General features: G+C 42.0%; 71 protein-coding genes and 2 riboswitches (2 of these 73 running past the window's edge). Of the genes, 55 read left to right on the top strand and 16 right to left on the bottom strand.

The genetic code is table 11. The features are described from left to right. On the top strand, positions 1-591 hold the 3' portion of the coding sequence (locus NSQ49_RS10070; protein ID WP_159862416.1) for a cation diffusion facilitator family transporter. It extends 279 nt beyond the left edge of the window; only the last 591 of its 870 coding nucleotides appear in the window; its start codon lies beyond the left edge, outside the window; its stop codon occupies positions 589-591. Positions 592-626: 35 nt separating this feature from the next. On the opposite strand, the gene NSQ49_RS10065 is transcribed toward NSQ49_RS10070, so the two are convergent. Continuing rightward, positions 627-1,058 carry a hypothetical protein gene (locus NSQ49_RS10065; RefSeq protein WP_341070723.1) on the bottom strand — a complete coding sequence of 144 codons (432 nt, stop codon included), beginning with the start codon at positions 1,056-1,058 and terminating at the stop codon, positions 627-629. 218 nt (positions 1,059-1,276) lie between these two features. On the opposite strand from NSQ49_RS10065, the gene NSQ49_RS10060 reads away from it, so the two are divergent. Then, positions 1,277-1,813, top strand: coding sequence for a DUF3267 domain-containing protein (locus NSQ49_RS10060; RefSeq protein WP_159862415.1), 537 nt, complete (start codon positions 1,277-1,279; stop codon positions 1,811-1,813). Between the two features lie 8 nt (positions 1,814-1,821). On the opposite strand, the gene NSQ49_RS10055 is transcribed toward NSQ49_RS10060, so the two are convergent. Then, on the bottom strand, positions 1,822-2,055 hold the full coding sequence (locus NSQ49_RS10055; RefSeq protein WP_159862414.1) for a hypothetical protein: 234 nt from the start codon (positions 2,053-2,055) through the stop codon (positions 1,822-1,824). A 103-nt stretch (positions 2,056-2,158) separates the two neighbouring features. Further along, a complete protein-coding gene (locus NSQ49_RS10050; protein WP_236566123.1) occupies positions 2,159-3,793 on the bottom strand; it encodes a bifunctional metallophosphatase/5'-nucleotidase in 1,635 nt (544 codons plus the stop codon). Positions 3,794-3,935: 142 nt separating this feature from the next. On the opposite strand from NSQ49_RS10050, the gene NSQ49_RS10045 reads away from it, so the two are divergent. From NSQ49_RS10045 to NSQ49_RS10010, 8 genes are all read left to right on the top strand, one after another. Next, entirely contained in the window at positions 3,936-4,172 is a 237-nt protein-coding gene (locus tag NSQ49_RS10045; RefSeq protein ID WP_159862413.1) for a hypothetical protein, read from the top strand. 210 nt (positions 4,173-4,382) lie between these two features. Next, a riboswitch (TPP riboswitch) is annotated at positions 4,383-4,497 on the top strand. A 126-nt stretch (positions 4,498-4,623) separates the two neighbouring features. Then, positions 4,624-6,408 carry a phosphomethylpyrimidine synthase ThiC gene (gene thiC / locus NSQ49_RS10040; RefSeq protein ID WP_159862412.1) on the top strand — a complete coding sequence of 595 codons (1,785 nt, stop codon included), beginning with the start codon at positions 4,624-4,626 and terminating at the stop codon, positions 6,406-6,408. A gap of 22 nt (positions 6,409-6,430) precedes the next feature. Beyond that, positions 6,431-6,540, top strand: a riboswitch (TPP riboswitch). An 89-nt stretch (positions 6,541-6,629) separates the two neighbouring features. Next, the gene (tenI, locus tag NSQ49_RS10035) at positions 6,630-7,238 is read left to right on the top strand and encodes a thiazole tautomerase TenI (RefSeq protein WP_251283589.1); all 609 of its coding nucleotides are present in this window, start codon (positions 6,630-6,632) and stop codon (positions 7,236-7,238) included. Next, positions 7,238-8,377 (top strand): glycine oxidase ThiO, encoded by a 1,140-nt coding sequence (gene thiO, locus NSQ49_RS10030; protein ID WP_159862455.1) that lies wholly within the window; start codon positions 7,238-7,240, stop codon positions 8,375-8,377. Before tenI ends, thiO begins: the two co-directional genes overlap by 1 nt. Further along, complete coding sequence (gene thiS, locus NSQ49_RS10025; protein WP_159862410.1) at positions 8,374-8,577, top strand: sulfur carrier protein ThiS; 204 nt, start codon at positions 8,374-8,376, stop codon at positions 8,575-8,577. Before thiO ends, thiS begins: the two co-directional genes overlap by 4 nt. 1 nt (position 8,578) lies before the next feature. Next, a complete protein-coding gene (locus NSQ49_RS10020; RefSeq protein WP_159862409.1) occupies positions 8,579-9,346 on the top strand; it encodes a thiazole synthase in 768 nt (255 codons plus the stop codon). After that, complete coding sequence (locus tag NSQ49_RS10015) at positions 9,343-10,362, top strand: MoeB/ThiF family adenylyltransferase (protein ID WP_159862408.1); 1,020 nt, start codon at positions 9,343-9,345, stop codon at positions 10,360-10,362. Before NSQ49_RS10020 ends, NSQ49_RS10015 begins: the two co-directional genes overlap by 4 nt. A 127-nt stretch (positions 10,363-10,489) precedes the next feature. Beyond that, on the top strand, positions 10,490-10,993 hold the full coding sequence (locus NSQ49_RS10010; RefSeq protein ID WP_159862407.1) for a VOC family protein: 504 nt from the start codon (positions 10,490-10,492) through the stop codon (positions 10,991-10,993). 48 nt (positions 10,994-11,041) lie between these two features. On the opposite strand, the gene NSQ49_RS10005 is transcribed toward NSQ49_RS10010, so the two are convergent. Next, a complete protein-coding gene (locus tag NSQ49_RS10005; RefSeq protein ID WP_159862406.1) occupies positions 11,042-11,419 on the bottom strand; it encodes a VOC family protein in 378 nt (125 codons plus the stop codon). 126 nt (positions 11,420-11,545) lie between these two features. Here NSQ49_RS10005 and NSQ49_RS10000 point away from each other — a divergent pair, with 126 nt between their 5' ends. Beyond that, positions 11,546-11,905 (top strand): hypothetical protein, encoded by a 360-nt coding sequence (locus NSQ49_RS10000; RefSeq protein WP_159862405.1) that lies wholly within the window; start codon positions 11,546-11,548, stop codon positions 11,903-11,905. Between the two features lie 24 nt (positions 11,906-11,929). Here NSQ49_RS10000 and NSQ49_RS09995 read toward each other — a convergent pair whose 3' ends face one another. After that, complete coding sequence (locus tag NSQ49_RS09995; protein WP_268891636.1) at positions 11,930-12,061, bottom strand: hypothetical protein; 132 nt, start codon at positions 12,059-12,061, stop codon at positions 11,930-11,932. Positions 12,062-12,408: 347 nt separating this feature from the next. Here NSQ49_RS09995 and NSQ49_RS09990 point away from each other — a divergent pair, with 347 nt between their 5' ends. From NSQ49_RS09990 to NSQ49_RS09915, 16 genes are all read left to right on the top strand, one after another. Beyond that, on the top strand, positions 12,409-13,506 hold the full coding sequence (locus tag NSQ49_RS09990) for a serine hydrolase (protein WP_236566133.1): 1,098 nt from the start codon (positions 12,409-12,411) through the stop codon (positions 13,504-13,506). Positions 13,507-13,662: 156 nt separating this feature from the next. Continuing rightward, on the top strand, positions 13,663-14,331 hold the full coding sequence (locus tag NSQ49_RS09985; protein ID WP_159862403.1) for a response regulator transcription factor: 669 nt from the start codon (positions 13,663-13,665) through the stop codon (positions 14,329-14,331). Then, on the top strand, positions 14,328-15,689 hold the full coding sequence (locus NSQ49_RS09980) for a sensor histidine kinase (protein ID WP_159862402.1): 1,362 nt from the start codon (positions 14,328-14,330) through the stop codon (positions 15,687-15,689). The genes NSQ49_RS09985 and NSQ49_RS09980 overlap by 4 nt, the downstream gene beginning before the upstream one ends. Before the next feature lie 221 nt (positions 15,690-15,910). Continuing rightward, complete coding sequence (locus tag NSQ49_RS09975; protein ID WP_159862454.1) at positions 15,911-16,783, top strand: DUF1259 domain-containing protein; 873 nt, start codon at positions 15,911-15,913, stop codon at positions 16,781-16,783. Positions 16,784-17,186: 403 nt separating this feature from the next. Continuing rightward, complete coding sequence (locus NSQ49_RS09970) at positions 17,187-18,098, top strand: ABC transporter ATP-binding protein (protein ID WP_159862401.1); 912 nt, start codon at positions 17,187-17,189, stop codon at positions 18,096-18,098. After that, the gene (locus NSQ49_RS09965) at positions 18,095-18,805 is read left to right on the top strand and encodes an ABC transporter permease (protein WP_159862400.1); all 711 of its coding nucleotides are present in this window, start codon (positions 18,095-18,097) and stop codon (positions 18,803-18,805) included. The genes NSQ49_RS09970 and NSQ49_RS09965 overlap by 4 nt, the downstream gene beginning before the upstream one ends. After that, positions 18,806-19,537: an ABC transporter permease gene (locus NSQ49_RS09960; RefSeq protein WP_159862399.1), complete on the top strand. Its 732-nt coding sequence runs from the start codon at positions 18,806-18,808 to the stop codon at positions 19,535-19,537. A gap of 162 nt (positions 19,538-19,699) precedes the next feature. Continuing rightward, entirely contained in the window at positions 19,700-21,034 is a 1,335-nt protein-coding gene (locus NSQ49_RS09955) for a polysaccharide deacetylase family protein (protein WP_251283588.1), read from the top strand. Between the two features lie 111 nt (positions 21,035-21,145). Beyond that, positions 21,146-21,811: a Yip1 family protein gene (locus tag NSQ49_RS09950; protein ID WP_251283587.1), complete on the top strand. Its 666-nt coding sequence runs from the start codon at positions 21,146-21,148 to the stop codon at positions 21,809-21,811. Beyond that, entirely contained in the window at positions 21,812-22,930 is a 1,119-nt protein-coding gene (locus tag NSQ49_RS09945) for an efflux RND transporter periplasmic adaptor subunit (protein WP_251283586.1), read from the top strand. Next, positions 22,927-23,619 (top strand): ABC transporter ATP-binding protein, encoded by a 693-nt coding sequence (locus NSQ49_RS09940; RefSeq protein WP_159862395.1) that lies wholly within the window; start codon positions 22,927-22,929, stop codon positions 23,617-23,619. Before NSQ49_RS09945 ends, NSQ49_RS09940 begins: the two co-directional genes overlap by 4 nt. Next, positions 23,616-24,809 carry an ABC transporter permease gene (locus NSQ49_RS09935; RefSeq protein WP_251283585.1) on the top strand — a complete coding sequence of 398 codons (1,194 nt, stop codon included), beginning with the start codon at positions 23,616-23,618 and terminating at the stop codon, positions 24,807-24,809. The genes NSQ49_RS09940 and NSQ49_RS09935 overlap by 4 nt, the downstream gene beginning before the upstream one ends. Positions 24,810-24,983: 174 nt before the next feature. Next, on the top strand, positions 24,984-25,418 hold the full coding sequence (locus NSQ49_RS09930) for a hypothetical protein (protein ID WP_341070720.1): 435 nt from the start codon (positions 24,984-24,986) through the stop codon (positions 25,416-25,418). Beyond that, entirely contained in the window at positions 25,373-25,861 is a 489-nt protein-coding gene (locus NSQ49_RS09925; protein ID WP_311315901.1) for an EAL domain-containing protein, read from the top strand. Before NSQ49_RS09930 ends, NSQ49_RS09925 begins: the two co-directional genes overlap by 46 nt. 213 nt (positions 25,862-26,074) lie before the next feature. Next, positions 26,075-26,593 (top strand): GNAT family N-acetyltransferase, encoded by a 519-nt coding sequence (locus tag NSQ49_RS09920; protein WP_251283583.1) that lies wholly within the window; start codon positions 26,075-26,077, stop codon positions 26,591-26,593. Between the two features lie 58 nt (positions 26,594-26,651). After that, positions 26,652-26,807, top strand: coding sequence for a DUF1540 domain-containing protein (locus NSQ49_RS09915; protein WP_159862392.1), 156 nt, complete (start codon positions 26,652-26,654; stop codon positions 26,805-26,807). Positions 26,808-26,880: 73 nt separating this feature from the next. Here NSQ49_RS09915 and NSQ49_RS09910 read toward each other — a convergent pair whose 3' ends face one another. After that, a complete protein-coding gene (locus NSQ49_RS09910) occupies positions 26,881-27,150 on the bottom strand; it encodes a hypothetical protein (RefSeq protein ID WP_159862391.1) in 270 nt (89 codons plus the stop codon). A gap of 254 nt (positions 27,151-27,404) precedes the next feature. Between NSQ49_RS09910 and NSQ49_RS09905 the strand changes: the two genes are divergently transcribed. From NSQ49_RS09905 to NSQ49_RS09890, 4 genes are all read left to right on the top strand, one after another. Next, positions 27,405-27,857, top strand: a complete 453-nt coding sequence (locus tag NSQ49_RS09905) for a GNAT family N-acetyltransferase (RefSeq protein ID WP_159862390.1) — start codon at positions 27,405-27,407, stop codon at positions 27,855-27,857. A gap of 169 nt (positions 27,858-28,026) precedes the next feature. Next, positions 28,027-28,188, top strand: coding sequence for a hypothetical protein (locus NSQ49_RS09900; protein WP_201306458.1), 162 nt, complete (start codon positions 28,027-28,029; stop codon positions 28,186-28,188). A gap of 68 nt (positions 28,189-28,256) precedes the next feature. Continuing rightward, a complete protein-coding gene (locus NSQ49_RS09895) occupies positions 28,257-28,397 on the top strand; it encodes a hypothetical protein (RefSeq protein WP_201306457.1) in 141 nt (46 codons plus the stop codon). A 139-nt stretch (positions 28,398-28,536) separates the two neighbouring features. Beyond that, entirely contained in the window at positions 28,537-29,028 is a 492-nt protein-coding gene (locus tag NSQ49_RS09890) for a hypothetical protein (RefSeq protein WP_251283582.1), read from the top strand. A 53-nt stretch (positions 29,029-29,081) separates the two neighbouring features. On the opposite strand, the gene NSQ49_RS09885 is transcribed toward NSQ49_RS09890, so the two are convergent. The 3 genes from NSQ49_RS09885 to NSQ49_RS09875 are packed head-to-tail and all read right to left on the bottom strand — an operon-like array spanning position 29,082 to position 30,504. Next, positions 29,082-29,381, bottom strand: a complete 300-nt coding sequence (locus tag NSQ49_RS09885) for a putative quinol monooxygenase (protein ID WP_159862388.1) — start codon at positions 29,379-29,381, stop codon at positions 29,082-29,084. A 21-nt stretch (positions 29,382-29,402) separates the two neighbouring features. Continuing rightward, positions 29,403-30,038: a nitroreductase family protein gene (locus NSQ49_RS09880; RefSeq protein ID WP_159862387.1), complete on the bottom strand. Its 636-nt coding sequence runs from the start codon at positions 30,036-30,038 to the stop codon at positions 29,403-29,405. Between the two features lie 37 nt (positions 30,039-30,075). Next, on the bottom strand, positions 30,076-30,504 hold the full coding sequence (locus NSQ49_RS09875) for a MarR family winged helix-turn-helix transcriptional regulator (RefSeq protein ID WP_159862386.1): 429 nt from the start codon (positions 30,502-30,504) through the stop codon (positions 30,076-30,078). Positions 30,505-30,683: 179 nt separating this feature from the next. On the opposite strand from NSQ49_RS09875, the gene NSQ49_RS09870 reads away from it, so the two are divergent. The 11 genes from NSQ49_RS09870 (at position 30,684) to NSQ49_RS09820 (ending at position 39,171) form a co-directional block, all read left to right on the top strand. Next, a complete protein-coding gene (locus NSQ49_RS09870) occupies positions 30,684-30,995 on the top strand; it encodes a hypothetical protein (protein WP_159862385.1) in 312 nt (103 codons plus the stop codon). A 21-nt stretch (positions 30,996-31,016) separates the two neighbouring features. After that, positions 31,017-31,187 (top strand): Fur-regulated basic protein FbpA, encoded by a 171-nt coding sequence (locus tag NSQ49_RS09865; protein ID WP_159862384.1) that lies wholly within the window; start codon positions 31,017-31,019, stop codon positions 31,185-31,187. A 103-nt stretch (positions 31,188-31,290) separates the two neighbouring features. Beyond that, positions 31,291-32,349: a sulfate ABC transporter substrate-binding protein gene (locus tag NSQ49_RS09860; RefSeq protein ID WP_251283581.1), complete on the top strand. Its 1,059-nt coding sequence runs from the start codon at positions 31,291-31,293 to the stop codon at positions 32,347-32,349. Between the two features lie 29 nt (positions 32,350-32,378). Next, positions 32,379-33,224 carry a sulfate ABC transporter permease subunit CysT gene (cysT, locus tag NSQ49_RS09855; protein WP_159862382.1) on the top strand — a complete coding sequence of 282 codons (846 nt, stop codon included), beginning with the start codon at positions 32,379-32,381 and terminating at the stop codon, positions 33,222-33,224. Between the two features lie 66 nt (positions 33,225-33,290). After that, positions 33,291-34,160: a sulfate ABC transporter permease subunit CysW gene (cysW, locus tag NSQ49_RS09850; RefSeq protein ID WP_251283580.1), complete on the top strand. Its 870-nt coding sequence runs from the start codon at positions 33,291-33,293 to the stop codon at positions 34,158-34,160. Between the two features lie 28 nt (positions 34,161-34,188). Then, a complete protein-coding gene (locus NSQ49_RS09845; RefSeq protein WP_251283579.1) occupies positions 34,189-35,259 on the top strand; it encodes a sulfate/molybdate ABC transporter ATP-binding protein in 1,071 nt (356 codons plus the stop codon). Positions 35,260-35,285: 26 nt separating this feature from the next. Beyond that, on the top strand, positions 35,286-35,441 hold the full coding sequence (locus tag NSQ49_RS09840) for a YezD family protein (RefSeq protein ID WP_159862379.1): 156 nt from the start codon (positions 35,286-35,288) through the stop codon (positions 35,439-35,441). Between the two features lie 78 nt (positions 35,442-35,519). After that, a complete protein-coding gene (gene ssuE, locus NSQ49_RS09835; RefSeq protein WP_251283578.1) occupies positions 35,520-36,065 on the top strand; it encodes an NADPH-dependent FMN reductase in 546 nt (181 codons plus the stop codon). Between the two features lie 110 nt (positions 36,066-36,175). Continuing rightward, positions 36,176-36,946 (top strand): ABC transporter ATP-binding protein, encoded by a 771-nt coding sequence (locus NSQ49_RS09830; RefSeq protein ID WP_251283577.1) that lies wholly within the window; start codon positions 36,176-36,178, stop codon positions 36,944-36,946. A 71-nt stretch (positions 36,947-37,017) separates the two neighbouring features. Next, complete coding sequence (locus NSQ49_RS09825) at positions 37,018-37,812, top strand: ABC transporter permease (protein ID WP_251283593.1); 795 nt, start codon at positions 37,018-37,020, stop codon at positions 37,810-37,812. Between the two features lie 18 nt (positions 37,813-37,830). Further along, positions 37,831-39,171 carry an LLM class flavin-dependent oxidoreductase gene (locus tag NSQ49_RS09820; RefSeq protein ID WP_251283576.1) on the top strand — a complete coding sequence of 447 codons (1,341 nt, stop codon included), beginning with the start codon at positions 37,831-37,833 and terminating at the stop codon, positions 39,169-39,171. Positions 39,172-39,233: 62 nt separating this feature from the next. Here the strand turns inward: NSQ49_RS09820 and NSQ49_RS09815 are convergent, their stop codons facing one another. Next, entirely contained in the window at positions 39,234-40,253 is a 1,020-nt protein-coding gene (locus NSQ49_RS09815; protein WP_251283575.1) for an aliphatic sulfonate ABC transporter substrate-binding protein, read from the bottom strand. A 152-nt stretch (positions 40,254-40,405) separates the two neighbouring features. Beyond that, a complete protein-coding gene (locus NSQ49_RS09810; protein ID WP_251283574.1) occupies positions 40,406-41,098 on the bottom strand; it encodes a class I SAM-dependent DNA methyltransferase in 693 nt (230 codons plus the stop codon). 222 nt (positions 41,099-41,320) lie between these two features. Here NSQ49_RS09810 and NSQ49_RS09805 point away from each other — a divergent pair, with 222 nt between their 5' ends. After that, a complete protein-coding gene (locus NSQ49_RS09805) occupies positions 41,321-42,247 on the top strand; it encodes a PLP-dependent cysteine synthase family protein (protein ID WP_159862374.1) in 927 nt (308 codons plus the stop codon). Beyond that, the gene (locus NSQ49_RS09800; protein WP_159862373.1) at positions 42,244-43,371 is read left to right on the top strand and encodes a bifunctional cystathionine gamma-lyase/homocysteine desulfhydrase; all 1,128 of its coding nucleotides are present in this window, start codon (positions 42,244-42,246) and stop codon (positions 43,369-43,371) included. Before NSQ49_RS09805 ends, NSQ49_RS09800 begins: the two co-directional genes overlap by 4 nt. A gap of 59 nt (positions 43,372-43,430) precedes the next feature. Here NSQ49_RS09800 and NSQ49_RS09795 read toward each other — a convergent pair whose 3' ends face one another. Beyond that, positions 43,431-43,817 (bottom strand): DUF1259 domain-containing protein, encoded by a 387-nt coding sequence (locus tag NSQ49_RS09795; protein WP_251283573.1) that lies wholly within the window; start codon positions 43,815-43,817, stop codon positions 43,431-43,433. A gap of 159 nt (positions 43,818-43,976) precedes the next feature. Between NSQ49_RS09795 and NSQ49_RS09790 the strand changes: the two genes are divergently transcribed. Next, positions 43,977-44,429, top strand: a complete 453-nt coding sequence (locus NSQ49_RS09790; RefSeq protein ID WP_341070717.1) for a hypothetical protein — start codon at positions 43,977-43,979, stop codon at positions 44,427-44,429. A gap of 178 nt (positions 44,430-44,607) precedes the next feature. Here NSQ49_RS09790 and NSQ49_RS09785 read toward each other — a convergent pair whose 3' ends face one another. Then, entirely contained in the window at positions 44,608-44,859 is a 252-nt protein-coding gene (locus NSQ49_RS09785; protein ID WP_159862371.1) for a YiaA/YiaB family inner membrane protein, read from the bottom strand. 518 nt (positions 44,860-45,377) lie between these two features. Here NSQ49_RS09785 and NSQ49_RS09780 point away from each other — a divergent pair. The 3 genes from NSQ49_RS09780 (at position 45,378) to NSQ49_RS09770 (ending at position 48,061) form a co-directional block, all read left to right on the top strand. Then, complete coding sequence (locus NSQ49_RS09780) at positions 45,378-46,148, top strand: class I SAM-dependent methyltransferase (RefSeq protein ID WP_159862370.1); 771 nt, start codon at positions 45,378-45,380, stop codon at positions 46,146-46,148. Positions 46,149-46,247: 99 nt separating this feature from the next. Then, positions 46,248-47,222 carry a DUF2268 domain-containing putative Zn-dependent protease gene (locus tag NSQ49_RS09775; protein ID WP_251283571.1) on the top strand — a complete coding sequence of 325 codons (975 nt, stop codon included), beginning with the start codon at positions 46,248-46,250 and terminating at the stop codon, positions 47,220-47,222. Between the two features lie 131 nt (positions 47,223-47,353). Further along, a complete protein-coding gene (locus NSQ49_RS09770; RefSeq protein WP_251283570.1) occupies positions 47,354-48,061 on the top strand; it encodes a DNA alkylation repair protein in 708 nt (235 codons plus the stop codon). Between the two features lie 127 nt (positions 48,062-48,188). Here the strand turns inward: NSQ49_RS09770 and NSQ49_RS09765 are convergent, their stop codons facing one another. After that, positions 48,189-48,644: a YusW family protein gene (locus NSQ49_RS09765; protein WP_251283569.1), complete on the bottom strand. Its 456-nt coding sequence runs from the start codon at positions 48,642-48,644 to the stop codon at positions 48,189-48,191. A 102-nt stretch (positions 48,645-48,746) separates the two neighbouring features. Between NSQ49_RS09765 and NSQ49_RS09760 the strand changes: the two genes are divergently transcribed. The 3 genes from NSQ49_RS09760 to NSQ49_RS09750 all read left to right on the top strand — a co-directional run bounded on the left by NSQ49_RS09760 (position 48,747) and on the right by NSQ49_RS09750 (position 49,965). Further along, entirely contained in the window at positions 48,747-49,151 is a 405-nt protein-coding gene (locus NSQ49_RS09760; protein ID WP_251283568.1) for a DUF5412 domain-containing protein, read from the top strand. Positions 49,152-49,186: 35 nt separating this feature from the next. Next, positions 49,187-49,606, top strand: a complete 420-nt coding sequence (locus NSQ49_RS09755; RefSeq protein ID WP_251283567.1) for an RDD family protein — start codon at positions 49,187-49,189, stop codon at positions 49,604-49,606. Between the two features lie 128 nt (positions 49,607-49,734). After that, the gene (locus NSQ49_RS09750) at positions 49,735-49,965 is read left to right on the top strand and encodes a hypothetical protein (RefSeq protein WP_159862366.1); all 231 of its coding nucleotides are present in this window, start codon (positions 49,735-49,737) and stop codon (positions 49,963-49,965) included. A 165-nt stretch (positions 49,966-50,130) separates the two neighbouring features. Here the strand turns inward: NSQ49_RS09750 and NSQ49_RS09745 are convergent, their stop codons facing one another. Continuing rightward, on the bottom strand, positions 50,131-50,736 hold the full coding sequence (locus NSQ49_RS09745) for a cupin domain-containing protein (protein WP_159862365.1): 606 nt from the start codon (positions 50,734-50,736) through the stop codon (positions 50,131-50,133). Positions 50,737-51,065: 329 nt separating this feature from the next. Here NSQ49_RS09745 and NSQ49_RS09740 point away from each other — a divergent pair, with 329 nt between their 5' ends. After that, positions 51,066-52,517 carry a serine hydrolase domain-containing protein gene (locus NSQ49_RS09740; protein ID WP_251283566.1) on the top strand — a complete coding sequence of 484 codons (1,452 nt, stop codon included), beginning with the start codon at positions 51,066-51,068 and terminating at the stop codon, positions 52,515-52,517. 34 nt (positions 52,518-52,551) lie between these two features. On the opposite strand, the gene NSQ49_RS09735 is transcribed toward NSQ49_RS09740, so the two are convergent. Beyond that, the gene (locus NSQ49_RS09735; protein ID WP_251283565.1) at positions 52,552-53,031 is read right to left on the bottom strand and encodes a VanZ family protein; all 480 of its coding nucleotides are present in this window, start codon (positions 53,029-53,031) and stop codon (positions 52,552-52,554) included. A 160-nt stretch (positions 53,032-53,191) separates the two neighbouring features. On the opposite strand from NSQ49_RS09735, the gene NSQ49_RS09730 reads away from it, so the two are divergent. From NSQ49_RS09730 to NSQ49_RS09720, 3 genes are all read left to right on the top strand, one after another. Continuing rightward, positions 53,192-53,383, top strand: a complete 192-nt coding sequence (locus tag NSQ49_RS09730) for a hypothetical protein (RefSeq protein WP_159862362.1) — start codon at positions 53,192-53,194, stop codon at positions 53,381-53,383. A gap of 22 nt (positions 53,384-53,405) precedes the next feature. Beyond that, complete coding sequence (locus tag NSQ49_RS09725; protein WP_251283564.1) at positions 53,406-53,843, top strand: YfmQ family protein; 438 nt, start codon at positions 53,406-53,408, stop codon at positions 53,841-53,843. 178 nt (positions 53,844-54,021) lie between these two features. Continuing rightward, a protein-coding gene (locus NSQ49_RS09720; RefSeq protein WP_251283563.1) for a LytTR family DNA-binding domain-containing protein crosses the window boundary here: on the top strand, positions 54,022-54,282 show its 5' portion. It continues 198 nt past the right edge of the window; only the first 261 of its 459 coding nucleotides appear in the window; it begins with the start codon at positions 54,022-54,024; its stop codon lies off the right edge, out of view.

Raw genomic sequence — 54,282 nt, 5'->3', positions numbered from 1 at the left:
GCTGCTGTGGGCATTCAAGTACTGTTGAATGCTGTTTCATCGATTTTTGAAGGAGTTAATGAATCTCCTGATATTTTTGCGGCATATACCGGTGTTTTTTCAGGAGCGGCAATGTACTTTGTGTACCGATACAACAAAAAATTAGCCATTAAAATTAACAGTAAGGCCGTAATGGCAGCAGCTAAGGATAATGTCTCAGACGCCTGGGTGAGTATCGGCACAGCTATAGGGATATTTGGGTCACAGCTGAACATGCCATGGCTCGACCCGTTAACAGCTATTATAGTCGGGCTTTTAATATGTAAAACGGCTTGGGATATTTTTGTACAAGCTTCCCATGAGCTGTCAGATGGTTTTGATGAAAAAAAGATAAAAAAATATCAGGATGTTATCAAAAAAGTAAACGGGGTTAAAGGCATAAAAGATATTAAAGGCAGAAGCTATGGCAACAATGAAGTGATTGATGTGGTCATATTGGTTAATTCTACGCTTGATATTAAGGAAGCCCATGATATTGCGACACACGTGGAAAAAGTAATGATGCAGGATCATGGTGTTTATGATGTTCATGTCCATGTTGAACCAAATTAAACGAAATGCGTCTCAAGATGAGGCGCATTTCGTTTTCAGCTGAACATTTTAGCCAAGTCCCTAAAATGATCATAGGCATGAACCAAATGTTCAGGCACTATCTTTCTTCCATAATCCCAGGAGTTTTTTTCTATTTCAGCCATGAGCTGTTCTTTCTCGTCATCATCCCCGTACATAAGGGTTCGGATGTCATGTTTGTTTTTTTTGAAATCCAGATAATAGCCAATCTCATGATAAAGCATTAATTTTATCAGATTCTCATTCGTCTCTTTTATTTTAAAATTGATTTTGGCTATGTAGCCATTCACTTTCAGGTAGTTAAATTTGATTGTATTCGTTGATACGTTGTAGCTCATAGGTGAAGCGAGAGTATTGCTGAACTCGTAATTTATGTTGAGGCGCAGTTCGTTTAATGTATGTATAATAATTTTTTCAATATCCCATATATACAGCACTTTCCTTATCACAGTCCTTTCTCAGCTTTCTTGCCTTGATTATACAAGGCGATCAGTGATGGTAACAGTGTTTTCAGCTACTTTAGGTCCATTTGGGCAGAAACTGTTAATTCGAAAACACGAGCATGAGGCAAAAGAAGGAGGAATGCATGACAAAGTGAAAGGATTTGAAACTTCCTGTTGCCTGATACGTAGGTAAAGTATTGACCAATTCTGAAGAGGTGAAAAGATTGGAAAATAAAAGAGCAACGGTTGTTTCTATTTCAATGATGAAGCTGCAGATTTACTTATTCCTTGCGACAATAGCGCTTATATTGGGGGTCCTCATTTTACATGCTGTGATTTACGGCGGTGGAGAAATGAGTTTTGGTTTCGCAGGTATGCTAATGTTCTTTGCTGGAATGATCCTTATCATTATTCTCCATGAAGCCATCCATTTGGCAGGCTTTCGCTATATTGGCAAAGTTCCCTGGAAGGAATTAGACTGGGGAGTCAATTGGAAAATAGGTGCTGCTTATGCTCATGCCAAACAGCCAGTGACTGTTCAGCAAATGAAAAAGGTTTTATTGCTGCCATTCATTCCAACTGGCTTAGGTCCGCTTGTTCTTGGAATTGTCCTTAATATGCCCGGATTATCAATCCTGGGAGCGATAATGACAGTTGGCTGTATTGGTGATCTTGCACTTTTTCAAAAGCTATTAAAATTTCCAAAAGACGCACTTGTCATTGATCACCCGACTAAACCTCAATTTACTATATATGAATAGTGATAAAGCTAGATTTTATTTTTGCTGTCCCATCTTATAAATAGCTGTGTGAAAAAGAAAGCAGCGAGGGCCGCCAGTGCTGAAATAAGGAGATTTCTCATGGAATCCAGTCCATATAGCCTGATCCCGATTAATTTAGAAGCAGTAGTGCACAATCTCCAGTTGTCATAAACAATGGCTGTCTTATGAAAAAAGGGAAAGAAAACGCCGAACAGCATGAGAAAATAAATATATTTTTTCATTATCCCATTCCTTTCATGTTTAATCCTATTGAAAAGATATGAGTCAGATCCTGCTATTAGTATCAAATGGACAAGAAAAAGGACAGTCGCCATGACTGTCCTTTTAATTCATTCTTTTTATGCGTCCATCAATCGCATAACTAAACGGCTGCGGGAGCTGCTGAATATACTTCTCCAGTGCATCAATATCGTTGGGGCCAGTCACTCTATTTATCCCATTTAGAAATACGGTGAAATTATCTCCTCCATTAGCGAGATAAGTATTTACAGTGACCGAATAGATCTTGGCCGGTTCGAGTTTTGCTCCGTCCGGAAGGTATATATCTATTACTTTTTCACCTTTAGGCCTGCTGTCATCCCAAGTATAAGTAATTCCGGATATCTGTAGAATTCTAGTTATATTAGGCTGCCATTGCTGATTGAGGACCTCACGGATTTGGCTGCCAGTCAGGTCCATTTTGACAAGCAGATTACTGAAGGGAAGGACCCCAAATAAATTTCCCCAGGTAACACGGCCGGCATCAATGTCTGCGCGGATTCCTTCCGGATTGGTAAAAGCGAAGTCTGTGTTCATTGCTGACCGCTGAGAATCAGCAATAAGATTGCCCAAGGCTGATTCACCGCTTATGTTTTGTTCGGCCGTGATTGGAATAGCAGCAGTGCCAATATATCTGTTTACAGCAGATTCTACCTTTTTTTCATACCGATCGATTATCCTGGTTATATCGCTTGCAGGCTCGATCCGATCCTGATAAACAGTTACAATTTCTGCGTGTTTGCGGACAATATTCTTAGTCTGCGGATCTATTTCTATATCTACATCAGAAAAGGCGGTGCCGTATGAATAGGCCTGGACCAGGAGTTTACCATCTACAACACTGTTCAGATAAGTATGGCTGTGTCCTCCAAAAATGACATCTACTTCATCACCCACTAGATGTGCCAAATCAATCAGCTGGCCACTGGCTTGTTGTCCATTTGGTCTGGATTCGCCTGGAACATGTGCTAATACTACAATGGCTCTTACACCTTGTTTTTGAAGTTCCCGGGTATATTTGTTGATGGCTTCAGCTTCATCAGTGAAGATTAAATCTTTCACACTGTCAGGTGCTGTTATAGCTGGTGTTTCTCTCATGATGACTCCGATAAATCCAATTGGGATGCCGCTAATGTTTATTATCTTATAGGGAGGAAGGAATGGTTTACCTGACTTTTGATTTATGACATTGGCTGCAATCCATGGGAATTGGGATCCAGAGTAATCTTTTACTGCAGAAGGGCTGCTGCCTGTCAGCAGGCGAAGCAGCTCATCAGAACCCCGGTCGAATTCATGATTGCCAATCGTGCCGATATCAAACCCCATCCTATTCAAAAATTCAATAGTCGGTTCATCCCTCAGAAGCGCAGATACCGGCGGGCTGGCTCCAATCATGTCCCCAGCATGAAGCAAAAGGGTATTTTCATTTTCAGCAGCACGCTTACGTAAATAGGCAGCAAGGTAATCAGCACGTCCTGCTGGCCTGTCGTTGACCAGACGAGTGACATTCAGCTGCCCATGGAAATCATTAATGCCCAGCAATTGAATATGCTTATATGGTTCTTCTATGCGTTCTTCCACATGGCCGTGATATCCTTCAGAAAGACCCTGCTGATTCCATTGTTCATATTTTGCATGCTGTCCGCTGTATAAAGGCATTCCCAGGATGCTAAATAATATAAGGGAGAAAAGCATTTTCATTCTTCGTCCTCCAGTAGTTGTGGCAGGGTTAGTATTTGCCTGAATCAGGAATTTAATCGGATGATAGGATGTCAAGTTTGTAATCCTGCCGAATGGGTAAGGTCTTAAAGAAACATAATACTGCCAAAGGAGATGAAAACACATGAATTATAAGAAGCTTTTGCTTTCAGTCCCATTAGGTGCAGGATTATTGTTGGCAGGGTGCGGAACAGATGAGCAGGAGCCGCCGCCGGAAACCGAAGATGTAGAATTGGAAGATAATCAAATGGATGAAAACAATAAGGAAGATAGTGAAATGCAGGATCCCGGAATGAATGAAGAATCTCCACAGGGTGAAGAGAATCTGGATATGAACGAAGGGGGTTCAGAAGAGAATTAAATGATGCTGCACATCTTAAATTTATGGAAAAACGTCTGCTTATGTCAGGCGTTTTTATGTTTTTTTTAGAATTTGAATGTCTAATCAGAAATGCCGCAGGGCATTTAGGAGAAGGATCCATGCGTGAAAAGGTGAAAGCTTTTTGATTCACGTTTGCAGAAATACCTTTTATTTGTTTTCTGAATTATGTATACTAAAGTAGAATTAAATAGTAATAACTAGGGGTGCCCAATAGCTTGGGCTGAGAGAGAAACGCGCTAAAGTTTCTTGACTCTTTGGACCTGATCTGGATTATACCAGCGTGGGGAAGTTAGAATGTGCAAAAGTTTCTTTGTGCAAAGACATCTGCGGTTAAGCCGGTCCATCATTATGTGGACCGGCTTTTTTACATATCCGGCACTTCCCGGTTCCAGGTCTCGTCCCTATATTTTTGAATAAGGGAGAGATAACAATGACTGCAAGTTCATTAAATCATGAAAGTATTTTTATTATGTCGAGCTTTACTGGCAGCAGGAAAATCTATGTGGAAGGATCGAGACCTGACATAAAGGTTCCGATGCGTGAGATAGAATTAAGTCCCACCACCGGAAGTTTTGGTCAGCAAGTAAATGAGCCGGTTCGCGTCTATGATACGAGCGGCCCTTATACAGACCCTCAGCATACGGCAAATCTAAAAAAAGGGCTTCCTCCTATAAGAAGCCGGTGGATTCAAGAACGCGAAGATGTAGAAGAATATGATGGGCGGAAAATAAAGCCCGAGGACAACGGCTACCTTAATGAAGATGATCCGCGTGCTAATCATAAACTTTTTCCATGTCTATCCCGCAAGCCACTGAAAGCGATAAAAGGGAAAAATGTCACCCAGCTTCACTATGCAAAAAAAGGGATCATAACACCGGAGATGGAGTTTATAGCCATTCGGGAAAATATGGAACCGGAATTTGTTCGGTCCGAAGTAGCGAGAGGACGTGCCATTATTCCTTCTAATATCAATCATCCTGAGACAGAGCCAATGATAATCGGACGGAATTTCCATGTAAAGATTAATGCGAACATTGGAAACTCAGCAGTCTCATCTTCTATTGAAGAAGAGGTTGAGAAGATGACATGGGCCACACGCTGGGGAGCAGATACAATTATGGATCTATCAACTGGCAAAAATATTCACACAACACGTGAATGGATTATCAGAAATTCTGCTGTTCCTGTTGGGACGGTGCCGATATATCAAGCTTTGGAGAAGGTGAATGGAATTGCTGAGGATCTCACGTGGGAAGTGTATAGGGATACCTTAATCGAACAGGCAGAGCAGGGTGTTGATTATTTTACAATTCATGCAGGTGTCCTTTTACGTTATGTACCGCTTACGGCCAAAAGACTGACTGGAATTGTGTCCAGAGGGGGATCCATTATGGCCCAATGGTGTCTCCATCATCATAAAGAGAACTTTTTATATACACACTTTGAAGAAATCTGCGAGATCATGAAAGCTTATGATGTGGCCTTCTCCTTAGGGGATGGACTCCGGCCAGGATCGATTGCAGATGCAAATGACGAGGCACAGTTTGCGGAGCTCGAAACACTTGGTGAGCTGACGAAAATTGCCTGGAACCATGATGTACAGGTAATGGTCGAGGGGCCCGGCCATGTTCCCATGCATTTAATCAAGGAGAATATGGATAAGCAATTGGAAATCTGTCAGGAAGCACCATTTTACACGCTTGGGCCTCTTACGACAGATATAGCTCCTGGCTATGACCATATTACCTCTGCCATCGGGGCTGCCATGATAGGCTGGTACGGAACGGCGATGCTTTGCTATGTCACCCCTAAAGAGCATTTGGGTTTGCCAAATAGAGACGATGTGCGTGAAGGCGTCATTACGTATAAAATTGCCGCTCATGCAGCAGATTTGGCAAAGGGGCATCCTGGTGCGCAAAAAAGGGACGATGCCCTGTCAAAAGCCCGTTTTGAATTCCGCTGGAGAGATCAATTCAACCTCTCATTGGATCCTGAGCGGGCATTGGAATTCCATGATGAAACCCTTCCGGCTGAAGGGGCAAAAACCGCTCATTTCTGCTCCATGTGCGGGCCAAAATTTTGCAGCATGAGAATTTCGCAGGATATCCGGAATTATGCAAAAGAGCATCAGCTTGAAACCAGCGAAGCGATACAGAAGGGACTGGAAGAAAAAGCTGAGGAATTTAATAAGGCTGGGGGAAACATTTATCAGTAGTCTTTTTATAGTTTAATAGAATGATATCCGCTGGGGGTGCCTGATTGAAGGCTGAGATTAAAGCAAAGGCTTTAAGACCCTTGGAACCTGATCTGGCTGAATGCCAGCGTAGGGAAGTGGAGGTTCGGGCCTGAATTCTATGGCCTCATAGCCCCGCTTTCTACATAGAAGGTGGTTTTTTTATTGCAAAAAAATCTAAAAAAGCAAAGGGGCGGACTGCTATGAAGAAACAGCTGCATGTTATATCAGACGGAAAGCTTTCTCCAGAGGACTTCTCTGAAATAGCTGTTGAACTGGAACCCTTTACTGATAAATTCCACTTACGGGAAAAACACTGGACCTCAAGGGAGTTATTTGCCGGAGTAAAGCATCTTCTTAAAAAAGGAATTCCTATTCGTAAAATCATTATAAATGATCGCGCGGATGTTGCCTGGGCGTTTAGAGCGGGTGTGCATCTTGCTTACCACAGTCTGCCGGCTGATATTGTAAAAAGGCGTTTTCCGCATTTACCTGTCGGCTGTTCTGTACATTCACTTGAGGAAGCTGAAGAGGCTGCCAAACAGGGGGCTGATTATCTCCTGTATGGGCATATATTCGAAACAGACTCCAAGAAGGGAATCCCGCCAAGGGGCACGGGGTCTTTGGAGGCTCTAAAAAAGGCAGTAGACATTCCGGTATTGGCAATTGGAGGCATTAAACCAGAGAACGTACTTGAAGTCCTGGAGGCAGGGGCAGATGGCATTGCTGTCATGTCAGGGATATTGCAGGCAAAGGAGCCTGCGGAGGCAGCAAAGCTCTTTTCAAAAATGTTAAATGAGGAGGGGATATGATGAGGAAAAGGTTTGACGCCGTTATAATCGGCGGAGGCATTAATGGCAGCTCCATTGCTTTTCAACTGGCAAAAAGAGGGTATAAAGTGGCTGTTTTGGATAAGGGAAAAATAGCTGGTAAGGCTTCCGGGGCGGCTGCTGGAATTTTAGGAGCACAAACGGAACTGACCGAAGACGGCCCGCTGTTCCAGCTCGCATGCAAAAGCCGCTCCATGTACCGGACCCTGATTCCTGAACTGGAAGAGTTATCACAAGTGCATATCGGCTATCAAAATAAGGGTGTATATAGAGTGGCAGATAATATTGCAGAGGAGATGAGTTTAAAAAGATTAATAGAAAATCAGCAAAAAGCGGGCGAGGATGCCGAATGGTTTTCCATTGATGACCTGATTAAACGTGAACCATTCGTATCAGCCAAATTAAGGGGGGCGATGTATATACCGAATGATGGACAGGTACAGGCATATGAATTATCCCTTGCCTTTGCAAAAGCTTCAATGACCCTCGGCGCAGAAATTTTTGAGTATACACAGGTAACAGATTTTATTTTAAAAGGTGAAAGGGTGTATGGGGTTAGAACCAGCCAGGGAGAATTTCTGGCTGATTCCGTTATCGTTGCTTCCGGTGCCTGGAGCAGGGAGATTCTTGAAAGAACGGGCCTTGTGCTGCCCATTATTCCGGTTAAAGGCGAGTGCTTCTCGGTCAAGGCTGATAAAACGCTTGTACAAGGGACGATCTTTTCACACGGATGTTATATCGTTCCCAAGCAATCCGGAAGGCTGGTAGTTGGGGCAACGGTTAAAGCAAACTCATTTGATGAAAAGGTGACCGTTGAGGGGATTTCCCAGCTGATGGAAAAGGCTCAAAACCTGGTGCCGGATATCGCGAATGCAGAATGGGAACGAGCCTGGACAGGAATTCGCCCGCAATCGGCTGATGGGCAGCCTTTTTTGGGACAACATCCAGTCATTGATGGGTTATATATTGCAGCGGGGCATTTCCGCAATGGGATCCTCCTCGCTCCGGCAACAGGAGAGCTGATGGCAGACATCCTCGAAGGCAGGACGGAGAAGCCTAACCCGTTTGAGCTGTCCCGCCTTGAATATTTAGACCAATCGTCAAAAGGGGTGGTTATATGAATATTGTCATTAATGGTGATGCTGTGCTGCTGCCGAAGTCAGTTCAATCAGTTTCACTTTTGCTCGAGCACTTTCATTTGGAAAAAAAGGTAGTCATTGTCGAGTTAAACCAGCATATTTTGGACAAATCTGCGTATGCTGAAACGGTTTTATCAGATGGGGATCGAATCGAAATTGTACACTTTGTAGGAGGCGGATGATATGTTGAAAATTGGACCGTATGAATTTAGCTCCAGGCTGCTGCTTGGGACAGGAAAATATCCAAACTTTGATGTGCAAAAGGAAGCTGTGGAAGCTTCAGAAACAGAGGTGCTTACGTTTGCCGTACGCCGTATGAACATTTTCGAAGCAAACCAGCCCAACTTTTTAGAAAAGCTGGATTTAAAAAAATATAAATTACTCCCTAATACGGCAGGAGCGAGTACAGCTGAGGAGGCTGTCCGAATAGCAAGGCTATCCAAAGCTTCCGGGCTCTGTGACATGATTAAGGTTGAGGTAATTGGATGCAGCAAAACGCTTCTTCCAGATCCAATTGAAACAATAAGAGCAGCGGAGATTCTATTGGACGAGGGATTTATTGTCCTTCCTTATACTTCTGATGATGTCGTCCTTGCGCGAAAGCTTGAAGAACTAGGCTGCCATGCAGTCATGCCATGTGCTTCGCCAATTGGGTCAGGGCAGGGAATCATTAATCCTATTAATCTTCAATTTATTACAGAGCAGGCTGCTGTGCCGATTATTGTGGATGCCGGAATTGGGAGCCCGGCAGATGCAGCATTGGCAATGGAGCTGGGTGCAGATGGAGTGTTATTAAATACGGCTGTTTCCTCTGCCGATGATCCTGTAAAAATGGCAAAAGCTATGAAACTCGCTATCGAAGCAGGAAGACTGGGGTATGAAGCAGGACGGATGCCTAAAAAACGTTATGCAGCAGCAAGCAGTCCGGTGGAAGGAACGGTCTTTAGTTGAAGGAGCGATACTCCCGCCAAATGTTATTTTCTCCGATTGGTAAAGAAGGACAGCTAAAGCTGATGGAAAAACACGCCCTGATTATAGGAGCTGGTGCATTAGGTGCTGCAAATGCAGAAACGCTCACACGGGCAGGCATCGGCCAATTAACCATTGCAGATCGGGATTATGTGGAATGGAGTAACCTGCAGCGCCAGCAGCTTTATTGTGAAGAAGATGCAATCCGAAAAGTGCCAAAAGCGATCGCAGCAGCTAAACGCCTGAAAGCCATTAATTCTGAGGTCAAAATTATCCCTCGTATTATGGATGTAGGTGTACAGGAAATGGAAGAGCTGATTGAGGGTGTTGATGTAATTGTTGATTCAACTGATAATTTTGATATTCGCTTCCTGATCAATGATATTTCTCAAAAGTACCGGATTCCCTGGATATATGGAGGCTGTGTGGGGAGCTATGGTTTAAGCTATACCATTCTGCCTGGGGAATCACCCTGCCTGCATTGCCTTATGGATAAATTGCCATTAGGAGGAGCCACTTGCGATACCGCTGGTGTGATTCAGCCGGCTATTCAAATGGTTGCGGCACAACAGTCTGCTGAAGCATTAAAGATATTGGCAGAAGACTTTGATTCCGTGCGCGGGACACTTGTTTCTTTTGATATATGGAAAAATCAATTTCGTTATGTTAATGTTTCCTCCTTAAAAAATCCGCAGTGTGAATCATGCGGAGCTAAGCCAGTTTATCCATTCCTGGACTATAGAAACCAGACTAAAACAGCTCTGCTTTGCGGACGGGATACCGTTCAGATCCGGCCTTCAGCTCTGCAGGCTGTAGATGTTGCGTATCTGGGGAAATCGCTGGCAGCTCAAGGGATCAGTGTAGAGAGCAATCCCTATTTACTCTCATTTTCGGTCGATGAAGCCAGAGTGGTTGTATTTAAGGATGGAAGAGTGCTGGTGCATGGGGTAAAAGACATTCTCCAGGCAAAGAACCTGTATCATCGTTTTCTGGGATAAAGGATTTGTGCCTGTCGCTAGAGCGGCAGGCTTTATTGATTATTAGGCAAATAATAATCCCTTTAAATATTAAACTGAAAAATAGGCTAAAATGGGAAAGAAGAAGATTATATCAGGAGTTGATAGCATGAAACATAAAATCCAAAAAATCATGCCAAATTTATGGTTCAACACAGAAGCTGAAGAGGCAGCAAGCTTTTATACTTCAATTTTTAAGAACTCAGCTATCATCCAGATTACCCGCTATGGAAATGAAAGGAACGAACATAGCGGCGCGCCAGAGGGAAAGGTTATGACTGTGAAATTTCAGCTGGAGGGACAGGAGTTTACGGCACTGAATGGCGGGCCGAAGTTTAAGTTTAATGAGGCTATATCTTTAATTGTCAATTGTGAGAGTCAAGAAGAAATAGACTACTATTGGGAAAAGCTCGGCGAAGGCGGGGACATGAAGGCACAGGCATGCGGCTGGCTTAAGGATCAATTTGGGGTATCATGGCAAATCGTACCTGCAGAGTTAGGCGAAATGATCAGCAGCCATGATTCTGAAAAAAGCGAGCGAGTAATGAAGGCATTGCTTCAAATGGAGAAAAAGATTGATTTGAATACTTTGAAGAAAGCATTTGAAGGATAAAAAAAGGCCTGTCCACTTAACATTTTTAAGGACAGGTCTTCTTTAGTATTACTTATCCTCTCTCAATAAGTAGCTGTTTCCATCCTGGTCTTTAAATGTAAACATCGTTCCAAAAGGCATCTTTAGCATATCTTCAACTTCCACGCCATTCTGTTTCATTTGTTCATAGGCAGATTCAATATCATTTGTGCTGAATAGGATGGATGGGTGGGCAACTGCAGACGGATTTTGCTGTTCCATGGCTGCCTTTGAATAAAGTACCAGAGTTGTAAATTCATCATCGCTTGGTCCCACTTCAATCCAGGATGCATTTGGGCCCATAGGCTGCTCGAGCTTGAGCACAAACCCCATTTTATTCAGCCAAAAGTCTTTTGCCTGCTCCTGGTCCTCAACGTATACTGTGACTTTGCCAATTTTATTAATCATAATAAATAACTCCTTTTTTCAACTTTTATCATAAGGATTTTATCAGCCCATACCGGAAAATACAATTCCGCGTTAATCCGCTTCTAATTGGGGATAATTACTGTAAACATTGAGAGGAGAGGGGTTATGTACATAGATTCCATACGGTTTACCGATCCTCCTGTTCATCATCGATTTCCGCCTTTATACGAGAACTTGGGGCTTCCGGAGGTCTCCTCCTATATTGAGCAAAAATATGAATTTGATTTTACCATTGGAAAAACGAAAAGAACCGGTCAAGGAGGCATTCGAATGTATATGCAATATGAAGATTTTAAGGTGATAATAGCTGGAAAATTAACAGGATTCGGACCCAAAAGGCTTATAGAGCTGGAGAGTCTGCTTATGGATAAGGTTAAGAAGCCATTCCTAGACAATATAGAAGCGGATACTAAGTCTCAAACAGTATTCCACACGCATTTTGGCCGGAAGGATAGAAGGAAATAGGGACAGTTTAACTGTCCCATATGTTTACTTGGTATTGTCTCTTTGGGCTTTTAAAGCGATTCTTTCGAGACCATTCTCTCTGTCATCCATAAATTCCGGATCCTTTGGAAGTGCATTGTTTTTATGTTCGGATCGGCTTTTCCTATTCTTTGCCATGATATTTCACCTCCTTAATAACCATGATTTTATCTGCGTTTTTAGTTTGCATTCTTTTTAAGTGGCTATGCCCTGTGATTATGTTTTTAGCAGTTTTGATGTGGAAATAAAATAAACTTTTTTGTTCAATCAAACGTTTGATTGAATTTGCTATAAACGAAAAAGGATCCCAATCTTAGCTGTTTTTTTCGGGGAACAGCATAAGCCAAATCGGTTCCGCTTGTTATCTCTGGTTTAAGAAGCGGAATAAAAAAATAAATAGTTTTTTCCATAGAAATGAAACTTCCATGATTACCTATCGTATTTAACAGTACAGCGTAATCAGGGAGGTTTTCTTTTTATTGAAGATGTTTAGGATAATCATTGTGATCGTTGTTATTCTGGGGGCAGCTTTTGCTATTTTTATGTATCTAAAGGGGAAAAGCAGCGGTGATCCTGAGTCAGTTATCGGGTATGTTCAGGAACACAAGAACACAGAGAATATGGCTTTGGTTATTCGGCACAATGATGAAGGCTGGGTCAAAATCAATGAGGATCTGCCGCTTCCTTTAGCCAGCACAGTTAAAATTATCGTAGCCATTGAATATGCACGACAGGCAGCGGCAGAAGAAATAGACCCTGAAGAAAAAGTCGATTTAAAGACCTTGGAAACGTATTATGTTCCTAAAACAGATGGCGGAGCCCACCAGGCTTGGATTGACAGTCTTTCAGAAGAGGGTGAGAGTGTTCCTCTCAGCGAAGTGGCAAATGGAATGATTGCATACAGTTCGAATGCAAATACCGATTTCCTGCTGAATGTCCTGGGAATTGAAAATGTAAATAGACTTGCAAACGAACTGAAGCTTGCCAGTCATGAAAAGATGTATCCGATTGTCAGTGCCCTTTTTATCCCAATGGAGCTGATGGAGGAAAAGAGATTAACAAAAGACGAGGCGCTTAATGAATTGAAGGGCATGACCCTGGAAGAGTTTCGAACTAGAGCTATAGAGATCCATCAAAAATGGGAAAGCCGGCCTCCTAATGAGAGGGAGAAGGAGAAAGTAGTAAAGGATCTTGATATGGAGTTTCAAAGAATCTGGTCCGATAGGCTTCCGCGGGCTTCTGCTGGCGATTATGCAGATCTTATGAAACGATTGAATGGTAAGAACTATTTTTCAAAAGAAGTCCATTCTTATTTGGACCCAGTTTTGGAGCAGCTGATGAAAAATCCCAGCAACCGGGAGTGGCTTCGGCATGCAGGGCAAAAGGGCGGTTCAACAGCCTTTGTTTTCACTATCAGCATGTATGCAACGGATAAAGAAGGCAATCGCACCGAGATGGCATTCTTTGCAAATGATCTGAGTAATGCTGAATTTAAAGAGCTTTCAAGGAATATGAACAGTTTTCAGCTGGAACTTCTGACAAATAGCCAATTCCGGAGCTCTGTAAGGGAGAAGCTGAATTAGGAACTTATAAAAAGCATTCGTTGTTAATAGCGGATGTTTTTTTACATAGGAAGTATGAAAAGTGAATCCGTTCAATAGCAAGTATCAAAGAAGGAAATATTTGTTGGATCGGGAACTTATATGATGATGTTCAAGATGATTGAAAGGGTGGGGAGTATGGCTCGAATTTTATACATAGAAGATGAAAACGATATTGGCAGCTGGCTGAAAAAAGATTTAGGAGAAAGAGGCCATGAGGTAACCTGGCTGCAGTCGGGGGAAGGCATGGAAAATTATCTTTCTGAAGCGGATATTGCGATTTTGGATGTGATGCTTCCGGGGCTTGACGGCTTTTCGCTTGGGAAGCGGATTAAGAAGGTAAAGAATGACATGCCGGTGCTTATGCTTTCAGCACGGACGGCAGTGGAGGATAAGCTGGAGGGCCTGAGTTTTGCTGATGATTATCTGACAAAGCCTTTCCAGCCGGATGAACTGGCTGCAAGGATTGAAGTATTGTTAAGGCGCTTTCAGAAAAATGATCAGGTGCTGGAGCTTCACCACCTGCAGGTGCATACCAAAGATATGCGGATTATCGACCGGGAGGCAGACGAGGAAATTCAATTGACAGGCAAGCAATATCAGCTCTTTCAGTTCTTCATTCGCCATCTGAATCAGATTCTGACAAAAGAGCAGCTCTATGAAGGCGTTTGGGGAGAGCAATACATGGAGGGCGACAAAACTCTGATGGTGCATATCCGCTATCTTCGTGAAAAGCTCGAGAAGAATCCTTCTCGTCCAGAAATCATTGAGACCATTCGCGGAATCGGCTACAGGGTGAAGATATGAAAAGATTTTTTCAATCACTGCAGGCGAAGTATATGGCGATAATTCTGGTTGCCTTGTTTCTTTTTCAGGCAGCTTATTTACTTGTGGCTGTGTTGGCTATGGGCCTTGAGGAAAAAATTTTAGGAGATCAGAACAAGAATGAACCAGACCCCACTCAAATTGAAGAAAAATGGCATGCGGATGTAAAAGAACTGGAGGGGGCTTCAAAGGAAACCGTTCTTAATCATTTTTCTAGGTGGAAAAAGAAATATCCTGATGCCTCGATGTTTTGGGTTGATGAAAAGGGTAGCTTAATGGAGCAGCTGGATGTGAAGGGGGATCTGCCTGCTAATTGGACACCTGCCTTTACAGCCAAGTTTATTAAGGAACGGTATGGCGGGAATCCATTTACGGTAATAAGCTTTATTGGCGGCGATGAAAGGAACGGTTTTATCGTTCTGGAAATACCGAGGAATCTATTTCTACCTCCGGCCGTGCTTTTAACAGAGAAATACGGACTCCTCTTAGGGGCCGGTCTGCTTTTGATCATTTCCTTGTTTATCATCGTTTCCTTCCTATTCTTTCGGGGGATCCGTAAAAGGCTCCTTTATCTCCAGGAGGCGATGGAGAGACGTGATAAGGATCATCTGCCGATCAGTATCGATGTGCACAAGAATGATGAAATCGGCCAGCTGGAACAGACGTTTAATGAAATGGTCTTAGAGCTCAAGAATAGCAAGCTGCGTGAGCAGGAGGAAGAACAGTTGCGGAGGGAGCTAATCGCTAATCTTTCCCATGACCTGAGGACGCCTTTAACAAAAATCAATGCGCAAACATACTCGATTGCAAAGGAAAATCTATCGCCGGAAGGAAAACAGGCTGTTAAAGCGCTGGAAACTTCAATAGTCAATATTGATAGACTGATTGAAAATTTAATGAGCTATACGCTATTAATGGCGAGCAAGCATAAGCTGGAGCTGATCGAGCTGGATGCTGTCCGGTTTGTTCGTGAAAGTATGGCATCATGGTATCCGGTTTTTGAAAAGGAACATTTTGAAATGGTCATTGAATTAGAACCGTTTGAAAAGAAATGGCTGGCAGACCCGATATGGCTTAGCCGTATTTTTGATAACATCCTGCAAAATGTGCTTCGGCATGCGAAGGAGGGGCTTTACCTTGAAGTGGCGACTAACTCTGCAGATGAGTATGATGAAATTATTTTTATCGACCATGGGAAGGGTATGAAAAACAGTTCCGGTGAAAAGGGAGCCGGAATTGGCTTATCTATTATCGATTTAATGGTAAAGGGCATGAAGCTGGATTGGGAGATGGAATCCGGTGATGAAGGTACAGCGATTAGAATCAAGAGATTTAAGTAAATATAATTTGTTGAAGTCATTTAGTCTTAAAAATATATTAAAAATGTATTTATTTGTAAAAGTCTAAGGGGTTATTACCTATAATAAAGTTGGTTAACCAAGGGAAATAGTAGAAAAATCCTGTTCATGTGTTTCCAAATAATAGTCAGGCTCCCGATTTACGCTCCAGAATACGATATCTAGAAATATTATTCTCAGGAGATGATTTGAAATTGGATAACATGAACAACATACAGCCAGACGAACTTTGTCAGGAATTTGCCCAAATACTGGGGTCGGTTCCTTCTGTAGTAAATGGAGTTTGTACTGCGACTAATTCCCGTACAAATATCCACCCGGTTGTATTAGGCCGGAGAGCTGAATCCTTTATGTTTGTTCCACAGGCCTATTCATTTGAAAATTTTGATCGGGACGGCAGGGCATTATGTCTTGGTGAAACAGTCCTTCTGCAGGAGGAAGTTAACCCATTTATGACCAGCTTGCGTGAAGATGGAATCATAGTCACTGCCCTTCATAATCACTGGCTTTTTGAAAATCCAAGGTTAATGTATATGCATTTTGAATCGATTGACGAACCATTAAATTTTGCCAGAAAAGTAAGGAATGCGCTGGATTTATTAACTACCCGCAATATTGGAAGGTCAGGGAGGGGACAAAGGTCATCAAACAGACGGGGAGAAGAACTTTGTGAAGAGTTCAACGAAATTTTGGAAGGCAGCATGAATACATTTGAAAACGGGGTTTGCATTGTTATGAAATCCCGTACAAATATTAGGCCGCGTGTTCTTGGGAGGAGGGGGAATTCCTTTTTATTGATTCCTCAAATGTTTGCATTTGAATCACTGACAGCAGATGGCCGGGCACTTTGCAGTGGAGAAACAGTCATCCTGCAGGAAGAGATAAACCCATTCATCAGTGAGCTTCGTAAGCATGATATTATTGTGACTGCTTTTCATAATCATTGGCTCTTTGATGACCCAAGGCTGATGTATATCCATTTTGAAAAAGTAGAAAGACCTATTCGCTTTGCCAATGATGTAAGGGATGCATTGGAGGTTCTGACCGAAAAAACGATATCATCAAAAAGTAAATAAAGGAGTCATTTTTTCTTATACCTAAAAGGATCTTCCAGTTGAAGATCCTTTTTTAAATATATTAAAAGCTCTTGTCTTTAATAAGGTAATTCATAGGTTCAAGGCTTAAACTCTAATGCAGAGCAGGCACCAGCCTCCCGGACAAGGGAAACCAATCTGGAACAAGCATTTTTTGAAATGGCTGTTTTCGTAAAGTTTGTTGCTTTTTCATAACCTAGTTTAATATGCTGAGTTGATTGGAGCGGAAATCAGCGGGTAGATTTCATAATCAAAAAACAACAATGTTTTGGAAAAGATTCTTTGAAATACATAAGTAAGCGGTTAGAAATTTAAACCAATTTTAAACTTTCCTCTACCTTTGTTTTAACCTTCATCCCCTAAGATGGAAAGTGAGGTGAGAGGATTGGAGTATATCGTAAGAACAGAAAGTTTATCAAAGCATTTTGGACAGGAGAAAGCTGTAACGGATCTGGAAATGAAAATACCCAAAGGAGAAATCTATGGATTTCTGGGCCCCAATGGTGCCGGGAAGACGACAACGATCCGGATGCTTTTGGGGCTGATGAAGCCCACTTCAGGCAGAATAGAGATTTTTCAAAGAGATTTAAAGAAAGAAAGACTAAATATATTAGGACGGGTAGGGTCCCTTGTTGAATCACCATCCTATTACCCGCATTTAACGGCAAAAGAAAATCTGGAAGCAATGAGAAAAATATTGGGTGTGCCGAAAAAGAGAATCGATGAGGTATTGGAGATTGTCAGGCTGACAGATGCTAGTAATAAAAAAGTAAAGGGTTTCTCACTGGGGATGAAGCAGAGACTCGGAATTGCTGCTTCGCTGCTGAATAACCCGGAACTGCTGATTCTGGATGAGCCGACTAACGGTTTGGATCCTTCAGGGATTATTGAAATCCGCAATCTCATAAAAACCCTGCCATCCGAATATGGCATGACCGTGTTAATCTCCAGTCATTTACTTTCAGAGATTGATCAGATGGCGACAACAGTTGGGATTGTCACGAAAGGAAGAATGATATTTCAAGATTCAATCGAAGCGATGCGCATGTTTTCACAGCAATCCGTTTTATTAAAGGTCAGTGAAAGCGACAAAGCCTGGCGCTCCCTTCTGGGAAAAGGATTGAAGGCTGGTTTGGATAGCGGCATCATTTCGCTGCCGCAGCAATCGGATGAGCAAGTGGCTGAGGCTGTGCGCGGACTTGTAGCAGATGGATTCTCCGTTTACCGGGTGGAAGAAGAGAAGCGGTCATTGGAGGACATTTTCCTTCAGATGACAAGGGAGGAGCAGGCCGGATGATGGGAAAACTGCTGGCAGCTGAATTTATGAAGATTAAGAGGAAGGGAATCTGGATCCTGACTGTACTGGGCCCAATTGGGGTAGTCGCCATGCAGATGGTCAATTACGGAGTGCGCAAGGATTATTTGTTCAGCCAGAATGATGACCGATGGGGGTATTATTTGGACAATATCCATTCCTTTACACCGCTTGCGATTGTGCTGGGCATCGTCATCCTGACGTCTTTTATGTCGAGCATTGAAAATGAAACGAGTGCCTGGAAACAGCTGATAGCACTGCCGGTTTCGAAAATGAGCGTATATTTATCGAAGTTCATGGTGCTGTCGATTCTTCTTCTGACTTCTTCTGTGCTTTTGATGCTGTTCGCACTTACTTTTGGATTGTCTCTGGATTTGGGCGGGGAGATTCCATATACGGGACTGCTAAAATATAGCTTTTATCCTTTTTTTGCGGCTTTGCCAGTTTTGGCGCTGCAGCTTTGGATAGCCACTGTAAGTGTAAACCAGGGTGTACCAATCACTCTGGGAATTCTGGGTGTGATTCTGACATATGCCGGTTATACTTTGCCGGATTGGCTGATTTGGAAATGGCCGATGCTGCTGAATGAGTGGAATGAACCGCTCATCAACGTCTTGCTTGGCATTGGAGCCGGGGTTTTATTATATACAGCCGGCATGATTGATTTTGCGAGAAGGGATGTGAAATAGATGCTGTCTATTTTGAAGTCGGAGTGGTTTAAACTGCGTAAATCAAGCATTATTGGCATCCTTTTAGCAGGACCGCTGATTGGGCTGGGGGCAGGGATAGGGGCAGATACATCTTCAGCGGCGGGAGTCATGAATGAATGGTATATGCTTTTAATTTATATGAATCTGCCATATGGTGTTCTCTTTTTGCCGTTAATGACTGGGGTCCTGGCAAGCCTTGTCTGCCGTTATGAGCATCAGGCCGGGGGCTGGAAGCAGCTTTTGGCGCTGCCAGTCACAAGGGGAAAAGTGTTTGCAGCAAAATATGTTCTGATAATCCTGCTGGTTTTATTTATCCAGTTATGTTATTTGGCTGCGATTGCCGGAGCAGGATTTTATAAAGGCGTGGCAGATCCGTTCCCGGCGGCAATTGTCTGGAAGAGCATACTGGGAGGCTGGGTCGCAGCGTTCCCATTAGTTGCGCTGCAGCTGTGGATGTCTGTCTGGTTCAAAAGCTTTGCGGCACCATTTGCTGTCAATGTCATTTTTACGCTGCCATCAATTCTGGCGATGAACTCTGAAAAAGTCGGCCCTTATTATCCATGGGCACAGCCGTTTGCCATGATGTACCCAGCATCAGACAGCAATGATATTTTCTTTATTCCATGGGAACAGCTTATGACTGTAATCGGCGGATTCTTTTTATTGTTTTATCTGGGCGGCTATTTTTATTTTCAGCGGAAGGCTGTTTAGGAATGATATCAGGGGAGAAATCTCCTGATTTTATAAATGCAGAAACAAAAAAAGAAGGTCTCTCGTCTATTAAATGAGAGGGTTCTTTATAACTCCACAATCTTAGCGGCACCCTCTGATATGAAGAAAATTCACTCATCATTCACAAAGGAGTGCCTTAAAATGAGAAAGTATTTTGCTTTGATAGGGGCTATGCTCAGTCTCTTTATTATGGCAGGCTGTCAGGGTTTAAAATTATCAGCAGACACAGCGGCGGTGGTAAACTATCACTCCAGTCATGAATCCGTCCTTGAAAAAAGGGCCATCCCCAGCAAGACCAGGGAAGAGAAAGAAAAGCTGTTAGCCGAGGCTAAGGTTTCATCCCAACAATACGATTACGAAAAAGCTATTACACTATTAAAGCAAGCAGGTATTTCTGGTGATGAAGACATACAGAGGGCTTTAGATGCTTACGAAAAACAAAGGAATCATCTCGTCAAGTGGCAAGATAACAGCAAGATTCCTCATTTGTTTTTCCACTCATTGATTGCAGATGCTTCTAAGGCATTTGATGGTGACAGTATGACTCAAGGCTATCTGGATTACATGGTAACCATTGATGAATGTAAAAAAATCTTAAACGAATTATATAAAAGAGGATACATCCTTGTAAATCTTGATGATATTGCAAAACCCAATTCAGAGGGGGAAATGGTTTATCAGGATATTTTATTGCCTCCTGATAAAAAGCCATTGGTGCTGTCCCAGGATGATGTCAGTTATTATGAGTACATGATGGGAGACGGATTCCCCAAAAATTTAACGATTGATGCTAATGGAAATATCACAAATACTTATCTAAATGACAAAGGAGAAGCCATTCATGGAGCGTATGACCTGGTTCCCATCGTGGATGACTTTGTTGAACAGCACCCGGATTTCTCCTATAAGGGATCAAAAGGAATTATTGCATTAACCGGATATAACGGAGTATTGGGATATCGAACTTCGGAGAGCGCCTATGGCCCGAATAGTGAAAAACCTAATCCAAACATTAAAAAGGATCAGCAGCAGGCGAAAAAAGTAGCAAATGTAATGAAGCAGAAGGGGTGGACGTTTGCCTCACATACGTGGGGACACCTCGATGCAGGGAAAGTATCTATAGAACATTTAGAAAGAGATCTGCTTAAATGGAAACGAGAGGTTGAACCGATTACAGGACCTGTAAACACCATTATTTTCGCGTTTGGCAGTGATATTGGAGACTGGCACCGGTATTCAGGTGAAAAATATGATTTATTGAAAAGCATGGGTTTTGCTTATTATGCCAATGTTGATGCATCAAGCACTTCCTGGTCTCAAATAGGACCGGATTACTTCCGGCAAGCACGCATAAATTTAGACGGAATCCGTATGCGTGCAGCGTTGACTGGACAAAGTGATGTATTAAAAGGTTTTTTTGATGTTGAACGAGTTTTTGATCCTTCCCGGCCAGGTGCGAATAAGCTTTTACAATGAAGAACATGAGAACCATATTTTTAGGATAAAAATGTAATCTTTTGAAACCTTTTCTATATAATTCCGTAATGCATAGTGGAATTATTTTTAACTAGAATAGGAGTGTTCAATATGGAACAGGAAGTCAAAACGAGCAGTGCAAAACCGAGTTTGCTTGGGATGATTTGGAGTCCGGGGGAGCAGTTTGACCGAATCAGACAGAATCCGAGAGTTTGGGTGCCGCTCATATTGGTGAGTATTATTTATTCAATCGGCATGTTTTTGATGGCTATGTCGATGGATGCTTCTTATTTGGGGCTTGATGGGATTAGTGACGCGGAAGCGGAAATGGTGATGATGTTTGCCAGGGGCGGGGTAGCCATTACAGGCATTTTTACTCCGGTATTTGTGGCGCTGGTTTCAAGTGCTATTTATATGATCTTCACGAAGATAGCAGGATCGGATGCGACATTTAAGCAGCTATTCTCTATGAATGTCTATATTATAGTGATTGGCGGATTTGGTATTATCCTGAACATGGCCTTGAGAGCGGCCATCGGCGGAAATCCAGAAATTTATATTACTAGTTTAGCAGGGCTGATGAATAGTGATAAGCCGGGAGTCTTAGGATCTATTGAGCTATTCAGTATTTGGCAGTCCGTTATCACGGCGCTGGGGCTGCAGAGGGTGGCAGGATTATCAAAAGGCTGGGCTTGGGGCATTGCGATTGCGTTCTTCATTATTGGCATTCTGTTTGCTTTACTTGGCAATACCCTCTCAGGAATGACTGGTGTGTAAATGAAAAAGAAAGTTTGGATCGCCATCGGAGTGACGGCAGTGGTACTGCTAATGGCTGGCGTAAGCATCTATAGACAGGCGTTCGCGAAAGGGCCAGAAGTAAAAACTGCCCATCCGGTGCAGGAGGAAATAACAGAACAGATCATGATTCCTGGAACAGTGAAGCTGATGAATGAACAGAAGATATATGCTTCACCTGAAAAAGGAGAAATAAAGGAGTTCCTGGTGGAAGAAGGGGATTCAGTCAAAAAAGGAGAGGTTTTAGCCAGGTTTGATGAACAGGCTCTAACCCTGGAACTGGAAAAGGTTAAACTCCAGGCTGAGTCTGGTTATCTAAAGATCAATCAGCTGGAAAAGCAGGAAGATGAGCTGGGTGATAAGGAAAAAGAGCTGCGCAAACAGGCTGGGAAAAAAGAAGCTGAGAAACAGATACAGCCTGAAAGGGATCAGCTAAAGCTGGAAAAGCGATTGGCGAATCTGGAATTAAGCCAGGTGCTTCTGCAGAAGAAGGATATTGAAAAGCGGCTGGAAGATTTAGAGATTAAGAGCACAATGGATGGAGTGGTGTTCCAGGTGAACAAAGAACCTTCTTCAGATCCATCTTCGGCAGGAAAGCCGGTCATTTATAACGGGGATCTGAAAACAATCGGAGCATCGGGACTGCTTTCAGAATTCGATTCATTGAAGGTCAAAGAGGGGCAGAAAGTGACCCTCCGTTCCGCTGCGATTCCTGATAAGGAATGGAAAGGTGTAGTCACCGAAGTAGCTGATATGCCTGAAGAGAACCAGGGAATTAACCCTGCTGAAAGTAGTGCACCGCAGTACCGGGTAGCGGTTACGGTGAAGGAAATGTCACTGAAACCGGGTTTTCAGCTCATTATGGAAATCGAAACGGATAAAAAGAAGGCGCTCACTGTTCCGGCAAATGCAGTGGCAACGGGAGACAGCAGTGTATATGTATTCGTGGTCAGAGATCAGAAAAGTTATAAACTGGAAGTGGAGACAGGTGTCACTTCGGGGAATAAAATCGAGATAACGGACGGACTTAAAGAGAAGGATTTGATCATTACGAATCCATCAGATCAGCTGAAAGACGGCATGGAAGTGGATACGGAATGATCAACCTCAGAGGCATAACCAAGGCCTATCAGGCTGGAAAAGAAAATATTGAAGTGTTAAAAGGAATTAACCTAAGCATTGAGCAAGGTGAATCTGTAGCTATTATGGGACCCTCCGGATCGGGCAAGTCCACCCTTATGAACATTATTGGGTGCCTTGATCTGCCGACAGAAGGAATATATGAACTGGATGGAGAGAATATATCCGATTATTCGGAAGCAGAGCTGGCCAATGTCAGAAATCAGTCGATTGGGTTTGTTTTTCAGCAGTTTCATCTGCTTCCGAGGCTGACGGCTATTCAAAATGTGGAGCTGCCGATGATTTACAGCGGCATTGCCAAAAAGGAACGAGTGGAAAGGGCAGAAGCTGCGCTGGTTAAAGTGGGCCTGGCCGATCGGATAGATCATCTGCCCAATGCCTTATCAGGAGGGCAGAAGCAGCGGGTTGCCATCGCCCGGGCGATTGTGAACGAGCCGAAAATTATCTTAGCGGATGAACCGACAGGTGCACTTGATACGAAAACAAGCGCCTCCATTATGGAGCTGTTCAGTGAGCTTAACCATGAAGGGGCAACGATTGTAATGGTAACACATGAACCTGAAATAGCAGAATATGCTCATCACACGATTATGGTGAGGGACGGTCTGATTGTGAACGCTGAACCTTTCAGGAGGGGGGCGCCTACATGAGCTTTTTAGAGAACGTCAAAATGGCGCTTAGCTCATTGAAGGCGCATAAGATGAGATCTATTTTAACCATAATCGGGATCATTATTGGTGTGGGGGCAGTTATCATTGTGGTCGCAATTGGCCAGGGCGGAGAAGCGATGCTAAAAACGCAGCTGACAGGCCCGGGCAATACAGTGGAATTATTTTACCAGCCTTCTGACGAGGAGATTCAGGCCAACCCAAACATATTTAATGAAGCTCCTTTTGAAGGGGAAGATATCAAAGCACTGGAGCAGATTCCCGAGATAAAACGGGTAGTTGCTTCAAGCTCGCAGTTTTCACAGGCTGCGTATGGAGAACAGACTGCAGAGACTTCAACAACAGGGGTAGGTCCTGCCTATTTTGAGCTGAATAATGTGGATCTGGAAAAAGGTCGGTCCTTCACCGCTGCAGATTTCCTTGGCGGACGAAGGGTGGGGCTTGTCAGCTTTTCTTTGCAGGAGGAACTCTTTGACGGCAAGTCGCCGGTTGGTGAAGTAATCCGGATTGGGAACCAGCCGATTGAGATTATTGGCGTTATGAAAAAACCGACAGGTCTCTTTTCATTCGGTGCTCTGGAGATCTATGTGCCTACTAAAACATGGCAGACTATATATGGGAAGAGTGACTTTACCCAGGTGACGCTTCAGGCAGAATCCGCTGATCAGCTTCAAACTGCGGGAAAGAAGGCTGCCAGCTTACTTAATAAAATGCATAATACAGAAGAATCTTATATGGTCATCAATATGGAAGAAATGGCAGAAGGAATCGGCCAGATTACAAAGGTGATGACATTAATCATCGGCAGTATTGCCGGCATCTCGCTGTTTGTAGGCGGAATTGGCGTCATGAATATCATGCTCGTTTCTGTAACGGAAAGAACGAGGGAAATCGGTATCCGCAAAGCACTCGGAGCGACCAGGGGACAAATTATGGGACAGTTTTTAATCGAATCTGTCACCTTGACCTTGATCGGCGGATTGCTGGGCATTCTGCTGGGCTGGGGCTCGGCATCTCTCATTTCGTTCTTTGCCGGATGGCCATCTCTCATTTCCTGGCAGGTGGTCGCCGGAGCCCTGTTCTTTTCAATGATGATCGGGATCATCTTCGGACTGCTTCCAGCCAATAAAGCTTCAAGGCTGAGTCCGATTGAATCCTTGCGGTATGAATGATTTCTAAAAAGGCTATCTTCGGCTGAGGCCGTGGGTGGTCTTTTTTGCTTTTATAGTACGTGATCTATCGTTAATCTAGTAATGCAGTAAAAAAGAACTATCATGTGATGGGATGTGCTTAAATGAGCTGTAATGCTTGTGTGGTGCAGGAATTGCAATTTGAGGTAAGAACAGATGGAGAACAAAACTCCCGAATGTTTTCAAATGTGGTTGAGCATTTGGAGCGAAAAAGGCGTTTTGGTGGAAGCTGAATCTGTCAGCTTCAGGTCATTCGATGAGGCTTGGCGCCCCATTGAGGAGGTTGCAGAGATTCTGGATAGCTTGTGGATTGATGAATTGATTGCCAATGGGCTGGTTACCTGTCATGCACAGCCGATTCTCAATGGAGATGAAGAAGTGATCGCCTATGAGATGCTGGCGAGGTTTTACCGGGAGGACGGGTCGGTCATTTTTCCGGGAGAAATATTTAGTGCAGCCAGAAAGCGCAGCAGACTTTATGCGCTCGATCGCCTGTGCAGGATGACGGCGGTCAGGTTTGCTTCGTTTATTGATAAAAAGCATTCATCAATTTTATACCTACAAGCATTTACTCACCTGAGTTCTGCCTGAAATCAACGGTACAGCTTGCGAACCGCTTAGGTGTAGATCCAAATCGACTCGTATTTGAGGTAGTGGAAACAGATAAAGTGGACGACACTGAACATTTGAAAACGATCCTCGCTTTTTATAGGGAAAAAGGATTCCGCTATGCACTTGATGATGTGGGCGCCGGGTTCAACACGGCCGAGTTATTTAGCGAGCTGCAGCCGCATTATATGAAGCTGGATATGAAATATGTACAGGGTGTATCAAAAGATAATGGGAAACAGAAGATCGCAGAAGCTTTCCTGCAGCAGGCATTTCGGCTGAAGTCGGTTCCGCTTGCAGAAGGGATTGAAACCCGGGAAGACTTTGAGTGGCTTAGGGACAGAGGATACCAGCTTTTTCAGGGATATCTGTTTGGAAAACCCGCTCCAATTGAAGAACAGGACAGAAAGTACTGTCCGGAATGATGAATATTGCGGTTTTTTCAGATTAAAGGGGGTGCCTGGTTAATTTGTGTGCGGATAGCCGAGAAATATGTGCGCATAAGATTTTTTCTGTGCGGATAGCCGTGTTTTCTGTGCGAATAAAAAAATTTCTGTGCGCTCAGCTTTTTTAAAGGAAATCCGGCTGAAATCAACGAATTACATAGGATCAAAACACAGCTGAATAGAGGTTTAGAAATGGAGCTTAAAACAGAGAGGCTAACGATCCGAAATTTTACAACAGAGGATTGGCAGGCCGTTTATGAGTACACATCAAATCCAGAAGTAATGAGATACATTCCAGAAGGTGTTTTTACAAAAGAAGCTGCTAAAGAGTTTATCCGCGAGAATGTCGAAAATGCAAAGCATTTTCCTGTCTTCCTTAAAAATGAAGAAGTACTGATTGGACATATTGGATTTCATCAATATTTTGGCAATCACACCTTTGAAATCGGCTGGGTGTTTAATCCGAAGTTCTATAATAAGGGCTACGCGTCAGAAGCCGCTTATGCGGTATTGAAATATGGCTTTGAAGAGCTTGGCCTGCACCGGATTATCGCAACCTGCCAGCCTGAGAACCCGCCATCTTACCGCGTGATGGAGAAAATCGGCATGAGGCGGGAAGGCTTTTTCAAAAAGTGCATTCCACATGGAGATGAGTGGTGGGATGAGTATTATTACGCGATTCTGAAAGAAGAATGGAATTCAGTTAAATAGATGGCCATGTATATCACCGTCCTGATTTGAAGAAAATAATGGCCAGGAGGTGATATAAATGGCTAAAGATGTACTTTGTGAAGTAAATAACTGCACTTATTGGGAAAAAGGAAATAAGTGCTCCGCAGATGCTATTTACGTTGTGAGCCACACAGGCAAGCAGGCTTCCAACAGCAAAGAGACAGATTGTAAAACCTTTGAACCTGGAATGTAAACCAAGGGGTAACCGATTTGGTTACCTTCTTTATCTATTATTGATAATAATTATCAGTTTCATTCAAAAAATTTTATCTTGCCGATTCTTTTGTTTTTCGAAGAGGTGTCAGCTTTTTCATGTTTTTAAATATTTTATAATGGGCAGTGCCGATTTTTTCTTCTACATAATCCAATGAATATTCACCCGATGGATCAGAAAGTTCCCCAATCGCACGTGATAGGTCATCAATCACTGTTCTGTATGATTCATTCTTCTTATGGTCTTCCTTTGTATTCATTTCTACCATAATGTCGTGAGCAAGGCTTTGAATTCTTCGTAAACGAATTTGTTTCGCTGGCATATTATCGCATCCTCCCCTTTTTTGCTGAATCAATATATTATATATGGCCTTTTCATAGAAAAAATAACTGAAATCAGATGTGCGTAATTACTGGAATATTATAGTATAATGAGTAAGTCTTGTGATTTCTGATAATTTAGTAAAAGGAGGCGTTCATTATGCTAAATAAAACTTTAGTGATTAAGGAACAAATTAAGGGGAGAACGCCTAATTAAAATCAGCGTTTCCCCAAAATATGTAAAGGGGAAATTTATATGAATACCGGCAAAATAACAATTAAAGAAGTAACAGCAGACAATTGGTATGATTGCTGCTTATTAAAGCTTTCAGAGGAACAAAAATCTTATATGGAGCCAAATGCTGTTTCCATTGCGCAATCTAAGTTTGAAACAGGGCTGAAACCATATGCGATTTACTTGGATGATAAAGCGGTCGGCTTCTTAATGTTTAATACATGTATAGAAGAGCTGGATGCATACTGGATTTACCGGATCATGGTGGATAAGACTTACCAGGGCAAGGGAATAGGCAAAAAAGCGACAGAGCTGATGATTGCAGAGATGGAGAAACTGCCGAATGCGAAAAAGCTTGCGGTAGGCTACCATCCCGAGAATCTTGGGGCACACAACCTTTATGCAAGTTTAGGGTTTGCTGACCACGGCAACCGCTTCGGAAAGGAAATGGCGGTTTTGAAAGATTTAGGCTGAGGAACAGGCGAGGGAAAATAGAAAAAGCCCTGTTAATTTTAAGGGGCCAATTTCTTTTGTCCTGCATCCTTCTGTCTGTGCTATGTTGAAATTGCGCCTTTTCATTGTGAGTCTTGGAAAGCTCTTCTTTTCCCTTGCTAAAACAGAGCAGAAGGCAGGTTGAGAAGCAGTGGAATTTATGATTTTTATTTTTGTATTCTTTATTTTTCTGGCAATTAGTTCAGTGATGAATGTTTTATTTAAAATGACTGAAAAGAAGCATTGGGGCATGTCATTGCTGCTGAGCCTGGTGTTAGCTATCCTAGCCTTTGCCGTATTGTGGAATAACTAGAGAGTGTGAATAAAAATGCTTGAAAAACACAAACTTTAGGTATTCTATTACAAAAAGGTGATGAAAAAATGGATAAAGAATATCAATTTGCAAATTTGTCTGATGGGGATCTGCAGCAGGTGCACAATCTGGAAAAGCGATTAAGTGAGGAAAAGGGAGAAGAAGTCATTCTCATTGCTTATCATGACCAAAAAGAGAACAGTAAATAAAACATTAGAAACATCCATAGCTGATTTGGTATAATTATTAAATCAGTGTGTAGAGATATTGGCTTTACTGGCCAAAAATATATGTCGAAAGATACGTCTGCCATCTGAAATTTTTAGTTTGAATTTCGGAGGGGAAATTATGTATAAAGAGGACAGGCTGCCTCAAAATGCAAAAGAAGGCATATTATTTTTGCTGATCATTTCTGTTATTTCGGTAAACACAATTGCACCGATTATTGTGGGAATGGAACACGGCTTCAGTAAAGAAACCTATTTGGAAACTTTAAAGATTATTCCGTTTATGTGGGTGATCGTGGTCTTGCTTGTAAGGCTAGTGGCGGGACCGTTAGCCGGCAGAATTATGCAAAGGTTTGCTGGGGAAACGGACGGATTTAATGCCAGGGTTTTATTAAATACTCTATTGAATGTGACCATTCTTTCTATTCTTTTAACTATAATAGGCACCTGGATTGGTTCCAAACAAATAAGCCTGGAGCCGTTTCAGAACTTTTTCCAGAGCTGGTTCAGGAATTTCGGAATTGCATTCTGGGTTGAGCTGGTGATTGCACAGCCTATTGCAAGATTTGCAATGAAAAAACTCCATGCCGGCCAGGAAAGGCTTGTAAATTAGATATTAAAAAACGCTTGGGATTATAAAATCTCAAGCGTTTTTTTGCATTATTGTTACTTACTGTCCGCAGCCTTTGCATCATACACATTCACCTGAGGAGGTGCTGTAAAATATTGAGGAGCTTTTGCTGTAAATGCAGTAAAATGGTCCGTCTGATTGTGAAACTTCACTGCGTCCATATCCTTCCATAATTCAACCATCGTATATGATCCTGCTTGTTCTGTATCCTTCAAGAGGTCATAAGTGATATTGCCTTCTTCTGCTCTTGAAGATTCGATCAGCGGACTAATTTCAGCAAGAAATTCAGTTTCCTTTTCAGCTTGGACTTTGAAGCCGGCATGAATAATGATCATATTTAATCTCTCCTTAATGAGTTATTTCCACTCCGTGATTTCTTCAACAGGCAGGCGAACGGATTTGTACCCTTTATCAGCAGCTTTCCCGATGGAGATTAGCATGACAGGATAGTAGCGTTCCTTGTCCAGATCAAAAGCTTCTGCAATGCGGTCTTTTTCATAGCCTCCAATTGGATTTGTATCATAGCCATGAGCACGTGCTGCGAGCATAAGCTGCATGGATACGAGACCGGCATCAATCAGATTCATTTCTTTCTTTTGCTCAAATGTCATGTTTTCAAAATAGCCCTTAATGGATGGCACCTGCTGGTCTCTTACTTCAGCAGGCATGTATCCTTTTTCAACAGCAGTATCATAAATTTCTTCAATAAACACTTCACTTTTCATATCAACAAAAACAGCAATGACAGCTGCTGATGTCCCAACTTGTCTCTGATTGAATTTTGCGAGCGGTGCCAGTGTTTCTTTGCCTTCTTTTGAATCAATGACAACAAAGCGCCAAGGCTGCAGGTTTACAGATGAAGGAGCTAAAGAAGCTTCTTCCAGGATTTCTGCCATTTCTTCTCGGCTGATTTTGACTGTTGGGTCATAATTACGGATGGAACGTCGGCCTGTGATGATTTCTTTAAAGTCATTGTTAATGGTTTTATTCATGATGAACTCTCCTTTATGTTTTTTCTGGATGTGAAAATTACATTTTATCTACACTTTTCTGGATGCGCGTGAGCATATTTAATAGTGTGCTTCGCTCAAGTTCCGAAAAGCCGTTCAGGATTTTGGAAATAAACCGCTGCTTTTCTTCGCAGTAAGCAGCAATCTTCGCTTTGCCTTCCTCTGTCAAACTGACATAAGTAAAGCGGTTATCTTCGGGGTTTTTCCTGCGGATCACCATGCCTTTTTCTTCTAGCTGCTTAAGGTGTCTGGTGACAGCAGCATGATCAATATTCACTTTTTTCTGAAGCTCCCGCTGCGTAATTTCCTCCGCTTCAAAAAGCTCCCGAAGAATCTCAAGCCGAGATTGGCTGATGCCTGTACAGCGCTCAAACTTCGGCATTGTCTGCTTACTGAGCTCAAATAGCCGGGCCGCAATAAGTTCTTCTTCCTTTGAACAATTAAACACAGCATCCCCGCCTTATAATTGATAGGTCAATGATTGATACGTCAATTACTATAAAATAAAATTTTTTTAAAGTCAAACAAATTAGCCGGAGTTTATCAGCAGTAAAGTCAGAATGCTATTCGCTGCCTTATAGCAATTAGAAAAAGAAGCCCAATTGACAAAAATCAGAAAAAAGGGGATTGACTTTTCTAATAATTCATTGTAAATTCATTTCTAACAAGAATTTCAAATTAATTGCCGATTGGAAAACCAAAGGCCCTTTTGTTCCAAAAGAACTTGAGGGCTTTTTTTATCTCTTTATTCCGAGTAAATCACTGTGTTTTGTTGGTATTAATAATTATTCGCTGGAGGTGATGGTCAAAAATACACTTGCAGTAACGTTTTCACTGCAGGACGAGTATGATGCACTGAATAATAAATTTAGCAGAAATTATGCTTTGTCGCTGATTGGTCAACCAAAAGCACTTGCAGCAAAGGGAGCTATTGATTGAGTAAATCAGGGAGGGAGTTAGGTGTCAAAGTATCTAAGAAAGGCAGTTGAAGGCAGAAAGAGATATTTAATTAATAGTCTGATAAGCGCCGGAGTCTACAAGAAAGGGGAACGCCATTTGTTTGAGTTAACCTTATCTGACCTTGAGCGCGAATATGCGAATAACATGACCATGCAGGAAGAGAACAATTGATAGATAAAAGAATATTGAGCTGATCAGATAAACTGAAGGCCGCTGCTTATGGACTAAGCATGCGGTCTTTTTTTATAAAGACAATCAAAAGGAGAGATCTTGGATGGGCAGGAAAAAGAATTCTTTTGTAGGATTATTGGCCGCTGGTTTGCTGGCTTTGTCTTCTATTACAGGATGCAGTCAGGAGAGCAGTGGAAAAGCGGGAGATGAAGGCAGCTCAGGAAAGGATCCGATTGAACTTTTAAATGTTTCATATGATCCGACACGGGAGCTTTATCAGGAGTTCAATCAGGAGTTCATCAAATACTGGAAGGAAGAAACAGGGCAGGATGTAACGATTCAGCAGTCACATGGAGGTTCCGGAAAGCAGGCAAGATCTGTCATTGACGGGCTTCAGGCGGATGTCGTCACTTTGGCGCTTGCCTATGATATTGATGAAATAGCCAATAAGCGGGGAATCATCGATAAAGACTGGCAGAAGAGACTGGATGATAATTCTACTCCTTACACATCCACCATTGTCTTTTTGGTTCGAAAAGGGAATCCAAAAAATATTCAAGATTGGGATGACCTAATCAGGGAAGATGTTTCGGTTATCACACCTAATCCAAAAACATCAGGAGGGGCAAGGTGGAACTATCTTGCGGCATGGGCTTATGCGAGCAAGCAGTTTAATGGAGACGAAAAGCAGATCAAAGACTTTGTGAAAAATTTGTATAAGAATGTGGAGGTTCTTGATTCAGGAGCCCGCGATTCAACCAATACATTTGTTCAGCGGGAAATCGGAGATGTTCTTATAGCATGGGAAAATGAAGCCTATTTATCCATCAATGAGCTGGGCAAAGAAAAATTTGAAATTGTGAATCCATCGCTTAGTATTCTTGCGGAGCCGCCTGTAGCAGTAGTCGATAAAATAGCCGAGAAAAAAGGAACGGCCGCTGCAGCAGAAGCTTATTTAAAGTATTTGTACAGTGAAACCGGACAGGAAATTGCAGCAAAGAACTATTACAGACCGAGAAATACTGAAGTGCTGAAAAAATACTCCGATCAGTTTGCTGATATTGAATTCGTTACAGTAGATGAAGAATTCGGAGGATGGCAAAAAGCACAGGAAACCCACTTTAATGATGGCGGAACATTTGATGAGATCTACCTCCAATAAAACAGCATGAGAATGAGAGGATCCAGGTGATGGAGTTGAGGAAAGCGAAAGGAACGGAATTCAAAAAATATAGTGTGCTTCCAGGTTTCGGCTTAACAATGGGGTATACGATGCTTTACCTTAGTATTTTAGTTTTATTGCCGCTGTCCATGATCATTTTTTATAGTTCTCAAATGGGCTGGGCTGCATTTTGGAGCACGGTGCTGGATCCAAGAGTAATGGCCTCCTACAAGCTGAGCTTTGGTGCGTCCTTGGCAGCTGGTTTAATAAATATGGTATTTGGTGTCCTCCTGGCATGGGTTCTGGTCAGATATTCCTTTCCGGGAAAGAAGATTATTGACGCTCTTGTAGATTTGCCCTTTGCTCTTCCAACGGCAGTTGCTGGCATTGCCCTGACAACTGTATATTCACCTAATGGATGGATTGGAAGCCTGCTGGGGTTCAAGGTGGCTTTTACACCAATCGGGGTGGTGATTGCTCTGACTTTTATCGGGCTTCCGTTCGTGGTAAGAATGGTGCAGCCTGTCCTGCAAAGTCTTGAAAAAGAGGTGGAGGAAGCTTCTGCCTCCCTCGGAGCAAGCCGTTTTCAGACTTTCAGAAAAGTTATTTTCCCGGAATTGCTGCCGGCAGCACTTGCAGGGTTCACTCTTGCCTTCGCAAGGTCTCTTGGGGAGTATGGGTCAGTCGTTTTTATCTCAGGAAATATGCCCATGAAAACGGAAATTACACCCCTGCTGATAATGACAAAACTTGAGCAATATGACTATGCAGGTGCTACAGCCATTGCAACTGTCATGCTGGTAGCGTCGTTTTTGCTGTTATTTATTATCAATATTATTCAATGGTGGACGAACAGAAAGTTTATGTCGCAATAGGCTTGGAAGACTCAGTTTTAAGTGGCTTTTCGGCTTTGTTCATTCTATAAAGAAAGGGGTAGTGATATGGGCGGGAATATACCAATGAATCTTAGTAATGCTCCGCTTAAGAGCACGAGAGAAGCAAAGGATCCTTTATGGGTTCAATGGCTGTTAATCAGTTTTGCTTTAATATTTTTGGGGTTGTTTCTGTTCTTGCCGCTGGTCACGGTTTTTGTTCAGGCTTTTGAAAAGGGGCTCGCGGTTTATCTGGAGGCAATTACAAATCCAGATGCATTATCTGCGATTAAGCTGACCCTATTGGTAGCCATTATTGCTGTTCCGCTGAATGCTTTCTTTGGCATCATGGCGGCCTGGACCATTACAAAGTTTCACTTTAAAGGAAAGAACCTGCTTATTACGCTGATTGACCTTCCGTTTGCAGTCTCTCCAGTCATTGCCGGTTTAATTTTCGTTTTGCTGTTCGGCTCTCAGGGGCTTTTCGGGGAATGGCTTTTTGAGAGGGATATCAAGATTATATTTGCAGTGCCTGGTATTGTTCTTGCGACAATCTTTGTAACAATTCCCTTTATTGCAAGGGAATTGATTCCGCTGATGCAGGCACAGGGAACAGCAGAAGAGGAAGCATCAATCACTCTTGGGGCAGGGGGATGGAAGACATTTTGGCATGTAACCATGCCTAATATCAAATGGGCACTTCTTTACGGCATGATTCTCTGCAATGCGCGTGCGATTGGCGAGTTTGGGGCAGTTTCGGTCGTATCCGGGCATATAAGAGGCCTCACCAATACAATGCCCCTGCATATTGAAATCCTATATGGCGAATATCAATTTGCTGCTGCGTTTGCTATTGCTTCTTTAATGTCGATAATGGCCATTTTCACACTTATTATAAAAAACATTCTGGAATGGCATGGAAAAAAGGAAAGAGCATAGAAATCATAGAAGTTAGGGGAATTCAGAAATGAGTATCGTGATAAATTCCGTTTACAAAGCCTTTGGAACATTTCAGGCATTGGAAAATATCAATCTTGAAATCCAGAAAGGAGAGCTGGTAGCTTTATTAGGCCCTTCTGGTTCGGGAAAAACCTCTTTGCTGCGGATTATTGCCGGCTTAGAAGCAGCTGACAAGGGTTCTATATTTTTTGACAGTGAGAACATTACCGCCATTAATGCTAAAGAACGAAAAGTTGGGTTTGTCTTCCAGCATTATGCACTGTTTCGTCATATGACCGTATTTGATAATGTCGCTTATGGTCTGAGAGTAAGGCCAAGGAAAGAGCGGCCTGGCAAAAAAGAAATTGAGAGCAAAGTTTATGAACTGCTGGAGCTTGTAAAGCTGAAAGACCTGGCAAACCGGTATCCTGCCCAGCTATCTGGGGGACAGCGGCAGAGGGTTGCGCTTGCAAGAGCATTGGCCGTTGAACCCAAGGTTCTTTTATTGGATGAACCATTTGGAGCTCTTGATGCGAAGGTCAGAAAAGAGCTGAGAAGGTGGCTGAGAAGACTCCATGACGAATTCCAGATTTCAAGCATATTTGTTACACATGATCAGGAAGAGGCATTGGATGTTGCTGACAAGATTGTCGTGATGAATCAGGGGAAAATCGAGCAAGTTGGAACACCGGAAGAAGTATATGATAATCCCCAGACTCCTTTTGTATATGACTTTTTAGGGAGCGTCAATTTATTCAGGGGAAGGCTGAAAAATGGAAAGCTTAAGCAAGGTGAAGTAGCCTTGGAAATTCCGGATTGGGCAGGGTCAGATAATCTGGAGGCAGTAGGCTATGCAAGGGCGCATGATATCAGCATCAGCAGAGAAGCTTCAAATGATTCAGTACACGCAGCAATATCCCACTTGCATATAGTTGGCCCGATCGTACAAATAGAACTTGTCAGGAAAGATACCAATGAGTATCTTGAGGCAGAAATCCCAAAAGAAAAGTATCACAGGCTGGGATTGAAAGAAGGGGAAGAAGTATTCATTAAACCGAAGCAGCTCAAAATCTTCATACCTGATGATTTTAACATATAAATATCTTAAGGAAGGGAGTAATTACAATGGCAAAAATCACGGCTGAGTATGAAAAGTATATTTTATCTTCTATTAAGGATATTGATTATGGGTCAGTAGTCATTACCCTTCATGCAGGGAAAGTGGCACAAGTGGAGATAACGGAAAAAATACGGGTGGAGTCTAATAATGGGAAGAGGTGATGTTTATTTTTGGTTTTATTCCTAGTTTGCCCATAGGTATTGTTGGGTAGTGTTTTGAAAAGAAAGGGGATGAAGGTTATGAGTTATTTTGTGGCTATATCGGGAAGTCCATCTGCTGTTTCAAGATCTTCTATACTTGTAAACTTTCTGCGGAAGGAATCTTTTAAACAAGGGTTTACCGTAAAAGAATATTCTGTACTTGATTTTCCGGCCGATGTTCTGATTGAAGGGCGGTATGATGATCCTTCAATCAAAAAGCTTTCTGAAGAAATCAAGGAGGCAAGCGGTATCCTTATTATTTCTCCGGTATATAAAGCTTCTTATACAGGGACCTTGAAAGCATTGCTGGATATTCTGCCCCAAGACGTTTTTAAAGATAAGCCTGTATTTCCATTAATGGTGGGAGGAAGTCCCGCCCATCTGCTGGCAATTGATTATTCCTTAAAGCCGTTATTGGCTGCGCTAAGCGCCCAGACCATACTAAAAGGTGTGTATCTCACCGACCAATATGTGGATAAAGAGGATTTCGAAAATCCAATTAAAAATGAGGAACTGCTTGAAAGAATTACAGATCAGCTTGGACAGCTAACAGACATCTCCCAAAAAACCAAAGCTCTGTTATAGCAGACAGTCATTCGACCGGTCCCCCGGAGAAGACACGATATCTATTTTCATAGAACGTGTCTTTTTTATTTGTACTTACAGCTGAAACTATTAGAGGAGGGAGATTTCAAATGGCTTTTTTAGAAATTAGCGATTTAAGCAAGACATTTCTTTCGGAAAAAGGGGAAGTTCAGGCTTTAAAGGATATTCATTTAGCTGTTGAAGATGGTGAATTAATTACGGTTATAGGTCCCAGCGGATGCGGGAAAAGCACACTGTTGAAAATCATAGCGGGTCTGGATAAAGATGTGGAAGGCATTGTGGAGATTGACGGGAAGGAAGTAAAAGGCCCCAGTATAGATAAAGGCTTTATATTTCAGGAGCCCAGGCTATTTCCCTGGCAAACGGTGGAGAAGAACATTGCCTCGAACTTTACATTAAGAAATAAAGAAGTGAGAGATAAGGTAAAAGAATTAATTCAGCTGGTGAAACTGGAGGGTTTCGCCAAAGCGTATCCGCGAGAGCTTTCGGGAGGGATGGCGCAAAGGGCGGCCATAGCCCGTGCCCTTCTGCGAAATCCAAAGGTATTGCTGCTGGATGAACCTTTTGGTGCTCTTGATGCGTTCACAAGATCACATATGCAGGAGGTGCTGCTTGATATTTGGCATGAGAATAAAACTACCATGCTTTTTGTTACCCATGATATAGATGAAGCTATTTATCTGGCAGATCGGGTAGTCATTATGAATGCAAGGCCAGGCACCATTCAAAAAGTGGTGAAAATCAATTTGCCGCATCCAAGGAAAAAATCAAATAAGACGTTTCAGGAATTCCGTCAGCTTATTTTGAATGAATTTGAAAAAGCAGATGAACTTGAATTAATGGATCAGGCAGGAATCTAGCGGAGGTGTAAGGATTGAATAATAAAGCAGACTGGGCTCACCCGAGGGTATTTGTTCAGGAGAAAGCGAAATTGAAAATAAAAGAATTGAAAGGAAACAGTGATAAAAAATGGGGCGTGTTCTTAAGAGGGATGGTTTTTCCGCTGCTCGTCCTCCTTATGTGGGAATTTGCTGGCTATTATCAGCTAATCTCTGAAACACTCCTGCCAAGGCCAAGCAGCATTTTCAGCTCATTTATCGAGCTGCTGACTGCTGGCAATCTTCTTTACCATTTTCAAGTCAGCTTTTTGCGGGCCTTGGGAGGATTTCTTATTGGAGGAACCCTTGGATTGATCGCGGGATTAGCTGTCGGCTTTTCCAGTAAGGTGGAGCATACGCTGGATCCGACGCTGCAAATGCTTCGTACCATTCCTACTCTTGCAGTCATTCCGCTGTTTATCTTGTGGTTTGGTTTTGGTGAAGTCTCAAAGGTTCTTCTTATTGCAAAAGGAGCTTTCTTTCCGCTCTATGTTAATGCTTTCCTGGGCATACGCAGTGTGGATGCCAAATTATTCGATGTTGCCAAAGTCCTTGAATTCAGCAGATGGAAGCAAATCACGAATTTGATCCTTCCTTCAGCCCTGCCAAATATCCTGCTTGGGCTTCGTCTTGCATTAGGTGCAGCATGGCTTGCGCTCGTTGCTGCGGAACTCATGGGGTCAAGCGAAGGTATTGGATATTTAATTACGGATGCCCGGCAGTTTTCACAAACAACGGTTGTATTTGCAGGAATTATTATTTTTGCAGTATTTGGAAAGGCTTCAGACTCGTTTGTAAGGTTTTTTGAAAGAAGATGGCTTAAATGGCGGGAGAGCTATAAAGGCTAAATAATGGAGGCAGAGAGAATGGGAAACCGTAAAATACACCTGAATTTATTTTTAACAAGCATGGGACATCATGAGGCTGCTTGGAGGCACCCTTCATCAGACCCTGAGCGGGCACATGATATAAATTATTATATGGAAATTACACAAAAAGCAGAAGAAGCAAAGCTGGATTCTATCTTTCTATCAGACAGGTATTCGGTATCAACAAGAGCAGTCAAATATGGTGAGCTTGGCGGAGGAGGCTTTGAACCTCTCACTCTATTATCAGCATTATCGGCTGCAACTAAAAAAATTGGACTGATTGGAACAGTCTCGACTACTTTTAATGAGCCTTTCAATGTGGCCAGAAAGTTTTCTTCCCTGGATCATTTAAGTAAAGGCCGTGCAGGCTGGAATGTCGTCACATCAGGAACAGATGCGGAAGCCAAAAACTTTAACCTGGAGAAAATACCGGCACACAAGGAGCGCTATGAGCGCGCGAAAGAATTTGTGGAAGTCACAAAGAAACTATGGGACAGCTGGGAAGAAGGAGCGTTAATAAGGGATAAGGAAGCTGGGATATATTCCTTGAGTGATAAAGTCCATGAAATTAACCACAAAGGCAGCTGCTATTCGGTAAAGGGCCCGTTAAACAGCCCGAGATCACCTCAGGGGCAGCCTGTCATTGTACAGGCTGGCTCCTCCAAAACCGGCATTGATTTCGCTGCTCAATTCGCTGAAGTGGTTTTTACAGCACAGCAGTCGCTTTCTGACGCACAAGCATTTTACAAAGCTTTAAAAACAAGGGCCGCCGAGTTTGGCCGAAATCCGGAGAACCTTATCATCTTGCCGGGCATTTGCCCTATTATAGGAGAAACAGAAGAAGCTGCCAAAGAAAAAGAGGCAGAGCTTCATCATTTGACCAATCCAGAGTATAGTCTTTTACAGCTTTCCAATCGCATTGGCATTGACTTAACAGGCTATCCGCTGGATGGTCCGCTGCCTGAACTGCCGGAAATCCACGAAATTCAAGGGCATCAAAGCCGAACCAAGCTTATTCGGGATCTGGCTGAAAAAGAGAATCTTACCATTAGACAATTGCTACTCAGGCTTGCAGGAGGCAGGGGGCATTATACAATTGCCGGGACGGCTGAGCAGGTAGCGGATGAACTTCAGCTATGGTTTGAAAATGCGGGTGCTGACGGGTTTAACATCATGCCCCAGTTAATGAGTGAAGGCTTTTCAGATTTTGTTCAATACGTTATTCCTTTCCTTCAAGATAGGGGCCTCTTTAGAACAGAATATACAAGCGAAACACTAAGGGGCAATCTTGGGCTTCCTTTTCCGGATAAAGCTCAAAATTTTCATCCTGCAGGATAAGCTAAAGAAGAACCCCGCTCCGGTTAATGTGAGCGGGGTTCTTCTCTTAGGGTTATTAGTGGTTATTTGTATTCTTCTAAGACTTTCTCGATATATGAGTTTTCAACAACTTCTGAAACATCAATTTCTTTGTTGAGTCCTCCCAATTCTAATAGAAGTGCAGCAGATTCCTGCTGGGTCTCCACAATTTCTGGACTTACCGGTGTATTGGCCGGCACGGAGTTTTCCAGCACTCTCTCAATCACTTCTTTGTCCGTATTTTTCAGGTCTGCATATATTTCGGTTGCTTCATCTTTGTTTTCAAGCTGCCATCTTGTTGCTTTCTCCGTAACCTTAAGATAAAGTTCTACCAGTTCAGGATGTTCTTTTGCGAATTGTGTCCGGACAATTTGGAATCCGGGACTGAAGGTTCCAATTGTTTCGCCACTTGCGATGACTTTTGCGCTATTTTTGACTGCCTGAATGGATTGATAAGGTTCCCAGATGGCCCATGCATCCACTTTCCCTGTTTCAAAAGCCGGCTGTGCTTCATCTGGCTGAAGCTGGATGATTTCCAATTCTGACGGCTTGATGTTTTCCTTTTCCAGCAGGCGGTAGAGAAGGCCGTATGCACTGCTTCCTTTTGCAACCGCCACTTTTTTGCCCTTTAAATCCTTCACGGAAGTAATAGGGCTGTCTTTAGGCACCAGAATTGAGTCTCCTTTTTCCCCTGTACTGGCTACAGCAATTTCCTTAAAGTCAATTCCGCCGCTTTGTCCTGCAAGAACTGGAATATTTCCAACCCGGCCAAAGTCAATGCGGTTGGAGGCAATTGCTTCAAAGTAAGAAGGGCCGCTTTGGAATTCCGCCCATTTTACTTTTACTCCTGCTTTCTCAAACTCTTCTTCAAACCAGCCTTTGTGCTTGGCTAGCAGAATAGGCCATATGCTTTGCTGGATTCCTATTGTAACTGTTAGAGCCTTATCCTCCTTTTTATCCTCAGCATTACTGCCTCTGCCCGCCGATTGGGCTTGGCATCCTGACAGCAGACCGATCATCAATACAAAAATTACAAAAGACTTTACATGCTTCCAGCTTTTCATTTTCCATTCCCCCATTTTAAAAGTGAAAACTAAATTTAACGGTTCACCTGCCTTTTTCACCGATAAAAAAGAAAGGCCCTGCAGAGCAGCAAATCGCTACTCCACAGGGCCTTCAGCTGACTGATCGGCAATAATTAGATAATAACCATATTTTAATTCCTACAATTCATATTTGTCAAGTCGGTTTTAAGGGAGGACTGTATCTTATTTTTTAGTTTTACAGCATATATGAGCCAGACAAACCGATTGAGCTGTTTAAACTGGACTGAAAAACCATTGGATTGAAAGATCTCCTTCAAAACAGGAATCGTTGTATAATACTCTGTTTCCAGATCCTGTGCCAGACTGAGAAAATGGTTCACTTTTGCCTCATTGATGAAATCCTGTTTAACCTCTTCACTTTTAAAAAGGGTATCGGCAAAAATTACTTTACCGCCCTTTGAAAGCAGAGAACTGTATTTTTTGATGGCTTCTGCTTTTTCGGCGTCCTCTAAGTGGTGGAAAGCGTAAGTACTAACAAGGGCATCTGCGGGACCATTTACTTGAAAGTCCAGAAAATCACCATTCAGCAATGGAACATCAGGAAGTTTACTGCGTGCTATTTCCCTCATGGCAGCAGAGGGTTCAATTCCAGTTACATTAGCCCCCTTTTCCAGAAGCTTTTGTGTCAAATTCCCTGTGCCTGCACCAAATTCAATTACATTGCCATCTGCAAGATTGGCCACCTCTTGAAGGATATTTTCATAATTCAAAAACACCTCCTGATATTCAAGGTCTTTACCGGTTACTGCCTGATCATAGGATTCTGCCCAATGGTCAAACAAGTCAACAAATTCACGGCCCATCGAAAAATCACTCCTTCTAATTCTTATAATACTTATTGGTATACTATGAATAAAGCTTTCGCTTGGCAACTTCGCATGATCTCTTAATTCTTAATTGACAAAAAAAGCGGTTAAAACATACTATACAAGTAGGAATAATAAGGATTAAATAAAACGCAGATAATATCCAACAATGTATTGGAGAGATTAAACAATCTTTGTAAAAAAACAGAGGTGCTGACAATGAATTATTACAGCAGTGTGAAAGAATTGATTGGAAACACCCCACTTGTGAAAATCAGCCATTATGCTATTCCGCAAGGGGTAAATGTTTTTGCGAAGCTTGAATATTTTAATCCTGGCGGCAGTGTAAAGGATCGGTTAGGGCAAAAGCTGATTCGGACAGCGATAGAGGGCGGGCTTCTCCCGGAAAATGGGACTGTCATTGAACCAACTGCAGGAAATACAGGCATAGGCTTAGCGCTTGCAGCTATTGGGACGAAAATCAAAATCATCTGCGTCATACCTCAAAAATTCAGTATTGAAAAACAGAATCTAATGAAGGCGTTAGGAGCGGAAGTTATTAATTCGCCGACCGAAGAAGGCATGGAAGGTGCTATTAAGAAGGCTGAGGAACTGCTCATGAAGATTCCTGATTCTTATAGTCCTCAGCAATTCAGCAATGAAAATAACCCCAAAACGTATTATGAAACATTGGGACCTGAAATTTACGAAGCGCTGCAAGGGAAGATTGATATTTTTGCAGCTGGAGCAGGGACTGGCGGTACGTTCATGGGATGCGCCAGGTACCTTAAAGAGAAGAATCCAAAGATAAAGACCGTTATCGTCGAACCTGAAGGCTCCATTTTAAATGGCGGGAAGGCAGGACCGCATCGAACCGAGGGAATTGGGATGGAGTTTTTGCCTCCGTTCATGGAAACAGGTCTATTTGACGCTATTCATACCATATCAGATAAAGATGCGTTCAAACGAGTGAAGGAGCTGGCGCTGCTGCAAGGGTACTTAGTTGGAAGTTCATCAGGTGCTGCCTTTGAAGCAGTGTTGAAAGAAGCCGAAAGTGCTCCGCCTGGAACAAATATCGTGACTATTTTTCCTGACAGCAGTGAGCGGTATTTAAGTAAATCTATTTATGAGGAGGATATACAATGAGAAAGAAAACACAAATGATTCACGGCGGCATCTCGAGGGATGAACATACAGGTGCGGTCTCCATACCTGTCCACCATGCCAGTACCTTTAAACAAGATGGTGTGGGCAATTTCGTTTATGAATACGCCAGAACCGGAAATCCGACAAGGCATGCACTGGAGGAATTAATAAAGGATCTGGAAGGCGGGCACAGCGGATTCGCTTTCGGCTCTGGCATGGCGGCTATCTCGTCTGTCATGCATTTATTTTCAACAGGAGATCATGTTATTTTCACAGATGATGTATATGGCGGTTCTTACCGCTTAGTCACAAAGGTTTTGACGAAATATAATGTAGATGTATCCTTTGTGGATACTAGCGACTTGGCTGCAGTGGAAGCGGCAATACAGGAAAATACAAAAGCCATCTATGTCGAGACGCCTACGAATCCATTGCTGAAGATTACTGATTTAGCCGGTATTTCTAAACTGGCAAAATCCAAGAACCTGCTCATGATCGTGGATAACACCTTCAGTACACCATATTGGCAAAATCCGATTGAACTGGGTGCTGATATCGTTCTTCATAGTGCCACCAAATATATAGGCGGACATAGTGATGTGGTTGCTGGGCTGGTTGTGGTGAATTCCGAACAGCTTGCAGCAGATATGCACTTTATCCAAAATTCAATCGGGGCTGTTTTAGGACCGCAGGACAGCTGGCTGTTAATCAGGGGAATTCGGACACTGGCCATTCGGATGGAAGAAATTGAAGAAAACGCGAAAAGAGTGGCCGGTTTTCTTGCTGATCATCCGCAGGTTTCCAAGGTTTATTATCCAGGTTTTAAAGATCATAAAGGTCATGAAATTCATTCGAAGCAGGCCAGAGGATTTGGCGGTATGATTTCATTCGATGCAGGCAGCGGTGAAAAGGCAGAAGAGGTGCTGAAGAAAGTAACATATTTTACCCTTGCGGAAAGCTTGGGCGCGGTTGAAAGCCTGATTTCCCTGCCAGCCAAAATGACGCATGCTTCTATACCGAGAGAGCGCCGTCTGGAATTGGGAATTACAGATGGCCTGATCCGAATATCAGTTGGCCTGGAAGATGCGGAAGATCTCATTGAAGATTTGCAGTCAGCGTTATAAGGAAATGCCCCATTAGTTCACATTCTATATGGGGCTTTATTATTTTTCATATGAAATGTTTAACGTTTTAACGCTCTTCTGACTTTCCTTGCAAAATTGATTGGATGATCAACATCCTGGATATTCACGTAAATAAGGCTGGGCTGATCAAATAGCCACTCATTGTGTACGGATGAAATGGTTATTCCCTGTTTAATAATGGCAGCAGCAAATCCATCAACTTCTTGTTGCAAAAGGGCCACCCTGCCCAGGCATAATGCTCTTCCTGACCTGGCATCCATCGATTCAAATGAGAAAGAAGCTGTTACGCTAAAGGGTTTCCCCTTAATGGTGACTTCCAGGTCATCCCGATTAATCGTTGCTATACACTTCCCGCCAGCAAACCCTTCCTGCCCGCCGATTGTTCGTGCGAATTGCTGACACAGCGCTTCTTCATTGATAGCCATCCATTTATGCCCCCCGTCTTATTATTAGTGACCTGCCCTAACAACTTTCGCTCTAATGTATGATGGTGGGCTCTTGAGTATTCTGTGCATCAGTATCAAAACACAAAATCAGCTATATAAATATTTGTGTTTATATGGTAATATAAGGAAAATAGTGGGGTGATGGAAATTCAGCTTGCGCATGAAAAAGGTTTAATACCTATATTCAGCCTAAGCCTGATTTACATTTTAAGTGTCATCCCCATTAGCATCATTTGTGTTAACTTCATTCATAAATTCTACTTTCATCCTCAATATTTCTTAGCATTTATCACCTATAAACTATCATATGTGATTTTTAGTGCAGGGTTTTTTCTTTTGTTCGCTGTGGCTGGGCTTTTTCTATATTCCAGAGAAATGAATTCTTCAAAATGGCTGAATTTAACAGCAGTTACCTTGTTCTGCCTGTCTCTTTTCATATTTTATTTGTCTCTTGATGTGTATACCTATGTGGACGAAAAAGGGATTCATATAAATAGCGCAGCAAATATAAGAGCTGTTGAAAATTATCCGTGGGAAGAGGTGGAGTCAGTCACTCAGCTGAACAAAAGAAGGTGCTCCGGCCCAGCTTGAGGTTAGTTTAGCAGGGGACAAAGTAATTGTGCTGAATTTACATGCAGACTGGTATGCGAAGTGAATTGCATTTTACGAGATGCTTCGGGATTATGAGATTCCGCTGGATACAAGGGAAAAATAAGTGCCTGTCATCTTCAACAGGCACTTTGTTTATTCAACATGATAGAGTTATTTATTAATCAATCTTAGCTGATCTGCGCTCTTGCTCTGCCAGGATTTCCGCATCTTCAGCATTATCCCGTGTCACTTTTTGGGTAAGAATGGATCCAACTGCAACCAGGAGCATGACCGCAATATAATAACCTTTCTCATTGAGTTGCATATCGGCATTATAGAGGCCGATTAGAAACAAACCAACACCGGCAATTAATGTAAAGTAGGCCAAAAAAGTGAAAGCTGGCGTGTTTCTCCTTCTATACTTTTGCATAGTTTCAATCCCCTTTTTCATAGCGTTCTTTCTCGTTTTCTCTTTGCACAGATGTAACATTTTATTCTTAATGAAATAAAATTATCCTTTTTTGTGAAAAATTGCAACAAATATCCATGAGTGATTTTTACGGTTTTTAATTAAAAGTTTAGATAAAGAAAGAGTACTAAACTTGTATTTTCTTAGGAGGTACATAAATGGTGTCTAATATAGTTGTTCCAGGACTTATTTTGTGTTTACTCTTATTGGGGATAGTTTTTGTTATATGGATGCTTAAGAAATAATGGATTTGAGGTGGAGTAGCTCTATATTTTGTTAATTGCTGTATTAGGTTTTATGATCAATATTCTTCTTTTTCCCATATTCAAGTCCGGGAGAGGCGGCTCAAGCAGCGGCTTTACCCCATTCGATGACTTGGATACTGGTCTGATAAGGAAAGACAGCAGGGAACCTCATAAAATTGAAGCAAAAAATCAAGCCTCGTATGAAGATGGAAGGGAGAATTAAATCGGCATAATATGAAAAATTCAGAGGAATACAATGATCCACTTTTATATGATCAAGAGAATGGTCTCTTTCAAGGGGAAATTCCCTATCTGCTGCAATGGGCTTCACAAACGGATGGACCCATCATTGATTTAGCATGCGGGACAGGACGGGCAACCATTCCGCTTGCAATGAAGGGCCATCATTTAATCGGTGTTGATGTACATAGAGGGATGCTGGACCTTGCAAGGAAGAAATCTGCGGAGCTGGGTCTGCAAATCGATTGGGTGGAGCAGGATTGCAGAAGGCTCAGCCTTAGTGTAAAAAGTAAGTTCATGTTTTCAGTCGGAAATTCTTTTCAGCATTTTTTAACGAATGAAGATCAGGATGCTTTCTTATCTTCTGTTAATAAACATTTGGAATCTGGCGGCCTCTTTGTATTTGGAACAAGGTTTCCCAATGGAGAAGAGCTGCTGCAGCCTGCAAATGAAGAATATTGGAAAACGTATAACGACCCGGATAATCAAAATAAAGTTGATGTTTATACAATCAGCAGGTACGACTCAATAAGTCAGGTACAGCACTATACCACCATTCGAAAATTTTATGATCAAGAAGGAAAACAAATAGATGAAAAAAGAACTAATATAGAGTTGCGATATGTTTTTCCGAGAGAAATGGACAGGATTCTTTCCTCTAACGGATTGGAGATTGTGAATATTTATAGTGATTGGAAGGAGACCCCTATTACCTGCGATAGCCATGAAATGGTCTATGTTTGCAGGAAGGTAAGGGAAGTATAGCCATTTATGTCTGACAGACCTTTTCTAATTGGCAACTGCAATTCGCCAAATTTGATGGTAAAATTATGAAAAAGCAATAGGTGGAATGGAGGGGCATATTTGAGGAGAATTTCACTTTTGAGGACAGGTGTGCTTCTGCTGGCCATGGCGTTTACACTGGCTGCCTGTTCAGAAAAAGAGGAATCGAGTGCGGTGCACGATAATGAGCCTGCAGTTGAGGAAGAGCTTATTTACTCGTTTGAACATCCGGAGACAAAGCAGAAGTTCAAAATTGTTAATGCCTATAAGCTATTCGGCAGTTACGCGGATAGAGTAGAAAAGGCAGAGACCAGCTCAAAGTATTCAATTTATAAAGATGAAGTCATTTCTCCTGTTTATGATAACTGTTTCGAAGACGGGGAGTACATTCATATGGCGGACCCGATATTGGATAAAGCACCTGAAAATTTAAAGGAAATTCAGAGCGTTATTGAGAAGATTAATGAATACAAAACAAATGAGATCATTAAAGAGGCTCTGCTGAAGTCCTCAGATATTTTACCGGGTAAGAGAGAAACGGCTGTTTGTGTATTTCCAGTTGAGCTTTCTGAGGATACGCCTCTTATGGTAAACGCTGGAGCCGGGAAAATAACTGTTTTCTACAATAAATACTATACCGGGGAAACTATCAGGATGGGTATCGCTCATGAATACCATCATAGTGTATGGACCGAAGAACTTTATGATGGAAATCTGGACGTAACCGTTTTGGATAATCTAATCTTCGAAGGTAAAGCAGTCATGTTTGAAAAGCTGGTTTATCCTGATATTCGGCAGCTTACTCCCATCAATCAAAGTTTTAATAAAACCAATTGGTCCAAGATTGAAAAAGACTTAGATAAGGTGGATGGATATCGATCCAGCCAAATTATTATGGGCGGCGGTGAGCTTCCGCGCCATTATGGTTACAGTGAAGGCTACAAAATGGTCGATTCTTATCTTAAGCTGCATCCTGACAGCACTCCGAAAGAGTGGACAGCCTTGGGGGCGGAAGAGATCTTTCAAGAAGGGCAGTATGTAAAAAATTATCAGTAGCACTGCTGAGGAGTAAGTGTGATAAAAATGCCTTTTGAAAGCCCGGCATAAAAACATCCCGATTTTTGGCTAAAAGCATTTAAACATGGCCGATAATGTAAAGGAAGCAATGGATTGAAAGGGTGAGAGAGATGACTTATGAAGAAATTATGCAAAAGCTTGAGGAGCTTGGGTCTGATCAGACGAAACGGATCTTCATGAATCATGGGGTGAAGGAGCCTTATTTTGGCGTGAAGGTTGGAGATTTGAAAAAGCTGGTGAAGTTTGTAAAGAAGGATCACGGGCTGGCACTTCAATTATTTGAATCAGGAAATCATGATGCGATGTATCTGGCAGGACTATCTGTCAATCCGAAGCTAATGACAAAAGAGACTTTACAGGAATGGGCTGAAAAAGCCTATTGGTACATGATTGCGGAGTATACAGTTGCCCAGGTGGCAGCGGAAAGTGATTATGCTCTTGAAATGGCCCGGGAGTGGATCAAATCAGAAGATGAAATGGTTTCGGTCTGCGGCTGGAGCGCGTATTCTAATTATGTGTCCATCACACCTGATGACGAGCTTGATCTTAGTGAAATAAGAGCATTATTGGAACAAGTTAAAAATACCATTCATGATGAAAAAAACAGAGTAAGGTATGTTATGAACGGCTTTGTTATTTCAGTGGGCTCTTATGTACCAGAGCTGAATGAGGAAGCGAAGAATGTTGCTGAACATATCGGAAAAGTGCATGTAGATGTAGGAAATACAGCCTGCAAAGTGCCTTTGGCCAAGGAATATATTGAGAAAGTGGAATCAAAGGACCGGGTTGGGATTAAGCGGAAGACCTGTATATGCTGAGAATTGCCGGGGGAAATTGGCCGCTGTAAACAAATGCAGCATAGTTATAGGTGAGTGCCAAGATACCAGGGATTGCTGATGCATGTCAAATGAGCTCAGGAGGCAATGCGCTGAGCTCATTTCATTTTTATTGAGTTTTCGTTTCTGAATATTCTTTTTCCGTTCCATCCGGGAATTTTACTTCCAATTCGAATGTTTGGTAATTGTCATCAACTGAAAATGCGTCCTTTACCTGGTTAATGACCTCTTGATTTTCTGTATTTTGATCAAACGAAAGCCCCTCAAAAATTGGAGTAAGCTTCTCCATCGCTTCATCTGATGTTAACTTCTCGTCAGCAAGGTCATCCTGATATGCAGCTTCCATTCCGTTTTTTTCATTTTCATAATTCACATCAATGGTTTTATTATCTTTGTACTCTACCTCAAGGTCGAAATTCGTAAAATTAAATGCAGCCTCATTGGAAGCTTCTTTATTTTCGTTTTCAGCAGGTGCATTTTCAGGCGGATTTTCTACTTTGTCACCATTGCAGGCTGTTAGCAATAATGCTGAGAGAGATGCCGAGATTATAAGGTTCAGTTTCATTAAAATCCTCCTTAATCACGATGTTGATTTTAAGTTACCCAAATATTTACTGAACCAATCATTAATAAATCTGGAGGATCATTGTATTAGGAGGGAAACCAGTTGGCATCACATACAAATGATATGAAAATAAATCTGGCACGCCGTAAGGTTATGATGGCAATACTTTGTTTTGTTTTATTATTGACAGGTGTTCTTGCTTATGGTGTGTATTGGCTATTTTATGATTGGAGCCGATTTAAACAGGAGTTCATTGCGGAAGCCGCTTCTCCGGATGGCACTTATACCGTTAGAGCGTATCGATCTAATGAAGGTGTTACAGTGTCTTATGCAATTTTGGGTGAATTAATTTTTAATAAAGAAAACCGAAAATCCAGGAAAATCTATTGGCAATATAGGGAGGAGAAAGCTGTTATAGAATGGGTTGATGACGATACTGTTAAAATTAATAACATTCAGCTTGAAGTTCCGGATGAGGTTTTTGATTATCGAAGTGGGATTAAGTAGTTTTATAGAATTTTTTATAAAGAAGGAGAAGATAAATGAAGAAACAGAATGCGGGATTTGGCATAAGGTTTGCCGCAGACCTTATTGATAATCTCATCCTTACTATACCCATCTCAACAGTGTTCTTTTTTATAACGGGAGATCTCACATTTAATTGGATGATGGGATGGACCTGGCCAACGATTTATACAATTTATTTAACATTCATTCCCCTTGTCTGGAGCGGTTATATCATCGGGAAGCGCATATTTAAGATCAAGGTTTGCCGAATGGATGAAGAAGGCTTGACCTTGAAAACGATGGTTCTAAGAGAAATGATCGGGAAATTTTTACTGGCAAATGTGACGTTCGGTATCACAACACTGGTCAGTATATTTATGGTCATATTTAGAGAAGACAAGAGGGCGATACATGATTTGATTGCCGGGACTTATGTCAGCCGAGAGCAGATATAGGGTGAGCCCTGTTCGGTTTTCGTTTTCAGGAGATTTATAGATAGAATGGCGTGTGTGTATTGGTACACGTCATTTTCCTTAATTATTAAGGCTATTAGCATAATTTGCAAAAATATGGAGGTGGAAAGGTGGACTTATTACTTTGGGTAACGAGTGGATTCATTATAATTGGAATCATTTTTCTTATATTTAAGAAGAAAAGTATGGAAAATAATCTTGCTTTTATAAAAGCAAATAAGGAGAGTGAAGAAAGTACATTAAAAGCCAGATCTATAGTTTGGTGGATAGTGGGTGTTACAGCTTGGGGAATAGTGAGTATCTTCCTTATTGTTAGGTTGTTTCATAATTACTACGGTTAATTACTTGAAAATTCCATTATTCAAGATCTTGAATGATAAGAAATCAGATTGGAGCTCTTTTACTTGCACAATTATAGCAATAGGTCCAGGTTGGGATTCAGCGGAAGGCTTGTACGCTGAAGACCTGAAAAGACAGGCATGGTACTATCCATGCCGGCGGAGTTTTTAATAATAATACATTTGCTGGGGATAATATGGCTGGTTGTATTGGTATGGCTTGTTTGGTTCCTGAGTATACCTGCTGCAATCTTTAGCAGGGCCGATAAAGGTTGAAGGCCGGACAGGTGCTATGGTCTTTTTCCATTGCTTTTCATCCATACAATAAGTATGTGCCATAATATTGGAAGGCGTTAATTTGAGAATATCAGATCCCAGGATCACCTCCGGAGCAGGAGCATTAAAGATGGCCAGCAGATGAGTGCCGTCGGTATGTGCTACCTCATAGTGCCACCAGCCTTGAGGCACATTGGCTACCTGTCCGGGAGTAATGTAATAGTTCTGGATTTGTTTGGTGAATGGGTTAAGCAATGACACAGTAGCTGCCCCCGATATACAATAAACCAACTCAGCAGCATTTTGATGATAATGCGGTTCTATTACATTATTTTGGCTTAGATAGATGTCAAGAAGCGAGACATCCTCCAGCGTGTTTAATTGCTGAATTCCCATTACATTTATATAGTTTCTGTTGTCTTTTTTCACCAGGGTGCTTTTATTCAAATCAAAAAAGTAATTTAAAGATGGAGAGGTGTAATCTAAATATTTAACCATTTCTGCTCAGTCCTCCTGGGAAAATGAGTGTCTCTGATAAAGTATGCATCCGCCCACAACCAGTGCATGTATCCCAGTAACGAGATAGAAGAAGAGTAATAAGGAAGTAAGGTTTGCTGCTTTCATTTGTCTGTCTGCCCCGTGTGTACACTTCATCAATACGCAAATACCTGCACTTTTTCTAAATGAACATGGGAAGAATCCAGCCTATTACATCTCAAGACCTACTGCAAAATCATGCTGAGGCTCATTTTAGAGCCTTCCAAATAAAGATAATATTAAATTAGGTCATATTAATGATAGAAGGTCATTGATAGAGGAGAGGTAATATGGCTGTCTTACGGTCAAGATTTTTAAAGGTAATAGCAGTTCTTTTTATGTTCATTTCATTTAGTTTTTTTCTTGGAAAATCGGCTTCAGCTGAAGATGGAATAGAAATGAACATAGAGAAGGCAATTAAAGATTATCTGGAGGAATATAAGGTTCCGGGTGCTTCGGTTGCCATCGTTCAAAATAATGAACTGTTTTTTTCCCAGTCATGGGGAGTTACTGGAGAATCAGAGGAGAAGGTTACAGAACAAACTCCTTTTACAATTGGCTCCATAAGCAAGTCTTTAACGGGAATGGCCATAATGAAATTAGCTGATGATGGAACCATCCGCCTGGATGCCAGCGTTCAGGAATATCTTCCCTGGCTGAAGCTGAACAATGGGAAAGCTGCCGAAATCACTGTGCAGCATTTGCTCACACAAACAAGCGGGTTTAGCACGTACGATGGTCTTGCATTATCAGATAAAGAGTTAACAGGCAGGAATGCTATTAAGAATCAAGTCAGGAAGTTATCAGAAGTCGATCTGACTGCTAAACCTGGTGAGAAGCATCAATACAGCAATGCTAATTTCTTAATCTTAGGTGCAATACTTGAAGAACTTACGGGTATTTCCTATTCAGAGTATATGGAACAGCAGATCTTTCAGCCTTTAGGAATGAAAAATGCTGGAGCGGATATAAAGGGAGCTTATAAGAAAGGGTATCTCCGCGGTTATCAGTCCTGGTTTGGGCTGCCGGTGAAAAATTCTGCAGCCTATGATGATGCTGGCGCACCTTACGGATACATTACAGCCAGCTCTGAAGATATGGTACAATTCGTCAAAGTATTGAGCGGAAACGGGCCGGACCATTTTATTAGTGATAAAACTTTGGAGTTATATATGACTCCGCAGGTTCAAACAGGTGAAGACCGGTATTATGGGTTCGGAATTCGCATTTCCAATCCGGATACTCCGAAAGAAATGATCTGGCATTCTGGCTCTACCCCTGATTCGCATGCAGAAGTCTTTTATATTCCGGAAACCGGATGGGGCGGCGGGATTTTGACAAATAAGAATCATGTTATGGAGGAAGAGGGTCTTTATTATCTGAAGGAACATATCATTAGTCTTTTGAATGGAGAGAAGCCTGAAAAAGTGCCCAGCCTTAATTCGGACGTCCAATACATTATGCTGGGATGCATTCTGCTGCTGATTCTGCTTTCAATTTTTTTAGGAAACCGAATCAGAAACCAAAAGCATATAAAAAAGGGAGTGTGTCTTTTCTTAGGGCTGGTATTAATTGGCCTTTCAGCTGCCATAATCCCGCTTTTCACATTCATCACATCATCCCCTTGGCATTCCATCTCTGTTTTTGCGCCTGATATTGCCTGTTTAGCCATATTGGCGGTAATTATGCTGGCCATAAATGGACTGCTGCTGGTTATATTAGCTTTAAAAAAAGCAAAGTAATGGAAATGCCTGTCTACACTGGGAGACAGGCATTTTATTGTGCGCTCACTGCATTTTTACGTGCCCTAAGGGCTGTCACTGCCTTCCATATTCCCAGACCCAATAGAGCTCCAATGATATTTAGAATATAATCATCAATATCAAAACTTCCCCGTCTTGTAACCAGCTGGATAACTTCCACACTAAGAATCATGACAGTCATGGTAATGGTAAACGTCTTAAGTCTGTATAGCTTTCTAAAATAATAGGGCAGGAAAAATCCCATTGGCAAAAATGCAGCAACGTTGCCGGCAAGGTTTTTTATAGGAATGTCTAAATTCATGCTTACATTGGAAATTGACACCACATACCCGTTAATTGTTTTAAACGGCACAAAGTTTGAAGAATACCTGATATATTCCATTAATGGCATGCCAGACCAAAATCCTCTCGATAGAAAGAAGAGTAATACGATTAAGGCACATATGTATGAAAGAAAGCTAATTGCAATGATCAATCTGATTATCTTTTTCATTAAATTCTCCGCTTAAGGCTAGTATTTGATAATAATAACATAATATTTTCATATTTAATTAGAGAAATTAGCCTGTTGGCTATTATAATGAAAGTGGGATTGTTTATTCTTTAGTTTGCGATAATATATAGGTATTGATGTAAAGGAAGGGGTGCGCAGCATGGGAATAATGCTTGGACTGGTACTATTAATCTTGATTTTTGCTGTGGTTTCGACTTTGCTTCTGACAGGCAAATCTGATGAAAACTATGGAAGTTCAACAAAACGGAACACCACCAATTTAACCTTAATATATGTGGTCATTATTTTTATGGGATTAGCTTCCCTTGGAGTTTATATTTGGAGATTCTAAATATTGTTGGAGATGAAAAAAGTTGACATGGGCAATAGTGGTTCCTATTATTCTCGCTAGTATTCTGAAAATCGTGCTGACCTGTATGCCAACTGGCACAGTTAATTGGCTGATCAGGAAATTTGAAACTCATTCAAGGCTTGATGTAAAAGAGGTTATAGTTACAGTTGAAGATGGCAGGCTGGAAGGTGAGGAAAAACTTCAGATTATCAATCAATTAAATGAAGGAATATTTATTAAGAAGCATTATATCCACCCTGGCAGCGAACAGCTTTTTCTACGGCCGGAGATCAGTGGGACACCTATAGTTATAGAGTTTCTTGAAAGAGGTGACAAGCTGTTCGTTTTTAGCTATCATGACCGAATTGATGTGGTTAAACAGCGCGGACAAAAGGTCATTGCATACAGCATGTTTTCCGATAGCCTGCAAAACAGTTCATTGGCAATCAGGGCCAGCTAAACTAAATATCAAATAGAAGCCTAAATCCTACGTGATTTAGGTTTTTTTATGCCTGCAGGAGGGAGGAATTACCTGCAGCTTATCCTGCCGGTCATGCGTGTTGCCTTGAATCTGGTGACAATTGGAAATCAGCCATCTATACTTAAATTAAGAAGCTGATGGAAAGGAGGACTCCTTCATGAAAATACTGATTGACCTCGATCCGCGCAACGAGGAAACCACCGTGACAATACACTGCAAAGAAATCACCCCGGATATTCAGGAAATCCTCGAGTACCTTCGAAAGAATGAAACCGGCATTATTGTCGGAAAGGATGGAGAGAACCAGCACTTAATAAAGCCTGATGACGTTCAATTTTTTCGATCAGAAGGTGACACTGTGACAGCTGCAACCCCTGAAGGAATTTTTAAAGTAAAGGAAAAGCTCTATGAACTTGAA

The organism is Cytobacillus sp. FSL R5-0377 (assembly GCF_038004385.1).
In the GTDB taxonomy this organism is placed as follows: domain Bacteria; phylum Bacillota; class Bacilli; order Bacillales; family Cytobacillaceae; genus Cytobacillus.
The sequence above is the reverse complement of the archived record's forward strand: the minus strand, read 5'-3'. Positions and strand labels throughout refer to the sequence as shown.

Bases quoted from the DNA above. Each gene is read 5' to 3' on its own strand.
- NSQ49_RS10055 (WP_159862414.1), bottom strand. From the start codon at position 2,055: ATGAAAAAATATATTTATTTTCTCATGCTGTTCGGCGTTTTCTTTCCC.
- NSQ49_RS10050 (WP_236566123.1), bottom strand. From the start codon at position 3,793: ATGAAAATGCTTTTCTCCCTTATATTATTTAGCATCCTGGGAATGCCT.
- NSQ49_RS10045 (WP_159862413.1), top strand. From the start codon at position 3,936: ATGAATTATAAGAAGCTTTTGCTTTCAGTCCCATTAGGTGCAGGATTA.
- thiC (WP_159862412.1), top strand. From the start codon at position 4,624: ATGACTGCAAGTTCATTAAATCATGAAAGTATTTTTATTATGTCGAGC.
- tenI (WP_251283589.1), top strand. From the start codon at position 6,630: ATGAAGAAACAGCTGCATGTTATATCAGACGGAAAGCTTTCTCCAGAG.
- thiO (WP_159862455.1), top strand. From the start codon at position 7,238: ATGAGGAAAAGGTTTGACGCCGTTATAATCGGCGGAGGCATTAATGGC.
- thiS (WP_159862410.1), top strand. From the start codon at position 8,374: ATGAATATTGTCATTAATGGTGATGCTGTGCTGCTGCCGAAGTCAGTT.
- NSQ49_RS10020 (WP_159862409.1), top strand. From the start codon at position 8,579: ATGTTGAAAATTGGACCGTATGAATTTAGCTCCAGGCTGCTGCTTGGG.
- NSQ49_RS10010 (WP_159862407.1), top strand. From the start codon at position 10,490: ATGAAACATAAAATCCAAAAAATCATGCCAAATTTATGGTTCAACACA.
- NSQ49_RS10005 (WP_159862406.1), bottom strand. From the start codon at position 11,419: ATGATTAATAAAATTGGCAAAGTCACAGTATACGTTGAGGACCAGGAG.
- NSQ49_RS10000 (WP_159862405.1), top strand. From the start codon at position 11,546: ATGTACATAGATTCCATACGGTTTACCGATCCTCCTGTTCATCATCGA.
- NSQ49_RS09995 (WP_268891636.1), bottom strand. From the start codon at position 12,061: ATGGCAAAGAATAGGAAAAGCCGATCCGAACATAAAAACAATGCACTT.
- NSQ49_RS09990 (WP_236566133.1), top strand. From the start codon at position 12,409: ATGTTTAGGATAATCATTGTGATCGTTGTTATTCTGGGGGCAGCTTTT.
- NSQ49_RS09985 (WP_159862403.1), top strand. From the start codon at position 13,663: ATGGCTCGAATTTTATACATAGAAGATGAAAACGATATTGGCAGCTGG.
- NSQ49_RS09980 (WP_159862402.1), top strand. From the start codon at position 14,328: ATGAAAAGATTTTTTCAATCACTGCAGGCGAAGTATATGGCGATAATT.
- NSQ49_RS09975 (WP_159862454.1), top strand. From the start codon at position 15,911: ATGAACAACATACAGCCAGACGAACTTTGTCAGGAATTTGCCCAAATA.
- NSQ49_RS09965 (WP_159862400.1), top strand. From the start codon at position 18,095: ATGATGGGAAAACTGCTGGCAGCTGAATTTATGAAGATTAAGAGGAAG.
- NSQ49_RS09960 (WP_159862399.1), top strand. From the start codon at position 18,806: ATGCTGTCTATTTTGAAGTCGGAGTGGTTTAAACTGCGTAAATCAAGC.
- NSQ49_RS09955 (WP_251283588.1), top strand. From the start codon at position 19,700: ATGAGAAAGTATTTTGCTTTGATAGGGGCTATGCTCAGTCTCTTTATT.
- NSQ49_RS09950 (WP_251283587.1), top strand. From the start codon at position 21,146: ATGGAACAGGAAGTCAAAACGAGCAGTGCAAAACCGAGTTTGCTTGGG.
- NSQ49_RS09945 (WP_251283586.1), top strand. From the start codon at position 21,812: ATGAAAAAGAAAGTTTGGATCGCCATCGGAGTGACGGCAGTGGTACTG.
- NSQ49_RS09940 (WP_159862395.1), top strand. From the start codon at position 22,927: ATGATCAACCTCAGAGGCATAACCAAGGCCTATCAGGCTGGAAAAGAA.
- NSQ49_RS09935 (WP_251283585.1), top strand. From the start codon at position 23,616: ATGAGCTTTTTAGAGAACGTCAAAATGGCGCTTAGCTCATTGAAGGCG.
- NSQ49_RS09930 (WP_341070720.1), top strand. From the start codon at position 24,984: ATGGAGAACAAAACTCCCGAATGTTTTCAAATGTGGTTGAGCATTTGG.
- NSQ49_RS09920 (WP_251283583.1), top strand. From the start codon at position 26,075: ATGGAGCTTAAAACAGAGAGGCTAACGATCCGAAATTTTACAACAGAG.
- NSQ49_RS09915 (WP_159862392.1), top strand. From the start codon at position 26,652: ATGGCTAAAGATGTACTTTGTGAAGTAAATAACTGCACTTATTGGGAA.
- NSQ49_RS09910 (WP_159862391.1), bottom strand. From the start codon at position 27,150: ATGCCAGCGAAACAAATTCGTTTACGAAGAATTCAAAGCCTTGCTCAC.
- NSQ49_RS09905 (WP_159862390.1), top strand. From the start codon at position 27,405: ATGAATACCGGCAAAATAACAATTAAAGAAGTAACAGCAGACAATTGG.
- NSQ49_RS09895 (WP_201306457.1), top strand. From the start codon at position 28,257: ATGGATAAAGAATATCAATTTGCAAATTTGTCTGATGGGGATCTGCAG.
- NSQ49_RS09890 (WP_251283582.1), top strand. From the start codon at position 28,537: ATGTATAAAGAGGACAGGCTGCCTCAAAATGCAAAAGAAGGCATATTA.
- NSQ49_RS09885 (WP_159862388.1), bottom strand. From the start codon at position 29,381: ATGATCATTATTCATGCCGGCTTCAAAGTCCAAGCTGAAAAGGAAACT.
- NSQ49_RS09880 (WP_159862387.1), bottom strand. From the start codon at position 30,038: ATGAATAAAACCATTAACAATGACTTTAAAGAAATCATCACAGGCCGA.
- NSQ49_RS09860 (WP_251283581.1), top strand. From the start codon at position 31,291: ATGGGCAGGAAAAAGAATTCTTTTGTAGGATTATTGGCCGCTGGTTTG.
- cysT (WP_159862382.1), top strand. From the start codon at position 32,379: ATGGAGTTGAGGAAAGCGAAAGGAACGGAATTCAAAAAATATAGTGTG.
- cysW (WP_251283580.1), top strand. From the start codon at position 33,291: ATGGGCGGGAATATACCAATGAATCTTAGTAATGCTCCGCTTAAGAGC.
- NSQ49_RS09845 (WP_251283579.1), top strand. From the start codon at position 34,189: ATGAGTATCGTGATAAATTCCGTTTACAAAGCCTTTGGAACATTTCAG.
- NSQ49_RS09840 (WP_159862379.1), top strand. From the start codon at position 35,286: ATGGCAAAAATCACGGCTGAGTATGAAAAGTATATTTTATCTTCTATT.
- ssuE (WP_251283578.1), top strand. From the start codon at position 35,520: ATGAGTTATTTTGTGGCTATATCGGGAAGTCCATCTGCTGTTTCAAGA.
- NSQ49_RS09830 (WP_251283577.1), top strand. From the start codon at position 36,176: ATGGCTTTTTTAGAAATTAGCGATTTAAGCAAGACATTTCTTTCGGAA.
- NSQ49_RS09820 (WP_251283576.1), top strand. From the start codon at position 37,831: ATGGGAAACCGTAAAATACACCTGAATTTATTTTTAACAAGCATGGGA.
- NSQ49_RS09815 (WP_251283575.1), bottom strand. From the start codon at position 40,253: ATGAAAAGCTGGAAGCATGTAAAGTCTTTTGTAATTTTTGTATTGATG.
- NSQ49_RS09810 (WP_251283574.1), bottom strand. From the start codon at position 41,098: ATGGGCCGTGAATTTGTTGACTTGTTTGACCATTGGGCAGAATCCTAT.
- NSQ49_RS09805 (WP_159862374.1), top strand. From the start codon at position 41,321: ATGAATTATTACAGCAGTGTGAAAGAATTGATTGGAAACACCCCACTT.
- NSQ49_RS09800 (WP_159862373.1), top strand. From the start codon at position 42,244: ATGAGAAAGAAAACACAAATGATTCACGGCGGCATCTCGAGGGATGAA.
- NSQ49_RS09795 (WP_251283573.1), bottom strand. From the start codon at position 43,817: ATGGCTATCAATGAAGAAGCGCTGTGTCAGCAATTCGCACGAACAATC.
- NSQ49_RS09785 (WP_159862371.1), bottom strand. From the start codon at position 44,859: ATGCAAAAGTATAGAAGGAGAAACACGCCAGCTTTCACTTTTTTGGCC.
- NSQ49_RS09780 (WP_159862370.1), top strand. From the start codon at position 45,378: ATGAAAAATTCAGAGGAATACAATGATCCACTTTTATATGATCAAGAG.
- NSQ49_RS09770 (WP_251283570.1), top strand. From the start codon at position 47,354: ATGACTTATGAAGAAATTATGCAAAAGCTTGAGGAGCTTGGGTCTGAT.
- NSQ49_RS09765 (WP_251283569.1), bottom strand. From the start codon at position 48,644: ATGAAACTGAACCTTATAATCTCGGCATCTCTCTCAGCATTATTGCTA.
- NSQ49_RS09755 (WP_251283567.1), top strand. From the start codon at position 49,187: ATGAAGAAACAGAATGCGGGATTTGGCATAAGGTTTGCCGCAGACCTT.
- NSQ49_RS09745 (WP_159862365.1), bottom strand. From the start codon at position 50,736: ATGGTTAAATATTTAGATTACACCTCTCCATCTTTAAATTACTTTTTT.
- NSQ49_RS09740 (WP_251283566.1), top strand. From the start codon at position 51,066: ATGGCTGTCTTACGGTCAAGATTTTTAAAGGTAATAGCAGTTCTTTTT.
- NSQ49_RS09735 (WP_251283565.1), bottom strand. From the start codon at position 53,031: ATGAAAAAGATAATCAGATTGATCATTGCAATTAGCTTTCTTTCATAC.
- NSQ49_RS09730 (WP_159862362.1), top strand. From the start codon at position 53,192: ATGGGAATAATGCTTGGACTGGTACTATTAATCTTGATTTTTGCTGTG.